We start from the raw sequence: 57,091 nt of genomic DNA on the forward strand, positions 1-57,091 counted from the left end.
CGCCTGGGGCAGTGGGGCGGCCGGGGGCGTGATGGCGCCCGCCGGTTCGGCCGCAGCGGGCGCTGCCGCCGGGCTGGCCGCGACATCTGCCGCTTCGGCGGCCACGGGTGCCGCAGCCGGGGCATCTGCCGCCGGCACCTCGAGAGCGGGTATGGGCGGGTCCTGCAGCCGCAGTTGCCAGGCGATCCCGACGGCGAACACCACCGAGGCGGCGATCCCCATCACGGCCGGCAGGCGCGAGCGCCGACGCCGTGGCGGCGCGTGCGGGGCGGCCGCGGCTGCGGGGGCGACCGGGGGCGCCTGCACCGCCGCGCGCGCAGCGGCGAGCACGGCGTCGTCGAGCGCCGGCGGCGGCGGGGTCGGCGCAGACCGTCCCAGCAGGCGGGCCAGTTCGCGTTCTTCGGGTGTCAGTGGCGTGCGGTCGTTCATGCGTTCATCCCCGCGCGCAGCTTGTCCATCGCATAGCGCAGCCGCGACTTGACGGTCTCGCGGCCCACGCCGGTGATCTCGGCGATCTCCTCCAGGCTGAGCTCCTGTTCCAGCCGGAGCTGCAGCACGTCGCGCTGGTCGGCGGGAAGCTGCTCCATCGCCAGTTGCAGGCGACGGCGCTGCTCGAACTCGGACAGCTGGGTTTCCGGCGTGCGGCTGTCGCTCATGCGCGCCACGCGTTCGTCGGCATCGCCGGGCGGCGGCGGCCGGTGCCGCGCCGCACGCCAGTGATCGTTCAGCCGGTTGTGCGCGATCCGGAACAGCCACGTGGTGAAGGCGGCCTCGGGCTGCCAGCCGGTGCGGGCAGCGATCACCCGCTGCCAGACGTCCTGGAACAGTTCGTCGGCGAGCGCGGCGTCGCGCAGCTGTCGCAGCAGGAAGCTGTACAGCCGGGCACGATGGCGCCCGTAGAGAACCTCGAACGCAGGCAGGTCCCCGCCGGCCCAGGCCAGCATCAGCGCTTCATCGGTTGGCAGGGCCACGGCATCCACGGCGCACAGAGTAAGCGGTGCGGGTGCGTCCGCAAAGCGTGGCGGTGGCAGGGAGGTGGCCGGCGGCATGGGGAGAGCGGTTCCAGGTGACGTTCCAATAACGTCCATCTGCAACAATCGGGGTTGCCACCCTTCCATTGCCCCCCGGTCCCCGCGTTATGCTCGGGGGACAGGGGAGGTGCCGGGCATCCGGTGCCAGTAGAGACGAACATGCTGTCCAGTCAGGTAGTGACGCCTTCAGTGGACCCGGACCGTGACGCGCAGGTGTCCGCCGATCTGGCGCGCACCCTCTGCGCGGTGCTGCCTGTCGGCAGCAGCCTGCATCTGGCCTGGCGCGACCCGGTGCTTGGCGACGGGCTGCAGTCCGAACCCTTCGATCGCTCGATGACCGCCGGTCACCTGCTCGACGCGGCGCTTCCCGCGCCGGGGCAGCTGCAGCGATGGCAGTTCGGGGACACCCGGCTGGCGATGCGGGTGCTGAGCCAAGGGGAGCCGGTGCCCCTGGACGCAGGATGGTGGGGGCTGGCGCGGCGTGCCGTGCAGGACGCCATTGCGCTGACCCGACAGCGCCGCGAGATCCACTCGCTGGAAATCTCCAAACGCCTGCAGCAGGCGCTGTATGAAATCGCCGACCTTGCCGGCGCGGACCTGGAAATGTCCGAGATGCTGCGTCACGTGCACAGCGTGCTCAACTCCCTGATGTACGCGCAGAACTGCTTTATTGTCGAGTACGACGATGTGCGGCGCCGGGTCCGGTTCCTGTACTTCGCCGACCAGCAGGACAGCTTTGTCGCCGATCCTGACCGCAGCTACGAAGAGCACGAGATGCCGCGCAGCCTGACCTTCGCGCTGCTGCGTCACGGGCAGCCGTTGAGCGGTCCGTCGCGCGAGCTGCTCGCTGCCGACAACGACGAACCCGATCCGGATCGGGGGCCGGAAAGCCTGGACTGGCTGGGCGTACCGATGCTGCGCGAAGGCCGGGTGTGTGGCGCCATCGTGGTGCAGAGCTATGAACACCGCGCGCGTTACGGCGAAGCCGACCGCGCACTGCTGGGCTACGTCGCCCAGCACATCCAGACCGCGATGGACCGCCGCCAGGCACAGGTGCAGCTGGAGCGCCAGGTGGAGCGGCGCACGCTGGAACTGCAGCGCGCCAACCGCAGCCTGCAGGACGAAGTGGTGGAGCGGCGCCGCGCCGAGAAACTGCAGCTGGCGCTGTTCAACATCTCCGAGATGGCGATGAGCGCCTCCAGCCTGACCGAGTTCTATGTCCAGGTGCATGGGGTGGTGGGCACGCTGCTGGATGCGCGCAACTTCTATATTGCGCTGGTCAACGAAGGGGGTGACGGGTTGGAATTCGTCTACTCGGTGGACGAGTACAACGCCTCCCGCGCACCGCGCCCCTTCAGCGAGGGTCTCACCGAGTACATCGTGCGCAACCGCCAGCCGCTGCTGGCCACGCGCGACAACATCGATGCACTGCGCGCGGCCGGCGCGGTGCGCGAGTTCGGTGCGCGTTCGCATTGCTGGCTGGGCGTGCCGTTGCTGAGCGACGACGACGTGGTCGGCGTGATCGTGGTGCAGAGCTACTCGCCGGACGTCAGCTTCACCGCCCACGACCAGCGCCTGCTGACGTTCGTGGCGCAGAACATCGGCAACGGCCTGGCCCGCCAGCGCGACCAGGAGCGGCTGCGCAACGCGCACGCCGAGCTGGAACTGCGGGTGGAGGAGCGCACCCGTGAACTGGCCGATGTGAACGAAAAACTGCTGGGCCAGATCGGCGAGCGCCTGCGCGCGGAGCAGCGGCTCACCCACCAGGCCATGCACGACGCGTTGACCGGTCTGCCCAACCGGCTGCATCTGCTGGACCGGCTGGAGGATGCGATCGCCCAGGCGCGTCAGCCCGACGGATCGGCCTTCGCGGTGCTGTTCCTGGACCTGGACCGCTTCAAGCTGGTCAATGACAGCATTGGCCACGCCGCCGGCGACCAGATGCTGGTCGAGGTGGCCAAGCGGATCGTCTCGATGGTCTCCAGCGAGGACGTGGTGGCGCGGCTGGGCGGCGACGAGTTTGCGATCCTGCTGCAGTGCCGTCACGGGTTGTCCTCGGCGGTGGAGTTCGCGCAGCGGATGCTGATGGCGCTGGAAGAGTCGATGTGGGTCAAGGGGCGCGAGCTGTTTCCGTCCGGCAGCCTCGGCATTGCCATGTGGCATCCGCGCTACCGCAATGGCGAGGAACTGGTGCGCGACGCCGATGCGGCGATGTACCGTGCCAAGGCGCAGGGCAAGGACCGCTGCGCGGTGTTCGATGAAGCCATGCGCGAAGAGGCGCTGCGCAGCCTGGACCTGGAAGCGGACCTGCGCCGGGCCATCATCAACCGCGATTTTCTTCCCTATTACCAGCCGATCGTGCGCCTGTCGGACGGGGAGGTGGTGGGGCACGAAGCGCTGCTGCGCTGGCAGCACGAGCGGCGCGGTCTGCTGCTGCCGAGCGCGTTTCTCGACCTGGGCGAAGAGAGCGGCCTGATCGAACAGGCGGACTGGCTGCTCTACGAGCAGGTGATCGGGCAGCTGGCACGCGGCGGACGCGGCTATCTGTCGGTGAACGTGTCGCCGCGTCATTTCCGGTCGGCCGATTTCAGTTCGCGTCTGTTTGGCCTGATCGAGGCAGTCGGCGCCGACCCGCACCGGTTGCGGCTGGAGATCACCGAGGTGGCGCTGCTCGATGACGGCCCGCGCACGCTGCGCATCCTGCAGACGCTGCGCGAGCGGGGTGTGCTGGTGCAGCTGGACGATTTCGGGACCGGCTTTTCAGCGCTGTCCTATCTGCACCGGTTCCCGATCTCCACGCTCAAGATCGACCAGAGTTTCATCGCAGGTCTGCACGGCCAGGACATCCAGAGTACCTATGCGCTGGTCCAGGGCGTGCTGTCGCTGGCCCGCACGCTGGGCATCGAAACGGTGGGCGAGGGTATCGAGAACGCCGCCCAGCGCGACACGCTGCTGCAACTCGGCTGCGACTATGGCCAGGGTTACCTGCTGGGCCGCCCCGCACCGATGGAAACGGCGTAGCGCCGGGGTCTCCCCGGCACGTTCACCAGGCACGACGGAGATCCAGCGGGGCAGCGCCCCGCGCCACGGTGTCACCGCAAGGCGTTGCGGCGCTTCTCGTCGATCCACTTGGAGGCCTGCGCCGGTTCGTACCCGCGCATCCACTCCAGCATCGCGTCGATGTCCGACCCGTACCAGAGGTCGGCGCGCTGCTCGGGATGCAGGAAGCGCTCTTCCACCATGCGGTCGATCATGCCGATCAGCGGGGCGTAGAAACCGTCCACGTCCAGGAAGGCGCACGGCTTGTTGCCGATGCCGAGCTGGCGCCAGGTGAGCATCTCGAAGATCTCTTCCATCGTGCCGAAGCCGCCGGGCAGGGCAACGAACGCGTCGGACAGGTCGAACATGCGCGACTTGCGCTCGTGCATCGAACCGACGATTTCCAGCTCGGTCAGGCCGCGGTGGGCCACTTCCCAGTCGGCCAGCTGCTGCGGAATCACACCGGTGACCTCACCGCCGCCAGCCAGTACGGCGTTGGCCACCGTGCCCATCAGGCCGACGTTGCCGCCGCCGTACACCAGGCGCAGGCCGTCGCGGGCGATGCGGTCGCCCAGCGCGATGGCGCGCTCGGTGTAGATCGGCTTGCTGCCGGGGTTGGAGCCACAGTAAACGCAAATCGACTTCATTGGATCTTCCTGTGTTCGGAGGTGACGCGGCGGAAACGAAAAAGCCCCGCCGATGACCGATGTTCCGGTCTCGTGACGGGGTTCGTTCCGCAGATGCGATCGGCGATTTTAGCGCGTTCGCCGGGCCGGGGCCAAACCGGACCTGACCGGGTGGTCAGGTCCGCTGTCGGCTTACGCCGCCTGCGACTGCTCCCTGCGCGGGCCTTCCTTCAGCGCCCGTCCCACCAGGCCCACCAGCAGGTCCAGCTCGTCGCTGTCCATGCCGAAGTGCGGGGTGAAGCGCAGCGAGTTCTCGCCGCCGTGGATCACATTGATGCCGTGGTTGCGCAGCCACTCTTCGGTGGAGCCGGCGCCGTAACACTTGAACTGCGGGGCCAGCTCGCAGGAGAACAGCAGGCCGGTGCCCTGCACCTTGGTGATCAGCCCGCCCAGCTCGCTCCTGAGTTGTTCCAGCTTGCGCACGGCTTCCTCGCCGCGCACGCGGATGTTCTCACGCACCTGCGGCGTCAGCAGCGACAGGGTGGCGCAGGCGACGTCCAGCGCACGCGGGTTGGAGGTCATGGTGTTGCCGTAGATGCCCTTGCGGTACAGCTGGGCGGCGTGGTCGGTCACGGCCAGCACCGACAGCGGGAACTGGGCGGCGTTGAGTGCCTTGGAGTAGGTCTCCATGTCCGGCGCGTCCAGCCCTTCGAAACCGGGGTAGTCCACGATCGACAGCACGCCATGCGCACGCAGGCCGGCCTGGATCGAATCGAGCAGCAGCAGGCTGCCGTGCTGGCGGGTCAGCTCGCGGGCCAGGGCGTAGAACGATGGCGGCACCGAACGGCCCGGATCGCCTTCGCCCATCACCGGCTCCAGGAACACCGCTTCGACGAACCAGTGGTTCTGTTCGGCCTCGGCGAACACCCGCTTGAGCGCGTCTTCGTCATAGGGCGCGATCGCGATCACCGAGTCCTCGCCACGATAGCTGGCCAGGTGCTGCATGTAGGTTTTGCGGCTGGAGTCCGAGTACAGGCCGGGGCGGTCGGTGCGGCCGTGGAAGCTCCCCTTGACCACGACACGCTTGATGGTGGCCCCGGCGTGGCGGGCGCCTGGATCGGTCTGCAGCTTGGCGTTGACGTCGGCGATGCGTGCGGCCAGGCCGACCGCTTCGGAACCCGAATTCAGGCACATGAAACGGCTGTACGGGCAGCCACCGCGACGGTGACCGATCTCCTGGCGCAGCGCGGCGATGAAGCGCTGCTGGGACAGGCTCGGGGTCATCACGTTGGCCATCACCTGCGGGGCCGACATGGCCTCCATCACGGCCGCAGGCGTATGTCCGAAGCCGAGCATGCCGTAGCCGCCAGCGTCATACAGCACCGCGCCCTTGAGCGTGACCACCCAGGCGCCGCGGGCGGCCAGGGCCACGTACGGCGTCACCGCGTCATCGGCATAGAAATTGACGAAGCCGTCCTGCATGGCGTCGATCTGGGCGCGCTCGTCCAGCGGCAGCAGGGCACCCAGGTCGGCGCGCACGCGCTCGAACTCGGCGGCGGCGGCGTCGATGGCGGCGACCAGGTCCGGGTGGCCGGCGGCCAGGCGTTCGAGGGTGGCGTCATCCAGGCCGGTGGTCAGGCGGGCGCCCGGCTGGGCGCGAAGGGGGGCGAGACGGTCGATGAAGCTCATTGCAGATCTCCTGAAACGATTGGCGGCACGGCGGAAAAGCAAAACGCGCGTCTATTCGCGCGCGCTTCGGGCATTCCTGCTCGTGCATCAGACTTCCAACTCGATGCTAGCACGCGGTTTTTCGCGCGATAACCCCGCAAAACGCTGCTGCATAGCAGCATTTTGCGCGACGTTTGGCCAATCCTGCGTTGCCATCGAGGGCCAGTCGTACAATGGACGACATTGCCTACACGTTGCCGTGCGCTGCCTTGAAGAAGTCCGATTTCAACTACGAACTGCCGCCTGAACTGATTGCCCAGGCTCCGCTTGCGGAGCGCTCGGCCAGCCGCCTGATGGTGGTGCCGCCGGCCCCGGCCGCGTTCGAGCATCGCCATGTGCGCGACCTGCCCGATCTGCTGCGCGCCGGCGACCTGCTGGTCTTCAACGATACCCGGGTGATTCCGGCGCGTCTGTTTGGCCAGAAGGCCAGCGGCGGGCGGGTCGAGATCCTGATCGAGCGCCTGCTCGGCGCCCAGCAGGCCCGCGCCCAGGTCGGCGCCAGCAAGTCGCCCAAGGCCGGCAGCCGGATTGCGCTGGACGCCGGGGGCGAGGCCGAGGTGCTCGGCCGCGACGGCGAGTTCTACGTCCTGCAGTTCCACATCCCCGAAGCACTGGAGCAATGGCTCCTTCACGCCGGGCGCCTGCCGTTGCCGCCCTACATCCAGCGCGAGCCCGGGCTGGACGACCGCGAGCGCTACCAGACCGTGTTCGCCCGCGAGGTCGGTGCGGTGGCCGCACCCACCGCCGGGCTGCATTTCGACGAGGCGCTGCTGGCCGCCCTGGCGGCGCAGGGAGTGGCCTTCGGCCATGTGACCCTGCATGTGGGCGCCGGCACGTTCCAGCCGGTGCGCGTGGATGACCTGAACGAACATGTCATGCACCGGGAATGGCTCAATGTCGGTGCCGAACTGGTCCAGCAGGTGCGTCGCACGCGCGCGGCCGGGGGCCGGGTGATCGGCGTGGGTACCACCGTGGTGCGTGCCCTGGAAAGTGCGATGCGTGATGGCGAACTGCTGCCGTATGCCGGGGAGACCCAGATTTTCATCACGCCGGGCTACCGGATCCGCAGCGTCGACGCGATGGTGACCAACTTCCACCTGCCTGAAAGCACGCTGCTGATGATGATTTCGGCCTTCGCCGGGCAGGCGCGGGTGTTCGATGCATATCGGGCGGCCATCGAAGAGAAATACCGGTTCTTCAGCTACGGCGATGCCATGCTGCTGTTCCCGCAGGGGGAATGACCGGGCCGGGGCAGGGCAGGGCGGCCGTGCCCCCGCCGACGCGGCAGCACGTTTTCGGCGACAATGGGCAATTATTTGCCCGAACGCCTGCTCCATGTCCCGACTCCAGTTCCAGCTCCAGACCACCGACGGCCGCGCCCGCCGCGGCCGCCTGACCTTCCCGCGCGGAACCGTCGAAACCCCGGCCTTCATGCCGGTGGGCACCTATGGCACGGTCAAGGGCATCCTGCCGGAGCAGATCCGTGCGCTGGGCGCGGAGATCATCCTCGGCAACACCTTCCATCTGTACCTGCGCCCGGGCCTGGACGTGATCGCCGACCACGGCGGACTGCATGGCTTCGCGCGCTGGAACGGGCCGATCCTGACCGACTCCGGCGGCTTCCAGGTGTTCTCGCTGGCGCACCGCCGCAAGATCACCGAGCAGGGCGTGACCTTCGCTTCGCCGACCGACGGCGCACGCGTCTTCCTCGGGCCGGAGGAGAGCATGAAGATCCAGAAGGTGCTCGATTCGGACATCGTGATGATCTTCGACGAATGCACCCCGTACCCGGCGACCGAACCGGTGGCGCGCACTTCGATGGAACTGAGCCTGCGCTGGGCCCAGCGCAGCCGCAATGCGCACGATGCGCTCGGCAACGATGCGGCCCTGTTCGGCATCGTCCAGGGCGGCGTGCACCACGACCTGCGCACCCGCTCGGCCGAGGGCCTGCAGCAGATCGGCTTCGACGGTTACGCCATCGGCGGGCTGGCGGTGGGCGAGCCCGAGCACGAGCGCAACGCCATGCTGGACCACATGCACCCGATCCTGCCGGCCGACCGCCCGCGCTACCTGATGGGCGTGGGGCGCCCGGAAGACCTGGTGGAAGGCGTGGCGCGGGGCGTGGACATGTTTGATTGCGTCATGCCCACCCGCAACGCCCGCAACGGCCATTACTTCACATCGTTCGGCACCGTGCGCATCCGCAATGCCCGTTACGAGCGCGACATGGACACCATCGAGCCGGGCTGCGGCTGCCACGCCTGCAGCAGCGGCTACACCCGGTCCTACCTGCGCCACCTGGACCGCTGCAATGAGATGCTGGCGCCGATGCTGGGCACCCTGCACAACCTGTATTACTACGAAAAGCTGATGGCCGACATGCGCGCGGCCATCGCGGCGGGAACCTTTTCAGCCTTCCGCGAGTCCTTCTATGCGGCCCGGGGTGCCGCCACGCCGCCGCTGTAAGCGGCAGCGGCGTCCCCGAATCCGCGCGCATACCCTGCCAAACGGCCCAAGGACGAACTCCCGGGGCCGTGGCATACTTCGCGGCTGACCCCTGTTTCGCGGCGACACCCCGCTCCCCCTCGGAACGGGGCGCCTCCAACCCAAGGACACACTGTATGAACCTGATCGCCTTCCTGATCCCCGCCGCACACGCCCAGTCCGCTGCCGGCCAGCCGCCGGGTGCCTCCTGGACGACGTTCCTGGTCCCGATCGTCCTGATCGCGGTCATGTACTTCCTGATGATCCGCCCGCAGATGAAGCGCCAGAAGGAACACAAGGCGATGCTGGAGAAGATCAAGCGCGGCGATGAAGTGCTGACCAACGGCGGCATCGCCGGCGTGGTGACCGACATCGGCGACAACTTCATCACCATCGAAGTGGCCGACAACGTGCGCATCCGCGTGCAGAAGGGCGCCGTGGGCAACGTGCTGCCGACCGGCACGCTGAAGTCGGCCAACTGATCCACTCCCTTTCCGTTCAACCGCGGTGCCGGGACGGGCACCGCGCGGGACCCAAGCAATGCTCGAATTTCCACGCTGGAAGTACTTCCTCATCCTGATCGTACTGGCGGTCAGCGCGCTGTATGCGCTGCCGAACATCTACCAGAAGGACCCTGCCGTGCAGATCACCGCCAACCGTGGCGGGCAGATCGACGACGCCCTGCGCGACCGCGTGCTGGGCGACCTCAAGCAGGCCGGCGTGGAACCGCTGTCGGTGGCCAAGGAGGGCGACAGCCTGATCGTGCGCCTGCCCAGTCTGCAGGCGCAGACGGCCGCCAACGACGCGCTTCGGGATGAAATGGGCGAGGACTACGTGGTCGCCCTGAACCTGGCCTCCACCGTGCCCACCTGGCTGAGCGATCTCGGCGCCAAGCCGATGGTGTTGGGCCTGGATCTCCAGGGCGGCGTGCACTTCGTGCTGCAGGTCGACCAGAAGGCCGCGCTGGACAAGCGCCTGGATGCCTACGCCGAAGACGTGCGCACCAGCCTGCGCGACGCCCGTATCGCCTACCAGTCGGTGGAGCGTCGCCCGGACAACACCATCGTGGCCAGCATCAGCCCGTCCGCCGGTGCCGATGCTGCCGCCCGCGCCCGTGACGTGATGTACAAGGCGCAGCCGGCCCTGGGCTACGACGTGGCCGGCAACCGCGTCACCGTGAGCGTGCCGGAAACCGAGCTGACGTCGATCGCCAACGGGGCCATCGAGCAGAACGTCAACACCCTGCGCAACCGCGTCAACCAGCTGGGCGTGGCCGAGCCGATCATCCAGCGCCAGGGCGCCGACCGCGTGGTCGTGCAGCTGCCGGGCGTGCAGGACACCGCCGAAGCCAAGCGCATGATCGGTGCCACCGCGACGCTGGAATACCGCGCCGTGGTTGAAGGCAACGCACAGGACGCCATCACCAGCGGCCGCATTCCGCCGGAGGCCAAGGTTTACCAGCAGCGCGACAATCGCGGCCCGATCCTGCTGAACAAGCGCGTGATCGTCACCGGTGACCAGATGGTTGCCGCGCAGGCCACCACCGACCAGAACGGCCTGGCCGCGGTCAGCGTGACCCTGAACAACGTCGGCGGCCAGCGCATGTTCGACTTCACCGCGGCCAACGTGAACAAGCCGATGGCGGTGGTGTACACCGAGCGCATCCCGACCGTCAACGTGGTCGACGGCAAGGAAGTGCGCAGCTTCCGCGTCAAGGAGGAGGTGATTTCGGTCGCCAACATCAACGGCGTGTTCGGCAAGAACTTCCAGACCACCGGCCTGGACAAGGCGGAAGCGGAAAACCTGGCCAAGCTCCTGAAGTCCGGCTCGCTGGCCGCACCGATGGACTTCGTCGAAGAGCGCATCGTCGGTCCCAGCCTGGGTGCGGAGAACGTCGAGCGCGGCGTGACCGCCGTGGGCTTCGCCTTCCTGTTCACGCTGGTCTTCTTCACCGTGTACTACCGCATGTTCGGCGTGATCACCTCGGTGGCCATGCTGTTCAACCTGCTGATCGTGGTGGCGGTGATGTCGCTGTTCGGCGCCACGATGACGCTTCCCGGCTTCGCCGGCCTGGCGCTGTCGATCGGCCTGTCGGTCGACGCCAACGTGCTGATCAACGAACGTATCCGCGAAGAACTGCGCGCCGGCGTCCCGCCGAAGGCGTCGATCGTCGCCGGTTACGAAAAGGCCTCGGGCACGATCCTGGACGCCAACCTCACCGGCATGCTGGCCGGCGTGGCGCTGTACGCCTTCGGTACCGGTCCGCTGAAGGGCTTCGCGGTCACGATGATCGTCGGCATCCTGGCCTCGATGTTCACCGCAATCACCGTCTCGCGTGCGCTGGCCGTTCTGGTCTACAGCCGCCGCAAGAAGCTCAAGTCCCTGGCCATCTGACGGGAAGAGAATCGAAACCATGAAACTGTTCCCGTTGCATCTGATTCCGAACGACACCAAGTTCGACTTCATGCGTACCCGCTGGGTGGCGATCACGCTGGCCGCGCTGGTGTTCATCGCCGCCGTGGGCTGCATTGCCTTCAAGGGCTTCAACTACGCGTTGGACTTCACGGGCGGCACGGTGGTCGAAGTGCGCTTCGACAAGCCGGCCGACGTCGATGCCGTGCGTGAGCACCTGGAGGGGGCCGGTTACGGTGGCGCCCAGGTGCAGAACTTCGGCAGCGGCAGCAACCTGCTGATCCGTCTGCAGCCGCAGGCGATGGGCGAGGGCGAGAACGCCGGCGAAGCCAACAACCGTACCGCCCAGGCCGTCCAGAAGGCGATCTCGGTGGAAGGCAACCGGGCCACCATCGTCGGCGCCGAGTTCGTCGGCCCGCAGGTCGGCAAGGAGCTGGCGCTGAACGGCCTGTACGCCGCGCTGTTCGTGCTCGTCGGCTTCCTGATCTACATCGGCTTCCGCTTCGAGTGGAAGTTCGCGATGGTCGCCATCATTACCACCCTGTTCGACGTGCTGGTGGTCGCCGGCTACTTCTCGCTCAGCGGTCGCGAGTTCGACCTGACCGTGCTGGCGGGCCTGCTGTCGGTGATGGGCTTCTCGATCAACGACACCATCGTGGTCTTCGACCGTGTCCGCGAGAACTTCCGCAGCCTGCGCGTGGAGCCGCTGGAAGTGATGAACCGCTCGATCAACCAGACCCTGTCGCGCACCATCATCACCTCGCTGGTGTTCTTCCTGTCGGTGCTGGCGCTGTACCTGTACGGTGGCGGTTCGCTGGAAGGGCTGGCGCTGAGCCAGATGATCGGCGCGGTGATCGGTACGCTGTCCTCGATCTTCATCGCCTGCCCGCTGCTGACGATGGGCGTGCTGGCCGTGACCAAGCAGGACCTCCTGCCCAAGGCCAAGGACGTCGAAGCCCTCGCACGCCGCCCGTAAGCGGCCTGCACCGCAACACCGGAAAAGCCGCGCCCTGCGCGGCTTTTTCGTTGGGGACTGGCTCTTCGGCTCTTCCCTTCCGGCCCGACCCACTTCGGGGCGGGTGAGGTCATGCCAGTGGCAGGACCGTAGGCGGCATGGATGCCGCCTACGAGCCCCCAAGGATGGGTTCACGGCGTGTCCTGACACTGGCATGGCCTTACCCGCGCTCCCTGACAGGGGCCTGCCATACACCCCCGTCGGTTGTGCAACGCGCCCCCGCGCACTACGATCCCATGCGTTCCGCGCAGCCGTTCCGATGGCGCGCCGCCCTTTTCATCGCGCAGGCCGTGCCTGCGCCTGTTCCCATCGAGGTCTTCATGGTCATCAAACCGCGTGTGCGCGGCTTCATCTGCGTCACCACCCATCCGGTCGGCTGCGACGCCGCTGTCAAGCAGCAGATCGACTACATCCAGTCCAAGCCGAAGATCGTCAACGGCCCGAAGAAGGTGCTGGTGCTCGGCGCGTCCACCGGCTACGGCCTGGCTGCACGCATCACCGCCGCCTTCGGCAGCGATGCCGCCACCCTGGGTGTGTTCTTCGAGCGACCCGGCACCGACACCAAGCCCGGCACCGCTGGCTGGTACAACTCGGCCGCGTTCCACAAGTATGCCGGGCAGGCCGGTCTGTACGCCAAGAGCATCAACGGCGATGCGTTCTCCGACGAGGTCAAGGCCAAGGTCATCGAGCTGATCCGGCAGGACCTGGGCCAGGTCGACCAGGTCGTCTACAGCCTGGCCGCGCCGCGCCGCAAACACCCCAGGACGGGTGAAGTGATCAGCTCCACGCTCAAGCCGATCGGTGCGCCGATCACCCTGCGTGGTCTGGATACCGACAAGGAAGTCATCACCGAAACCACGATCGAACCGGCCACGCCGGAAGAGATCGCCGGTACCGTGGCCGTGATGGGTGGCGAAGACTGGCAGATGTGGATCGATGCGCTGCTGGAAGCCGGCGTGCTGGCCGAGGGTGCCACCACCACCGCGTTCACCTATGTGGGTGAGGAGATCACCCAGGCGATCTACTGGAACGGTTCCATCGGCGCAGCCAAGAAGGATCTGGACCAGAAGGTGCTGGGTCTGCGCGCGAAGCTGGAGACGATCGGCGGCGACGCGCGCGTGTCGGTGCTCAAGGCGGTGGTGACCCAGGCCAGCTCCGCGATCCCGACCATGCCGCTGTACCTGTCGCTGCTGTTCAAGGTGATGAAGGCCAAGGGCACCCACGAAGGCTGCATCGAGCAGCTCGATACGCTGTACGACATCCTCTACGGTGGCAAGGACACCGGCACCGCCACCGAGCGCCTGCGCCACCAGCTGCTTGCCGACGGACACCCGGTGGAGCTGGTCGATGAAGCCGGCCGCCTGCGCGCGGACTACAAGGAAATGGCGCCGGACGTGCAGGGTGAAGTGGTTGCGCTGTGGCCGCAGGTGACCAATGAAAACCTCTACGAGATCAGCGACCTGGCCGGCTACAAGGCCGATTTCCTGCGTCTGTTCGGTTTCGGCGTGGAAGGCGTGGACTATGAGGCGGACGTCGCCACCGACGTGGCCATCCCCAACCTGGTCGACATGACCTGATAGCGCACGCCGACCCTTGGTCGGCTGTGATGCGATACGACATGCCGCCTTCGGGCGGCATTGTCGTTGTCGGCGTTGCGTTGACGCACGCGTCTGCTTCTTCCGTGCGAGGCGGGCGGATACTCCCGCTCTCGATGCTCACGTCGTCACGGCAGCCAACGGCAGCCTGGCCGTTTCATCCGCGGCTACCGCGGCACTGTGGAAGGCCCCCGCGCGCGGCCGACCCGCACTCCGGCGACAGCGCCCGCCTCAGGCGAAGTCGAAGTTCATCAATGGACCGGCAGGCCCCACGAACTCGCCCTGCACGTAATCCACGCCGGCACTGAACAGCAGGCTCATCGAATTCGCATCGGCCACGAACTCGGCGATGGTTCGGATGTTGGCCGACTGCGCGCGGGCGGTGATTTCGCTGATCTTCTCGCTGTGCTCGCGCGTGCGTGCGAAATCGCTGGTGAAGTCGCGGTCCAGCTTCAGGAACTGCGGCTGGAAATGCGCCAGCAGCTGGAACGAATCCAAGCCCGAGCCAAACTGCTCCAGTCCGATCCGGCAGCCCAGCGGCGCCACCTCGGCCAGGAACTGCTGCGCATTGCGCAGGTGCGTGAACACCTTCGCTTCCGGCGCGTGCAGCCACAGCCGCTCGCCGGGTACCCCGTTGGCCAGCAGCTCGCGGCGCAGGGTGGCGATCATCTGCGGATCGTTGAACGATTCCGGTGTCACCTTCACCATCATGTGTGTTGGATGGCCGGCGCGTTCGCGCTCGCCCAGCACCCCGATCGCATGGGCCACCACCCAGCGGTTGATGTCGGCCAGCAGCCCGTGCTCCTCGGCGATGCCCAGGAAGGCCGTCGGGCTCAGCAGCTCACCGTTGTTCTCCAGGCGCAGGTAGGCCTCGTACAGCTCCAGCGCCTCGCCCTGCAGGTTCAGCACCGGCTGGTAGTGCAGCTGGAACCCGTCGCCGGCCAGGGCTTCACGGATACGCGCCACCCAGCGCTGGATGCGTTCTTCCTCGACCCGGTCGACTGCGGCGGGGTCGAAGATGCGCGTGGTGTTGCCCAGCTCCGACGCTGCGTGCGTGCACTCGGTTGCCCGCGCGAGCACCTGGCCGATGCTGGCAATCTTCTCGCCGACCTGTACCCCGCCGATGCTCACCGTCACCGTGGCCGAGCGGTCGCCGATGCTGAACACCTTGGCGGCGTAAGCCTCGCGGATCTGGTCGGCCAGCGCCACGGTGTGCGCGTAGGGGCCCTCGGTCAGCACGGCGAAGCTGTGCTCGCCGAAGCGCGCCAGGCGCGCGTCATCGCCGACGGTGTCGGCCAGCACCTGGCCCAGCGCGCCGATCAGCACATCGGCCGAATCCAGGCCGATGTCCGGCAGCAGGCGCGCGTAGTGGTCCGGCTCGATCAGCAGCAGGCCAAACTGGCCTTCGCTGCGACCGGCCTGGGCCACCGCATTCTCCACGTGCAGCATGAACGTCGGGCGGTTGAGCAGGCCCGTCACCTGGTCGCGCTGGCGCAGGTCCTCGACCTCGCGGGCCAGCTCCGGGTCGAACTCCATGCGGCGGCGGAACACCACCTGCAGGCACGACTCGCCCTCATAGCTGGCCTGGGTGAACTCCATCGTCGCCGGAAACACGGCGCCGTCCTGGTTGCGCGCGTCCACCTGGTACTGCGGCGGCGGCGCGTCGCCCCTGCTCAGCGACTTGAGCAGCTGTTTGAAGCCGTCCACGTGCTGCGGCGCCACCATGTCCAGCAGCGAGATGCCTTCCACGTCGTCGAACGCCTCGTAGCCGAACATCTCCAGATAGGCTTCGTTGGCGCGGATGTGCATGCCTTCGTGGATGTAGGCGATGGGATCGCGCGAGGACGAGATCAGCGCGTCGCAGCGTCGCTCGGTCTCACGCATCTGCGCCTCGATCCGGCGCAGCCCGCGGCGCGCCTGCAGGTCGGTCCACTCGTTGCGGACCACTGCCAGCAGGTGCTCGGGGCGGTGGCGCAACGCGATGGCCCGGATGCCGTTGGCACCGGCTTCCACCCATTCGTTCTCGTCCAGGCGTTCGGCCAGCAGGATCATCGGGATGTCCTTGCCGCTCGCCGCGATCTGCTGGGTTACCTGCAGGAGCGGAATGCTCTGTCCAGGGGCGGCCAGGATCAGGTCGATCGGCTGGCTGCCCAGCACCTGCGCCAGCTCCTCGCTGTTCTGCGGGCGCGCCGGGCGCACCGCGATGCCGCTGTTGCGCAACGTGCTGACGATGGTCTCAGCGTTCTCCCCGCTGTCGTCCACGATCAGCAGGCGGACGGTCATGTCATTCGCGTTCTGCATTCACTACTCCCCAGACTGCAAACTTGATACACGATGCGTGGGATTACGTCCATGCTGACGGCGGTACTCGCGGTACTCGATCACGGAATCGTCGGCCTAGACCACCTGGCCGGCGGCATGGCCGCAGGCCCACGCCCATTGGAAGTTGTATCCGCCCAGCCAGCCGGTCACGTCCAGCACTTCGCCAATGAAGTGCAGGCCCGGCACCAGCTGCGATTCGAATGTGCTGGAGGACACCTTGCGCGTGTCCACCCCGCCCAGGGTGACCTCGGCGGTCCGATAGCCCTCCGTGCCGCTGGCCACCAGCGGGAAGTCCTGCAGCAGGGCGGCCGCCTCGCGCAGCTGGCGCTCGTCGATCTGGCGCACCGGACGGTCCGGCAGCCAGTGCTCGCACAGACGCAGTGCCAGCCGGCGTGGCACCACCTCCGACAGCACGGTGCGCAGCTCGGCGGCGCCGCGGTCGCGCTTCATGTCGCGCAGCCAGGTCTCGGCATCGCGGTCGGGCAGCAGGTCCAGGCGCAGGTCGTCGCCGGGCTGCCAGAACGAGGAGATCTGCAGGATCGCCGGGCCGCTGACGCCGCGGTGGGTGATCAGCATGGAATTGCGGAACGCGACGTCGCCGCAGCGCGCTGCGACCGGCAGGGCGACCCCGCTCAGGTCGTGGAAGCGTTCCTGATGCGTGCCACTCAGGGTCAACGGCACCAGGCCGGCGCGCGTGGGCAGCACGGTGTGGCCGAACTGGCGGGCCAGCTCGTAACCGAAACCGGTGGCGCCCAGGCTGGGGATCGACAGGCCGCCGGTCGCCACCACCAGCGATGCGGCGTGGAAATGGCCCTGCGCGGTGTGGACGTGGAAGCCGTCGGCGCCGCGCTCCACCTTGTCCACGCCGCAGTCAGTGCGGATCTGCACGCCTGCCGCCTGGCACTCGTCCACCAGCATGCGCACGATCTGCTTGGACGAGACGTCGCAGAACAGCTGGCCCAGTTCCTTTTCGTGATAGGCGATGCCGTGGCGTTCGACCATCTCGATGAAGTCGCCGGGCGTATAGCGTGCCAGCGCGGACTTGCAGAAATGCGGGTTGGCCGACAGGAAGTTGGCCGGGGTGGTGCCGGTGTTGGTGAAGTTGCAGCGCCCGCCACCGGACATCAGGATCTTCTTGCCGACCTTGTTGGCATGGTCGATCACCTGCACGATGCGACCGCGCTGGCCCGCCGTGAGCGCGCACATCAGCCCGGCCGCACCGGCCCCGATGACCAGCACGTCGCAGCGGATCACGCTCATGCCTGCGGTTTGCGCTTGCGCCAGACCGGCGTCACGGCCAGTTGCGCCTTGTCCGAGAGCAGCTGCACCTCGCCGTCCTGGATCAGCACGTCCCAGCGCATGGTGCGCTCGACCTGTGCACCCCATTCGGCGACGAAGTCGGCCGGCAGATCCATCACCTCCAGCACTGACAGCTTGTTGGCCGCTGCGGCGTTGCGCTCCCACCAGATATCGGTGGCGCGCCCGCCGTAGGTGATCAGCTGCACCGCGCGAGAACGGCCGGCGGCCTTGCGCAGGCGCGATTCGTCCGGCTGGCCCAGTTCGATCCACAGCTCGATGTCGCCGGTGTAATCGCGGCGCCACAGATCCGGCTCGTCGTCCACGCTCAGCCCGCGGCCGAATTCCAGGCGGTCATCGGCATTCAGGGCGAAGGCCAGCAGCCGCACCATCAGGCGGTCGTCGGTCTCCGACGGGTGCTGGGCCAGGGTGAGCGTGTGGGTGGCGTAGTAGCCACGGTCCATGTCGCTGATCTGGAGTTCGGCCTTGCGGATGGTGGCGGTGAGGGCCATGGGGGTACCGTAAACAAAGAGCGCCATGATAATGCGTGGGCCATGACCCCGTCCGATCCCGTTTCCGCCGATGTTGCCGCCAGCCGCCTGCAGTTGCCCCCGGGCGATTGGGGCTGCCTGCTCGACGGGCTGTGCGCGCGCTTCCCGCGCATCGACCGCGCCCAGTGGGTTGACCGTTTCGCGCGTGGACGGGTGCTCGATGTGCAGGGCAGGGCGCTGGCGGCGGAGCAGCCCTGGCAGGTCGGTCTGGAGATCCGTTACTTCCGTGAGGTGGAGGGTGAACCGGCGATCCCGTTCGTCGAGTCGATCCTGCATCAGGACGACGACCTGCTGGTGGCCGAAAAGCCGCATTTCCTGCCGGTCACGCCGGCCGGCGGGCACGTTCGCGAGACCCTGCTGGCGCGGCTGGTGGCGCGTACGGGCAATCCGCACCTGGTGCCATTGCACCGCCTGGACCGGCTGACGGCGGGGCTGGTGCTGTTCTCGACCCGCCCGGCCACGCGCGATGCCTACCAGCGGCTGTTCCGCGAGCGTCGCATCGACAAGACCTACCAGGCCCTGGCCCCGGCACTGCCGGCGTTGCAGTTCCCGCTGGAGCGGCACAGCCGGCTGGTGCCGGGCGAGCCATTCTTCCGCATGGCCGAAGCGGCTGGCGTGCCCAACGCACGCACCCGGATCGAGGTGATCGACGCCGGCGGCCCGGTGTGGCGCTATCGGCTGGACCCCGAATCCGGGCGCAAGCACCAATTGCGCGTGCACATGGCCGCACTGGGAGCCCCGATTCTCGGCGACGACCTGTACCCGGTGCTGCGCACAGAGGGGCAGCGGGATCCCGGTGAACCGCTGCAGCTCCTCGCCCAGGCGCTGGCGTTCGTCGACCCCCTCAGCGGTCAACGCCGCAGCTTCACCAGCGGCCGCCAGCTGATCGTGTAGCGCCCGGCTGGCACGCGCAGCGCGGGCGTTGCGGTGGCGGACCGGAGAGCAGCCGGGCAGGCCCGGCTCTACGGTGAGGCATTGGGAGCAGACGTAGAGCCGGGCTCTGCCCGGCTGGCGCGCGCAGCGCGGCCCGCAATAGAGTCAGCTTCCTGAACGATGGGCGAGCCAGCGGTCCAGCGCTGCGGCGAAGCGCTGGCGATCGCGCGCGTCCAGCGGGGGTGGGCCGCCGGTCTGGATACCGGCGCCGCGCAGCTCCTCCATGAAATTGCGCATGGACAGCCGCTCGGCCATGTTGTCCGGGGTGTACAGCTGCCCCCGCGGATTCAGGGCCACGCCGCCCTTTTCCAGTACCAGCGCGGCGAGCGGGATGTCCTGGGTAACCACCAGGTCGCCGGCTGCCATGCGCTCTACGATCACGTTGTCGGCCACATCAAGCCCCGGCGGGACCTGGATGGCGGTGATGCAGCGCGAGGGCGGGGTGCGCAGCCACTGGTTGGCGACCAGTGTCAGCGGAATCCTGACGCGTTCAGCCGCGCGGAAAAGGATCTCCTTGATCACGCCAGGACAGGCATCGGCATCCACCCAGATGCGGGAAACGGCAGAACTTGAATCGGGCATTTGGCTGATCTTAAGGTAGGAAAAGTCTGAATGGGGACTCAGATTTCGTGTAGAATTGGTCAATCCCTTGTCCTGTCAGGCGGGACGGGGGGATGGCTGAATAAATCAGCTATCGCTTTTTCGGTAAAACACGAGTATCGTCCCCCACACTGTGTTTGCTAGGGTCACCGTGAATCGTGGCCTGGTGCAGTTGATCTCACGATCTGCTCATCGATCCGCTTTACCAACGCCTGCAACTCAGTCTCGGCTCCGATATCCGGCGGCCGCGATTATTTCAACTTTTGTTTCAGGAGTTAGTACATGTCTGATCGTCAGCAGGGCACCGTGAAGTGGTTCAACGACGCCAAGGGCTTCGGCTTCATCACCCCGGAAAGCGGCCCGGACCTCTTCGTCCACTTCCGCGCCATCCAGGGCACCGGCTTCAAGTCGCTGCAGGAAGGCCAGAAGGTCACCTTCGTCGCCGTCCAGGGCCAGAAGGGTATGCAGGCTGACCAGGTGCAGGCGGTCTAATCGACCCCTGCTACCGTAAGGTCGCCATGAACGCCGGAAGCGAAAGCTTCCGGCGTTTTTTATTGTCTTCTCCACGGCGCGGTGTACGCGACGGCGCACGCTCGTGACGTCACCGCGGCAGGCGCGCGGTTACGATGCGGGTTTGAACGCGCGGAACGATCGATGATCAAAGTGCACCATCTGGACCACTCGCGCTCGCAGCGCGTGCTGTGGATGCTTGAAGAGCTGGGCCTGCCATACCAGGTCGTGACCTATCAGCGCGATCGGAAGACCTGGCTGGCGCCGCAGGCGCTGCGCGATGTCCATCCGTTGGGTAAATCGCCGGTGCTGCAGGACGACGCGCTGGTCCTGGCCGAATCCGGTGCGATCCTGGAGTACCTGGCCGACCGCTACGACAGCGCCCGTCAGTTGTCCCCCGAACTGCTGCCTGCACAGGCCCCCGAGCGCATCCGCTATCGCTACTGGATGCACTACGCCGAGGGCTCGGCGATGCCGCCGCTGCTGCTCAGCCTGGTGTTCGCGCGGGTGCGCAAGGCGCCGATGCCGTTCTTCGCGCGACCGATCGCCCGCGGCATCGCCGACAAGGTGATGAAGGGATTCGTCGGTCCACAGCTGACCCTGCACCTGGACTGGATGGAGCGTGAGCTGGGCAGTGCGCCGTGGTTTGCCGGCGAGCGATTCACCGCCGCCGACATCCAGATGAGCTTCCCGATCCAGGCCGCCGCCTCGCGTGCGGGCAGCATGGCGGCCTACCCGAAACTGCGCAGTTTCCTGCAGCGCATCGAGCAGCGCCCGGCGTACCAGCGTGCGGTGGAGCGTGGGGGCGCGCTGGACCTCGGCGCCGGCGCCGGTTGAGCTTGCGGGGGGGCGCCTGTGCCCCCATCTGCTGGTCATGAGCACTGAGCCGCTGCGTTTCGACAACCGTTTCATCCGTGATCTGCCCGGCGACGAGGAGACTGGCCCGCGGGTGCGCGAGGTGCGCGGCGCGGCCTGGTCGTCGGTGCTGCCGACGCCGGTGACGGCCCCGCGCCTGTTGGCGTATGCGGAGGAGGTCGCCGCGCTGCTGGGCATCGGTCCCGAGCTGCTGGACAGCGCGGATTTCCCGCGCGTGTTTGGCGGCAATGCGCTGTATGCCGGGATGCAGCCGTGGGCAGCCAACTACGGTGGCCATCAGTTCGGACATTGGGCCGGCCAGCTCGGCGACGGCCGTGCGATCTCGCTGGGCGAACTGATCGCACCCGACGGCGCGCGCTGGGAGCTGCAGCTCAAGGGGGCCGGACGCACCCCGTATTCGCGCGGTGCCGATGGGCGCGCGGTGCTCCGCTCGTCCATCCGCGAATTCCTGTGCAGCGAGGCGATGCACCATCTCGGCGTGCCGACCACACGCGCTCTGAGCCTGGTGGGCAGTGGCGACGCCGTAGTGCGCGACATGTTCTACGACGGTCATCCGGCGCCCGAACCGGGTGCGATCGTCTGCCGGGTGGCCCCCTCGTTCATGCGATTCGGAACCTTCGAACTGGCGGCCTCGCGCGGCGATACCGCGTTGCTGCGGCAGCTGGCCGATGTGTGCATCGCCCGCGATTTCCCGGCGCTGGCCGATGCCGGCGCCGCGCGTTACGCGGCATGGTTCACCCAGGTCTGCGAGCGCACGGCGAGGATGGTGGCGCACTGGATGCGGGTGGGCTTCGTGCACGGGGTAATGAACACCGACAACATGTCCATCCTGGGGCTGACCATCGACTATGGCCCGTACGGCTGGGTCGAGGATTACGATCCCGACTGGACCCCCAACACCACCGACGCACAGGGCCGGCGCTACCGCTTCGGCACCCAGCCGCAGGTGGCGTACTGGAACCTGACCCGCCTGGCGCAGGCGCTGTCGCCGCTGTTTGACGACGTCGCGCCATTGCATGCAGGGCTGGCCCGGTTCCAGGACGTGCATGCGCAGTGCGAGCGCGACGACATTGCCGCCAAATTGGGTCTGGACCAGTGTCGCGACGACGACGTGGCGATGATGGCCGCGTGGCTGCAGATCCTGCAGGACGGCGGGATGGACATGACGCTGGCGTTCCGCGGCCTGATCGGGCTGGACCCGCAGGCGCCGTCGGTGGACGTTCTGGAGGATGCGTTCTACAGCGCCGAACGCCGCACGGCGGTGCTTCCGGCGCTGCAGGCATGGCTGCAGCAGTACGCCGCGCGGCTGCGCGCCGACCCGCTGGACCGCGCGGCGCGCGAGCAGGCGATGGCGCGCGCCAATCCGCTCTATGTGCTGCGCAACTGGCTGGCGCAGGAGGCGATCGAGCAGGCGGAGCAGGGCGACCTCAGCGGCGTGCACACGCTGCTGGAGGTGCTGCGGCATCCATACGACGTCCAGCCGGGGCGCGCGCACTATGCGGGCAAGCGCCCCGAGTGGGCGCGCGACAAGGCGGGCTGTTCGATGCTCTCCTGCAGTTCCTGACGCCCCCTGCAACGCTGGGTCCCACCGGCGGCGGAGGCAGGTGAGCGGCCCGGTGGGCGGGTCGGGTTACCCTATGCCGCCCACCTGCTTTACCCGATCCCCATGACCGATTCTCCCACCACGCCCGCCTGGGCCGGCCGCCTGCGCGATATCGCCGATTTCCCCAAGCCCGGCATCCTGTTCAAGGACATCATGCCGCTGCTGGCCAACGGCGAGGATTTCGCTGCGGCCGTCGATGCAATGGTCGCCCCCTGGCGCGACGCGCGCCTGGCGGCGGTGATGGGCATCGAATCACGTGGTTTCATCCTGGGCGCGGCGATGGCGCGGGTGCTGGGCGTGGGCTTCGTGCCGGTGCGCAAGCCGGGCAAGCTGCCCGGCCGGACGTTGAAACAGGACTACACGCTGGAATACCGCACCGACAGCATCGAGGTGCATGCCGACGCGCTGCCGGCCGGTGCGCGGGTGCTGGTGGTCGACGACGTGCTTGCCACGGGAGGCACGCTGCTGGCGGCGTTGTCGCTCGCGCAGCAGTTGCAGGTCGAGGTGGTCGGTGCAGCGGTGCTGGTCGAACTGGCCGGACTCGGCGGCCGCGAGCGTTGGACCAGCAACGTGCCGCTGCTGGCCAACCTGGTCTACTGACCCCGTCCCGCGGCGGCCGCTCCCTTACATCTTCCGCACGCGGAAGCGACGGCCCTTGATTTTGCCCGCTTCCAGCCGTGCGATCGCACGGCCGACGTGCTCGCGCGCGATGGCCACGTACGACCGCGTCGCGTAGATGTCGATCTTGCCGATCACCTTGGCGGACAGCCCTGCCTCGCCGGTCAGCGCGCCGAGGATGTCGCCGGGGCGCAGCTTGTCGGTCTTGCCGCCGTCGATCCGCAGCGTCTCCATTGCCGCCTGCGGCAGTACGGCCGGACGCGCGGTCGCCAGCGGGGTTTTCTGCCAGTCCAGCGGCGCGCCCTGTGCCGCTTCCAGCGCGTCGGCGCGGTTGCGCTCGCGGCCGGTGACCAGGCTGATCGCCAGGCCGGTGGCACCGGCACGACCGGTGCGGCCGACGCGGTGTTCGTAGGTCTCGATATCGGTCGGCAGCTCGTAGTTGATCACCGCCGCCAGGTCCTGCACGTCCAGTCCGCGCGCGGCCACGTCGCTGGCCACCAGTACGTTGCAGCTGCGGTTGGCGAAGCGCACCAGCACTTCATCGCGGTCGCGCTGTTCCATCTCGCCGTGCAGGGGCAGGGCGGAGAACCCGAACTGCTGCAGCGACAGCGCCACCTCGTCGACGTCGCGCCGGGTATTGCAGAACACCACCGTCGACTCGGGCGTGTACTTGAGCAGCAGGCCCGCCAGCGCCTTCTGCTTCATCGCCAGCTCGGTCTCGCAGAACAGGTGGCGGATCGCGGGCGCATGGTCGGCGCCTTCCACGGTCACTTCGACCGGGTCACGCAGCAGCACACGGGCGATCTCGCGGATCTCGTCGGGGAAGGTGGCCGAGAACAGCAGCGTCTGGCGATCCTTGCTGGTGCGCCCGGCGATCTCGCGGATGGGCTCCTCGAAGCCCATGTCGAGCATGCGGTCGGCTTCGTCCAGCACCAGCGTCTTGACTCCGCCCAGATGCAGGGCGCGCTTGCGCCCCAGTTCCTGGATGCGGCCCGGCGTGCCCACCACCACATGTGGATCGTGGGCCTCCAGCGAGGCCAGCTGCGGGCCCAGCGGCATGCCGCCGGTCAGCACCACCAGCTTGAGATTGGGAATGCCGGTGGCCAGCTTGCGGATCTGCTTGCCGACCTGGTCGGCGAGCTCGCGGGTCGGGCACAGCACCAGCGCCTGTGCGCGGATCACGGCCGGGTCCAGTGCCTGCAGCAGGCCAAGGCCGAAGGCGGCAGTCTTGCCGCTGCCGGTGGGCGCCTGGGCGATTACGTCACGACGGTCGAGGATGGCCGGCAGGCTCTGCGCCTGCACGGGGGTCAGGCGGGTATAGCCCAGCGCGTCGATGCCCGCCGCCAGCGAGGCCGACAGGGGCAGTTCGGAGAATTCATTCATGGCACATTCTACCCGTTGCGCCAGCCACCGGGCGTGTGCCGGCAGGCTTGAGGCCGGATCGTGCGCCCGCAGTCCCTCCCCGGCCTCCTCCCGTGCACCGTAGCGGTCCGGCACCCGGCGGTACGGGACAGCAGGCGGCGACGATCAACAACGGCAATGCGTTCACGGTCCATCTGCGCAGAGGGCATGGGGACGGTGCTCACCCCAGCAGTGCGTGCACGCCCAGGTTGATGCCCAGCCCGCCGGCCAGCAGCCAGGCAAACAGCAGCAGGGCGAGCAGCAGCGGTTTCATGCCGGCCTGACGCAGGGCCGACACATGGGTGGTCAGGCCCAGCGCGGCCATCGCCATCGCCAGCAGGACGGTGTCCACCTGGATGGCCAGCGCCACCAGCCCGGCCGGCAGCAGCTGCAGCGAGTTGAGCCCGGCCACCGCGACGAAGCCGAAGGCAAACCACGGCACCACGATCTTCGCCGGTGCCGCGCCCGGTCGGACGCCCTGCCTGCGGGCCAGCAGCAGCGACAGCGCGACAAGGAACGGGGCCAGCATCATCACCCGCACCATCTTGGCAATGACCGCCGTGTCCGCGGCTCCCTCGCTGACCGCGCGCCCGGCGGCGACCACCTGGGCCACCTCATGCACGGTCGAACCGGTGAACACGCCGTACAGCGTTTCGCTCATCGGCACCCAGGCATGGGCCAGGTTGAGCTGGTACAGCGCCGGGTACAGGAACATGCCCGCGGTGCCAAACACCACCACGGTCGATACCGCGACGGTGACCTGCTCCGCTCGCCCGCGCACCACCGGTTCGGCGGCCATCACTGCGGCTGCGCCGCAGATCGAGCTGCCCGCGCCGATCAGCAGTGCAGTACCCCGGTCAATGCCGAACCAGCGGGTACCGGCCAACCAGGCCAGCGCGAAGGTGCTGGTCAGCACCAGCGCATCGACCAGCACCCCGGCCACGCCGACCTGGCCGATATCCTGGAAGGTCAGGCGCAGCCCGTACAGCACGATCCCGGCGCGCAGCAGCCATTGCTTGGAAAAGCCCACCCCGGTCGCGGCCGGCGCTGACAGAGGGGGGTACACGGTATTGCCCAGCGCGATGCCGAACACGATCGCCAGGGTCAGCGCGCTGATGCCATGCGCCTGCAGCCACGGCAGGGTGGCCAGACCGATCGCCGCGGCGGCCACTGCGGCGGTCAGCAGCAGGCCGGGCACGCGGCTGCGCCAGCGCTGGGCGGCAGTGGTGGTGGCGGGCAAGGGAGCGGTGGACGCGTTCACGGCAGTCTCCAGGGGTGCTGGGTGATAGCCTGCGCCGGCCACATGAACCTGTAAAACGCATTATTCATATCATTTCAACCCGCTATATGGGTTAATTGGCCCATGCATCTGACACTGCGCCAATGGCAGGTTTTCGTCGGCGTGGCCGACGCCGGCACCACGGCGGCGGCCGGGCTGCAGTTGGCGTTGTCGCAGTCGGCCACCAGCGCGGCCCTCAATGAGCTGGAGGGGCAGTTGGCGGCGCCGCTGTTCGACCGGATCGGCCGGCGCCTGGTGCTCAACGCGCACGGCCGCGCGCTGCTGGACCCGGCCCGTGCGCTGCTGGTGGCCGCCGCCGACCTGGAGCAGCTGGCCGGCGTGGGCCGGGCGGGGGCGGCCGGGCCGTTGCCCCTGCAGCTGCGGATCGGCGCCAGCACCACCATCGGCAATTACCTGTTGCCACAGCGGGTGGCGGCGCTGCTGGCGGCCAATCCGCAGGCGGAGGTGGACCTGCGGATCGGCAACAGCGCCGAGGTGGTCGCTGCCGTGCAGCGGCTGGACGTGGACCTTGGCGTGATCGAAGGGCCCTGCCACGAAAGTGGCCTGCAGGTGCTGCCGTGGCAGCGCGACGCGCTGGTGATCGTGGCAGGTGGCAACGCCGAGCTGCCCTTGCACGTGGACCTGCCGACCCTGGCGGCAGCGCGCTGGCTGCTGCGCGAACCCGGCTCGGGCACGCGCGAGGCGGTCGAGCAGGCCCTGCTGCCGCACCTGCACCACTTCGGCCGGGCGATGCAGCTGGGCAGCACCGAGGCGATCAAGCAGGCCGCTGCCGCCGGGTTGGGACTGGCCTGCCTGTCGCGCCATGCCGTGGCCGATCTTGTGGCGTTGGGCACGCTGCGCATCCTGGACACGCCGCTGCCGCCGCTGTCGCGTCAGTTGTGGGTGGTGCGCCACCCGGGCAGGCGCGTACCGCCGCCGTTGGGCGACCTGTTGGCACTGCCCCCGGAGGCGTTCGCGCACGGGTCAGCGACGCGGTAGCCGCCAGCCCGTACAATGGTCGGATGCCTCTGATTACTCTGCAAAACGTCGACTTCAGCGTCGGCGGCCCGCTGTTGCTGGAAAAAGCCGAACTGTCGATCGAGCCGGGCGAGCGTATTGCCCTGATCGGCCGCAACGGCGCCGGCAAATCGACCCTGCTCAAGCTGCTGTCCGGCGACCACAAGCCCGATGACGGCGAAATCCGCGTGCAGCAGGGGGTGCGCATCACCCGCCTGGAGCAGGAAGTGCCGCACGGCGCGGCCGGCAGCGTGTTCGACGTGGTCGCCGATGGCCTGGGTGAGCTGGGCCAGTGGCTGGCCGAGTTCCACCACCTCAGCCACGCCGACGAATTCGACGGCGATGCGCTGTCGGATGTGCAGGCAAAGATCGACGCGGCCAACGGCTGGGGCCTGGACCAGCGCGTCAGCGAAACCCTGACCAAGCTGGATCTGGATGGCGAGGCCGAGTTCGCGCGCCTGTCCGGTGGCATGAAGCGCCGCGTGCTGCTCGGCCGTGCGCTGGTGTCTTCGCCGGATCTGCTGCTGCTCGACGAACCGACCAACCACCTGGACATCGAAGCCATCGACTGGCTGGAAATGTTCCTCAAGAACTGGAATGGCAGCGTGGTGTTTGTCACCCACGACCGTCGCTTCCTGCGTGCACTGGCCACCCGCATCGTCGAGATCGACCGCGGCCAGGTCACCAGCTGGCCGGGCGACTGGGCCAATTACGAGCGCCGCCGCGAAGAACGCCTCAACGCGCAGGCGCAGGAAAACGCGCGCTTCGACAAGCTGCTGGCCCAGGAAGAAGTCTGGATCCGCCAGGGCATCAAGGCGCGACGGACCCGTGACGAAGGGCGCGTGCGCCGGCTCAAGGCGATGCGCAACGAACGCTCGCAGCGGCGTGAACTCGGCGGCAACGTCCGCATGGAAGCAGCGCAGGCGGAGAATTCCGGCAAGAAGGTCATCGACGTCAAGGACATCTCGTTCGCCTTTGGCGAGCGCACGATGGTCAAGGATTTCAGCACCGTTATCCTGCGTGGCGACCGGATCGGCCTGATCGGCCCCAACGGCAGCGGCAAGACCACGCTGCTCAAGCTGCTGCTGGGCGACCTGCAGCCGCAGAGCGGCGAAGTGCGCGCCGGCACCAACCTGCAGATCGCCTACTTCGACCAGTACCGCTCGGTGCTGCGTGAGGACTGGACCGCGATCGAGAACGTGGCCGAAGGCCAGGACTTCATCGAGGTCAACGGCAAGCGCAAACATGTGCACGCCTACCTCCAGGATTTCCTGTTCACCCCCGAACGCGCGCGTGCGCCGATCACCCGTCTGTCCGGTGGCGAGCGCAACCGCCTGCTGCTGGCCAAGCTGTTCGCGCAGCCGTCCAACCTGCTGGTGATGGACGAGCCGACCAACGACCTGGACGTGGAAACCCTGGAGCTGCTCGAAGAGCTGCTCGGCGACTATGCCGGCACGCTGCTGCTGGTCAGCCATGACCGTGACTTCCTCGACAACGTGGTGACGTCCACGATGGTGATGGAAGGCGACGGCGTGGTGGGCGAGTACGTCGGCGGCTACAGCGACTGGCAGCGCCAGGCCGCACGCATGGCCGCCGCCGCAGCGGCGGTCCCGGTGGCGGCAGCCAAGCCAGCCGTGACGGCCGCGGCCCCCGCCGAAGCGGCGGCGCCCAAGCGCAAGCTCAGCTACAAGGACGCGCGCGAGCTGGAACAGTTGCCGTTGAAGATCGAGGCCCTGGAGAAGGACGTCGAAGGTCTTACCGCCGTGATGAACGACCCGGCCTTCTACCAGCGCAGCGCCGCCGACATGGCCGCGCACACCCAGAAACTCGGCAAGGTCCAGGCCGAGCTGGATGCGGCGTACGCGCGGTGGGAAGAACTGGACGCATGACCGGACGCGCGCATCAGGCGTCCACACACGGCCCCGTAGAGCCGGGTTCTACCCGGCTTGCTTCAGGCGTGCACGACAACAGCAGCCCCGTAGAGCCGGGTTCTACCCGGCTTGCCTCAGGCGTGCACGACAACAGCAGCCGCGTAGAGCCGGGTTCTACCCGGCTTGCCTCAGGCGCTTTGCCCCCGAACGAAGAGCAGCCGGGTAGAACCCGGCTCTACGCTGTTGCTTCAGGCGCTTTGCCCCCCGAACGAGGAGCAGCCGGGTAGAACCCGGCTCTACGCTGTTGCGTCAGGCGAACGGTCGCGCCGCGCGGTCACTTCAACCCGTGCAGGTCCCGCAGCTGGCTGGGTCGCGAGCCGAAGTATGCCGCCAGGTCGGCGATGTCCTGGTCGCTGAGGTCGGCTGCCTGCGGGGTCATCAACGCGTGCTGGCGGTCGCCGGCGCGGTAGGCCTGCAGGGCATGGGCAAGGTAATCCCCGTACTGCCCACCCAGTTTCGGGTAGGTCGGGTCGATCGGCTGGTTGCCGTCGGCACCGTGGCAGTCGATGCAGCTCTGCTGGGTGGCCTTGCCCTTGACCTGGGCCCGCGCTTCGCCGGCGGCGATGCGACCGGCCGGCAGGCCGGCGGAGGAGCCCGATCCGTGTTCACCACTGGCATGGCCGGGATCGGCGGCGGAATCTGCACTGTTTTCCACCTGCGACTGCGAACAGGCAGCCAGCAGCAGGGCAACGGACAGGGCGATGGCGTAACGCTTGAACGGCGCGGCTTTCGTCATGAGCGTGCTTATTTGGCGGTGGACAGGTAAACAGCGAGATCGGCGATCTCCTGTTCGCTGAAACTCATGGACTGCGCCTGCATCGTCGGATGCCTGCGCTTGCCCTGGCGGTATTCGCTCAGCGCCTGGCTGAGGTACTGCTGGGTCTGGCCGCCGATCTTGGGTACCCGGTAGCTGGGATAGGCGTTCTTGTAGCCGGTGATGCCGTGGCACCCCTGGCAGGTGTAGGCGAGCACGCGGCCATTGTCGTAGCGGCCGGTGAGGGCGGCAGGCGTGGCCGGCGCGGCGGTCGGTGCGGGTGCGGCAGGTACGGCGGGTACGGCGGGAGCAGTAGCGGCCTGTGCGGCGGCCCCGAGGGGCAGGAGGACGGCCAGAAGACAAGCGGCGAGCGGCTGCGGGCGCATGATGTCCTTTCCGTTGTACGGGTCTGGTCGTTCCGGCGTGGGGTACGGAACTGGCCCGAGTATAGCCTGCGTTTTCATCTAGCTGAAACCGGGGTTCCCGAGGGGGCGGCCCAAGGTCACCATGACCTTTGGGATATGGTGTGATCGTGACGTGGTGCATTACTTTGCTACCACACCTGCCCACGCATCCCCCAGGGACACGACGATGTCGCGAATTACTCTTCTGCACGGCCGCACCGGAACCTGCGCCGCTGCCCTGCTGATCACCACTTCCCTGTTGCTGAGCGCCTGTGGCGCCGGCGGTGGTTCGACCGAGGCCCAGGCTGCCGAGAAGGACCCCAAGGCCGCCAAGGCGGTCGAGGCGGTTCCAGTGGAAGCGGTCGCCGCAACCCGTCGAGCGGTCGCTGCCAGCTATACCGGTACCGCGGCGCTCGAGCCGCGCGCCGAATCGCAGGTGGTCGCCAAAACGTCCGGCGTGGCGCTGGCGGTGCTGGTGGAAGAAGGGCAGCCGGTGCGCGCTGGCCAGCCGCTGGTGCGCCTGGATCCGGACCGCGCCCGCCTGGCCGTGGCCCAGAGCGAAGCGCAGATGCACAAACTGGAGAACAGCTACCAGCGCGCCCAGAAGCTGGTTGGCCAGCAGATGGTCAGCGCCGCCGACGTCGACCAGTTGCGGTTCGATCTGGAAAACGCCCGTGCGCAATACCGCCTGGCGGCGCTCGAGCTGTCCTACACGACGGTGGTGGCGCCGATCTCCGGGGTGATCGCCTCGCGCTCGATCAAGACCGGCAATTTCGTCCAGATCAATACGCCGATCTTCCGCATCGTCGACAACTCGCGCCTGGAGGCCACGCTCAACGTGCCTGAGCGCGAGCTGGCAACCCTGCGCCCCGGCCAGCCGGTGACGCTGGTGGCCGACGCGCTGCCCGGCAAATCCTTCCCCGGCACCGTTGACCGCATTGCGCCGGTGGTGGATTCCGGCAGCGGCACCTTCCGCGTGGTCAGCGGCTTCGGCGAAGACGCGGCGGGATTGCAGCCGGGCATGTTCGGCCGCATCCGCATCGACTACGACCAGCGCACCGATGCACTGGTGATTCCGCGCCTGGCGCTGCTTGACGACGGCGAGCCGGCGGTGTTCCGCGTGCAGGCCGGCAAGGTCACGCGTGTACCGGTCACGCTGGGCTATGCCGAAGGCCCGTGGGTGGAAATCCGCGCGGGGCTGGAGGCGGGCGACCAGGTGGTCACTGCGGGCAAGGTGGCGCTGCGCGACGGCACTGCCGTGCAGGTGATCGGTACCAAGGCGGCAACGGTGGCCAAGGCGGCACCTGCCGCCAAGGCGGAGAACCGTCAATGACGTCGGCCGGCAACGACCACGGCAACGACCCGCACGCGGGCGATCGCCCGGGTGCCCACGGCGGCGGCCTGGTGGAGTTCGCCACCCGCCGCCGCGTCACCATCGCGATGTTCACCGTCACGCTGCTGCTGTTCGGCTTCATCGCGCTGGGCAATCTCAAGGTCAACCTGCTGCCCGACCTGAGCTATCCCACACTGACCGTGCGCACCGAATACACCGGTGCGGCACCGGCGGAAATCGAAACGCTGATCACCGAGCCGGTGGAAGAAGCCGTCGGCGTGGTCAAGAGCCTGCGCAAGCTCAAGTCGGTCTCGCGTACCGGCCAGAGCGATGTGGTGCTGGAGTTCGCCTGGGGCACCAACATGGACCAGGCCAGCCTGGAGGTGCGCGACAAGATGGAGGCGCTGAACCTGCCACTGGAAGCGAAAGCACCGGTGCTGCTGCGCTTCAATCCCTCCACCGCGCCGATCATGCGCCTGGTGATTGCGGCCAAGAGCGATCCGGCCACCGATGCCGACGCGATGCGCCAGCTCACCGAGCTGCGACGCTACGCTGATGAAGACCTGAAGAAGAAGCTGGAACCGGTCACCGGCGTGGCGGCGGTGAAGGTAGGCGGTGGCCTGGAGGACGAGATCCAGGTCGACATCGACCAGCAGAAGCTGGCCCAGCTCAACCTGCCCATCGACAACGTCATCAAGCGCCTCAAAGAAGAGAACATCAACATCTCCGGCGGGCGCCTGGAAGAGGGCTCGCAGCGCTATCTGGTGCGCACCGTCAACCAGTTCGCCGACCTGGAGGACATCCGCAACCTGCTGGTGACCACCCAGAGCAGCAACGGCAACGCCGCCGACGCGGCCATGCAGCAGATGTTCGCCATCGCGGCGTCGACCGGCTCGGACGCGGCCATCGCCGCCGCCTCCGCCGCGCAGAGCGCATCCAGTTCCAGCTCCACCAACATCGCCAACGGCGTGCCGGTGCGCCTGAAGGACGTCGCGAGCGTTCGCCAGGGCTTCAAGGAACGCGAGGCGATCATCCGCCTGGGCGGTCGCGAGGCGGTGGAGCTGGCGATCTACAAGGAAGGTGACGCCAATACCGTGGCCACTGCCGAAGCGCTGCGCAAGCGCCTGGAGCAGATCAAGGACCAGATTCCCGGCGACGCACAGCTGACCGTCATCGAGGACCAGTCGCGCTTCATCGAGCATGCGATCAGCGACGTCAAGAAGGACGCGGTGATCGGCGGCATCCTGGCCATCCTGATCATCTTCATGTTCCTGCGCGATGGCTGGAGCACGTTCGTGATCAGCCTGTCGTTGCCGGTGTCGATCATCACGACGTTCTTCTTCATGGGCCAGTTGGGCCTGAGCCTGAACGTCATGTCACTCGGCGGCTTGGCGCTGGCAACGGGCCTGGTGGTGGACGATTCCATCGTGGTGCTGGAGAGCATCGCCAAGGCGCGCGAGCGTGGCCTGGGCATCCTCGAGGCGGCCATTGCCGGCACCCGCGAAGTGAGCATGGCGGTGGTGGCCTCGACCCTGACCACCATTGCGGTATTCCTGCCGCTGGTGTTCGTCGACGGGATCGCCGGCCAGCTGTTCCGCGATCAAGCGCTGACCGTGGCGATCGCCATCGCGATCTCGCTGCTGGTGTCGATGACCCTGATTCCGATGTTGAGCTCGCTCAAGGGGCGTCCGCCGCTGGCCTTCCCGGCCGAGCCGGCGCACGCCACGTGGCAGCCGGAGAGTCGCTGGCTGAAGCCGGTGGCAGGCGGCCGTCGCGGTATCGGCACGCTGGCGCGCTGGAGCTTCTTCGGCGTGGCGTGGGCCGTGGTCCGCGTCTGGCGCCTGCTGGTCGCCGTGATCGGCCCGGTGATGCGCAAGGCCAGCGATGTGGCGATGAAGCCCTACGCCGGCGCCGAGCGCGGCTATCTGCGGTTGCTGCCCAACGCCCTGCAGCATCCGGGCAAGGTGCTCGGCCTGGCCGCGATCGCCTTCCTGGCGACCCTCGCGCTGGTGCCGATGCTCGGTGCCGACCTGATCCCGCAACTGGCCCAGGACCGCTTCGAGATGACCGCCAAGCTGCCGGCCGGCACGCCGCTCAAACAGACCGATGCGCTGGTCCGCGAGGTACAGCTGGCACACGCCGGGGATGACAGCATCGCGTCGCTGTACGGCGTCAGCGGCAGCGGTACGCGCCTGGATGCCAGCCCGACCGAGAGCGGCGAAAACATCGGCAAGCTGACCGTGGTGATGGCGGGGGGAGGCGATGCGCGTACTGAAGCGGCGATCACCGAACGCCTGCGCGACACCATGAAGCAGCACCCCGGCGTGCAGGTCGATTTCGCGCGTCCCGCACTGTTCAGCTTCTCCACGCCGCTGGAAGTGGAGCTGCGCGGCCAGGACATGGCCACGCTGGAGCGTGCCGGCCAGGCACTGGCGGCAATGCTGCGCAACAACCCGCACTACGCCGACGTGAAGTCCACGGTCGAGGAAGGGTTCCCGGAAATCCAGATCCGCTTCGACCAGGAACGCGCCGGCGCACTGGGCTTGACCACGCGCCAGATCGCCGACGTGGTGGTCAAGAAAGTGCGTGGCGACGTTGCCACCCGCTACAGTTTCCGCGACCGCAAGATCGATGTACTGGTCCGCGCGCAGGAAGGCGACCGCGCCAGCGTGGACAGCATCCGTCGCCTGATTGTCAACCCGGGCAGCAGCCGCCCGGTCACGCTGGACGCGGTGGCCGAGGTGGTCGCCACCAACGGTCCCAGCGAGATCCATCGCGCCGATCAGACCCGCGTGGCGGTGGTGTCGGCCAATCTGCGCGACATCGACCTCGGCGGTGCGGTGCGTGAAGTACAGGCAATGGTCGCCGCGCAGCCGGTCGGTGCCGGTGTGGGCATGCACATCGGCGGGCAGGGCGAAGAGCTGGCCAATTCCGCGCGCTCGCTGATCTTCGCCTTCGGCCTGGCCATCTTCCTGGTCTACCTGGTGATGGCCTCGCAGTTCGAATCGCTGCTGCATCCGTTTGTCATCCTGTTCACCATCCCGCTGGCGCTGGTCGGTGCGATCCTGGCACTGATGCTCACCGGCAAGCCGATCTCGGTGGTGGTGTTCATTGGTCTCATCCTGCTGGTGGGTCTGGTGACCAAGAACGCGATCATCCTGATCGACAAGGTCAACCAGCTGCGCGAAGCCGGCGTGCCCAAGCAGGAGGCCCTGGTCGAGGGCGCCCGTTCGCGCCTGCGCCCGATCATCATGACCACCCTGTGCACGTTGTTCGGCTTCCTGCCGCTGGCCGTGGCGATGGGCGAGGGTGCCGAGGTGCGCGCACCGATGGCCATCACCGTGATCGGCGGCCTGCTGGTGTCCACCCTGCTGACTCTGGTGGTGATTCCGGTCGTATACGACCTGCTCGACCGTCGCGGCGATGCCTACTACCGCGAACGCGGCCGCCACCTCACGCGGGCACCGCGCGGCCATGCCGCCGGCAGCGCACAGGAGCCGGCATGAGCGTCGCCGAGTTCTCCATCCGTCGTCCCATCACCACCATCATGTGTTTCGTGTCGTTGGCGGTGGTGGGGCTGATCGCCTCGTTCCGGTTGCCGCTGGAGGCACTGCCGGACATCTCCGCCCCGTTCCTGTTCGTCCAGGTGCCTTACACCGGTTCCACCCCGGAAGAGGTGGAGCGCAACATCATCCGCCCGACCGAAGAAGCGCTGGCGACGATGACCGGAATCAAGCGCATGCGCTCCTCGGCCACCTCCGAGGGCGCGAGCATCTTCATCGAGTTCACCGACTGGGATCGCGACATCGCCATCGCGGCCTCCGATGCGCGCGAGCGGATCGACGCGATCCGCACCGACCTGCCGGACGACCTGCAACGCTACAACGTGTTCAAGTGGTCCAGCAGCGACGACCCGGTGTTGAAGGTGCGCCTGGCCAGTACCTCGGACCTGACCGGCGCGTACGACATGCTCGACCGCGAGTTCAAGCGGCGTCTGGAACGCATTCCCGGCGTCGCCCGCGTCAATATTTCCGGCGCGCCCCCCAATGAAGTCGAGATCGCGATCAGTCCCGACCGTCTGACCGCGCACAACCTGAGCATCAACGACCTCAGCGACCGCCTGCGCACGCTGAACTTCTCGATCTCGGCCGGGCAGATCGACGACAACGGCCAGCGCGTGCGCATCCAACCGGTCGGCGAGATCACCGACCTGCAGGAACTGCGCGATCTGGTGATCGACACCAAGGGCCTGCGCCTGGGTGACATCGCCGAGGTACGCCTGAAGCCGACACGGATGAACTTTGGCCGACGACTGGATGGCAATCCCGCCATCGGCCTGGATATCTACAAGGAGCGCAGCGCCAACCTGGTGGAAGTGTCGCGTGCGGCGTTGGCCGAAGTGGAAGCGATCCGCAGCCAGTCATCGATGCGCGATGTGCAGGTCAAGGTGATCGACAACCAGGGCAAGATGGTCACCTCCTCGCTGCTGGAGCTGGCCGAGGCCGGTGCGGTGGGCCTGCTGCTGTCGGTGACGGTGCTGTTCTTCTTCCTGCGCCACTGGCCCTCCACGCTGATGGTCACCCTGGCCATTCCGATCTGTTTCGTGATCACCCTGGGCTTCATGTACTTCGCGGGGGTCACCCTCAACATCCTCACCATGATGGGACTGCTGCTGGCAGTGGGCATGCTGGTGGACAATGCCGTGGTCGTGGTGGAAAGCATCTACCAGGAACGCGAGCGCATGCCCGACCAGCCGGTGCTTGCCTCGATCATCGGCACCCGCAACGTGGCCATCGCGCTGAGCGCCGGCACCTTGTGCCACTGCATCGTGTTCGTGCCGAACCTGTTCGGCGAAACCAACAACATCAGCATCTTCATGGCGCAGATCGCGATCACCATCTCGGTGTCGCTGCTGGCCTCGTGGCTGGTCGCCGTCAGCCTGATCCCGATGCTGTCGGCGCGCATGAAGACGCCCAAGCTGGTGCATTCGGAGACCGGCGTGATCGCACGCCTGCAGCGACGCTATGCGCGCATCCTGCAGTGGACGCTGGAGCACCGCGGCTGGAGCGTGTTCGGCATCTTCCTGGTGGTGCTGATCAGCCTGGTGCCGATGAAACTCACCAAGATCGACATGTTCGGCGGCGAAGGCGGCAAGGACATCTTCATCGGGTACAACTGGAAGGGCGCCTACACCTACGTCCAGATGTCCGAGGAAGTGGCGCGGGTGGAGCGCTACCTCGACGAGAACCGCGAGAAGCTCTACATCACCCAGGTGTACTCCTGGTACAGCGAGCAGGAAGGCAGCAGCACCACGGTGACCTTCGATACCGAACATGCCGACAACCTGCCTGCGGTGCAGGAACTGCTGCGCAAGGGCCTGCCGCGTTCAGCGCGTGCGGATTACGTCGTCGGCAACCAGGGCGGCGATGGCGGCGGTGGCGGCAATCAGTCGGTGCAGGTGCAGCTGGTGGGTGATTCGACCAAGATGCTCCAGGAGATCGGCGAGGAAGTGCTGCCCCTGCTGGCCCAGCGCACAGAGCTGCGCGATGTGCGCATCGACAACGGCGAAAAGGGCAGCGAACTGGCCATCCATGTTGACCGCGAGCGTGCGGCCGCCTTCGGCTTCAATGCCGAGCAGGTGGCGAGCTTTGTCGGCTTGGCGCTGCGCGGCGCCCCCATGCGCGAGTTCCGTCGCGGCGATACCGAAGTGCCGGTGTGGGTGCGCTTTGCCGGTGCCGAGCAGAGCAGTCCCGAAGACCTGGCCAGCTTCACTGTTCGTACCGGTGACGGCCGCTCGGTGCCGCTGCTGAGCCTGGTCGATGTGACGGTCAAGCCGACCGCGACCCAGATCGGCCGCACCAACCGCCAGACCACGCTGACCATCAAGGCGAACCTTGCCGAGAAGGTCACGGTGCCCGAAGGGCGCAAGGCGATGGAGGAGGTGCTCAAGCCCATGAGCTTCCCGGCCGGCTACACCTTCACCTTCGATGGCGGCGACTACGGTGATGACAACGAGGCGATGCAGCAGATGATGTTCAACCTGCTGATCGCACTGGTGATGATCTACGTGGTGATGGCGGCGGTGTTCGAGTCGCTGCTGTTCCCGGCGGCGATCATGAGCGGCGTGCTGTTCTCGATCTTCGGTGTGTTCTGGCTGTTCTGGTTGACCGGCACCTCGTTCGGAATCATGTCCTTCATCGGCATCCTGGTTCTGATGGGCGTGGTGGTGAACAACGGCATTGTGATGATCGAACACATCAACAACCTGCGCCGGCGCGGGGCAGGGCGCACGCTGGCGCTGGTGGAGGGCTCGCGTGAGCGCCTGCGACCGATCATGATGACGATGGGTACGGCGATTCTGGCCATGATTCCGATCTCGCTGACCGACACGCAGCTGCTCGGCAACGGCCCGCCGTACTACCCGATGGCACGTGCCATTGCCGGTGGACTGGCGTTCTCCACGGTGGTCAGCCTGCTGTTCCTGCCGACCATCTACGCGATCCTGGACGACCTGAGCAGCGCGGTTGCAGGCCTCGTGCGGCGGGCGAGGGGATTGCCGCCGAAGGGCAGCGATGCGGTGATCGAAGCGGCGTGATGCCACGGGGTGCCGGCCGTTGGCCGGCCCCCCGAAAAAAAACGGCAGCCGACCAACGCTCGGCTCTACCTCGCGGTGGCGGTCAGCCGCCGACCTTGTGCCACACCTGGAACCCGGTCAGCCACAGGCCCAGCATGCTGCCGATGTTGGTCAGCATGAAGGTGAGCACCACCCGGGTAACGCGGTTGCGGTACCAGCCCTTGAGGCTCTGGGCGTCATCGCGGAGCTTGAGGAAGTCCTCATACGCCGGCTTGCGCAGGCGCGCTTCCACCAGGGCCGAGAACGCGCCGGTGGGGATGCTCAGGCGGAACGGCTTGAACGGAGCAACCACGATCGCCGTCAGAATGCTCAACGGATGGCTCCCCGCCAACAGACAGCCCAGGCCGGCCAGGCCGCCGGTGTACATCGCCCACGTCGCGAGCAGCTCGGTACCCACGCCCAAGCCGCCCCGGTAGAAGCCAACGGCGATGCCGGTCAGCACGATCGCCAGGATGGTCAGGGTGATCCAGGGGATGTTGCGCTTCTTCGGCACCTCTTCCAGCGAGGCACGCAGCGGGCCCGGCGCATCGGTATCGTTTTCCAGGTACCGCGCCAGTCCGGCCAGGTGACCGGCACCGACAACGGCCAGCACGTTGCGCTGCTCTGGATCGTGGGTCTCGCGCAGGCGGGTGGCCATGTAGCGGTCACGCTCGCCGATGATGGTTTCGTACAGCGCCGGGCTTTCGCTGGCGAACTCGCCGAAGCTGGCTTCGAGCATGTCGCCCTGCTTGAGCTTTTCGATCTCGTCCTCGCCCACGTCCTCGGAGGCGAACAGGCCGGCCCCCAGGCCCATAACGAGCTTGATCTTGCCGAAGAAACCCAGCCGCTGCGAGGCGCGCTTGAAGGTCAGGCCGACCTCGCGGTCGATCAGGTGCACCGGCAGGTGCCGCTCGTTCGCCAGGGCGACCGCCCGCTTGAGCTCCGCGCCCGGTTCGATGCCCAGCTGCTCCGCCAGGCGTCGCTGGTAGGCGGCCAGGGCCAGGTTGGCCGCGAACAGCGCCACACGCCCCTTGCGGATCACCTCGACCAGATCCAGCTTGGCCAGCGCATCGGGGTTGGTCAGCGCCTGCAGGCGCTGCGCGTCCAGCTCCACGGCCACCGCATCGAAGCGGCCGCTGCCGATCGCGCGCTCGACCGCGTCCACACTGGCCTGGGAGACGTGCGCGGTGCCGAGCAGGGTATAGCGCACGCCGTCGCGTTCGACCACGCGCACGGGTTGGCCGGCGAACAGTGTGTCGCCGGTGTCGTCGATCTGGGTATCAGTCATCGCATCATTCATTCGAAGGGGCGCTGTCGGCACCATCGCCGAGCGCGCGTTGCATCTGGACGGTGTCCAGCCAGCGGCCATGCTTGCGGCCGAGGCCGCGGAAAACGCCGACGGTGTGGAAGCCGAAGCGTTCGTGCAGTTTGATCGAGGCGGTGTTCGACGGCTCGCCGATCACCGCCACCATCTGGCGATAGCCGCGCGCCACGCACGCGTCGATCAGACCCTGCATGAGGGCCGTGCCGACCCCGTGTCCCTGGAACGCGGCATCCACGTAGACCGAATTCTCCACGGTCCACTGGTAGGCGATGCGGCCGCGGTAGGTGTTGGCATACGCGTAGCCGGCAACCCGGCCATCGACCTCTGCAACGAGGTACGGGAAGCCGCGCGACACGATGTCATGCATGCGTCGCTGCATCTCCGCCATGTCCGGTACGTCGTACTCGTAGGTATTGACGAAGTCGGTCACTTCCACCGCGTAGATGGCGGTGATGGCCGGGATATCGGCATCGTTGGCGTCGCGCAGCAGCACGGTCACGGTCACGGGTCAGAGGCCTGGGCGGTCAGTCGATGTAACGCTTGAGCAGGTCGCCGTAGGCGTCGATGCGGCGGTCACGCAGGAACGGCCAGATCCGACGGACATGCTCGCTGCGCTGCAGGTCCACGTCGCAGATCAGCACGGTCGGGTCGGTGCCGGCCTCGGCGATGAACTCGCCCTGCGGGCCGAGCACATGGCTGTTGCCCCAGAACCGGATGCCCGAGGCGCCCAGCGGCGAGGCCTCGTGGCCGACGCGGTTGCAGCTCAGCACCGGCACGCCGTTGGCGACGGCATGGCCGCGGTGGCTCAGCACCCACGCGTCACGCTGGCGGGTCTGTTCGTCCTGCTGGTCATCCGGGTCCCAGCCGATCGCGGTGGGGTAGAGCAGCAGCTCGGCGCCGGCCAGCGCCATCAGGCGCGCCGCCTCCGGATACCACTGGTCCCAGCACACGAGCACGCCCAGGCGGCCCACCGAGGTGTCGATCGGCTTGAAGCCGATGTCGCCGGGGGTGAAGTAGAACTTTTCGTAGAAACCCGGATCGTCCGGGATGTGCATCTTGCGGTACTTGCCCAGCAGCGTGCCGTCCTTTTCGAAGACGACGGCCGTGTTGTGATAGAGGCCGGCGGCGCGGCGCTCGAACAGCGAACCGACGATGACGACGCCATGCTTTTTCGCCAATGCGCCCAGACGTTCGGTGCTGGGGCCGGGGATGGGTTCGGCCAGGTCGAATTCATCGACCGATTCGTGCTGGCAGAAGTACGCGCCGTTGTGCAGTTCCTGCAGCAGGATCAGCTTGGCACCCTGGGCAGCCGCTTCAGCCACGCGCGTCTCGATCACGGCCAGATTGGCGGCCGCGTCACCGTGGTTGCGCTCCTGGATCAGGGCGACGGAAAGGGTGTGGCGTGAGCTCATCCGGGGCGGGTCCTGCAGGGGGAAAACCGCAGTTTATCGCGGATGGGTGCACGCGGCGTGCTGGGCGCTAAATGCGCGGCGATGGCATGGTGCCAGCCCGGCGAGCGCGCGGACCCCCGTGCGTTGCCGAAAACAAAAAGCGCCGGGCAAAAGCCCGGCGCCAGGTGGTGCGTCGACCAGGGAGTGGCGTTACGCCAGCAACCCTTCCGGCAACTGCATGGTGATGCAATGCAGGCTGCCGTTCTGCCAGATCAGCGAGCGGCAGGGGACCTGCACGATCTCGTGGTTCGGGTAGGCCTGGGCCAGGACGTCGCGTGCGGCGTTGTCGGCCACGTCGCCGTAGGCCGGCATCAGCACCGCCCCATTGAGGATCAGGTAGTTTGCGTAGGATGCCGCCAGCCGGCGGCCCTCGTCGATCACCGGGCGGGCCCACGGCAGCGGGAACAGGCGGTACGGCGCGCCGTCGGCGGTGCGCAGCGCGGCCAGTTCGTCGCCCATCGCCTGGAGTTCGGCGAAGTGCGAGTCGCTGCTGTCGTCGCAGGCCTGGTAGACGATGCTGTCCACCGAGGCGAAGCGGGCCAGGGTGTCGATATGGGCGTCGGTGTCGTCGCCCTCCAGATAGCCGTGGTCCAGCCACAGCACCCGGTCCTGCGCCAGCCAGGTTGCCAGATCGGCGCTGAGCGAGGCGCGGTCGCGGTCCGGATGGCGTTCGTGCAGGCACTGCCAGGTGGTCAGCAGCGTGCCGGCGCCATCGGTTTCGATGCCACCGCCTTCCAGCGCGAACGGAATGCTCTGCAGTTCCGCATTGGCGAACAGCCCGGCGCCATGCAGCACGCCCACCAGCTGATCGTCCAGGCTGGCGTCGAACTTGCCGCCCCAGCCGGTGAAGCGGAAGTCGAGCAGGCGGAAACCGCCATCGGCACGCGTGAGCGTGATCGGGCCGGAATCGCGCAGCCAGGTGTCGTCGTACTGCGCGGTGACGAACCGGACGCGGTCCATGTCGATGCGGTTGGAGCGCAGGCGCGCGTCGGCGTAGGCCTCCAGGTCATCGTCGGCAACGATGATCACCACCGGCTGGAAACGGGTGATGGCTGCCACCAGGGCGATGTAGGTGTCCTCGACGTCGCCCAGGCGGTCGGCCCAGTCGGTTTCGGCGTGGGGCCAGGCAATCAGGATGGCGGACTGGGGTTCCCATTCGGCCGGAAAGCGGAGCGTGTCGTTCATGATCTCGGTGCGATGGCCCGCCGGGCGGCGGGCAGTGGGAGGGTCAGCGGATCGGCGGTTTGGGCCCGATCTCATTGGCGTCGGCCTGGTTGGCAACCACATCGATCACCTTCTGCTTCTCGAAGTAGACGGTGAACTGCGGGTACACCCAGCGGTGGATGGTCGGCCACTGGCGCTTCTGCCCGCCGCGCGGTTCCAGGCGTTCACCCGGATCGCCGAACTGCGACTGGACCTGCTGCATGCTCTGGCCGCGCACGGGCAGGGCCACGGCGGGCTTCTCGCGGCTGCGGTCGATCAGCAGGGTGTCGGCATGCACGCTGGAACAGGCCAGCAGGGCCAGCAGCGGCAGGGTGGTCAGGTAACGTTTCATCTCGATCTACTCCCCAGTGGTCAAGAAAAAAGAAGGTGTCGCGGCCAGCGGCCGCGCCCCACCCGCCGATTACAGCAAAAACGGCAACAAAAAACCGCCCGGAGGCGGCTTTTTGTTCAGGCAGGTCGCGACCCGTGCGGGTGCGACTTCCTTCGGCTCAGCGCTGGCGAGCCTTGAAACGCGGGTTCGACTTGCAGATCACGAAGATCTTGCCACGGCGGCGAACGACCTTGCAGTCACGGTGACGGGACTTGGCCGACTTCAGGGAAGACAGGACTTTCATTGCATACCTCGGCGTAAACGTTGGATTCGGTTGGAGCGCGGCCGCGATATGCAGATGACAATCGGCAGGTGACGCTCGTTCAAGCCCGCCATTCTACCGGTCTTTTTTCCATCCTTTCAAGTGGTTGCACGAAAAAGGTCTCGGGCGGGGCCGGGCAGGGGCTAGAATGGCCCGTCAAAATCACCGGGAAACCCATGAACCAGCTTCCTTCCGTGCTCACCATCGACGGCCCGTCCGGGGCCGGCAAGGGGACCGTCAGCCGCATTGTCGCACGCCGGCTGGGCTGGCATTACCTCGATTCGGGCGCCCTGTACCGCGCCGTGGGCGTGGCGGCCAGCTGGGCCGATATCGACACATCCGACGCCTCGGCGCTGGTCCGGTGCACGTTCGATACCCATGTCCGTTTCATCGAATCGGCCGATGGCGGGCTGCGCGTGCTGGTCAACGATACCGATGCCACCGACGAGCTGCGCCTGGAGACCACCGGCGCCCTGGCGTCGGCCATTGCGGCCATTCCGGAGGTCCGGGCCGCCCTGAAGGAGCGCCAGCGCGCATTCAGGATCGAGCCGGGTCTGGTTGCCGACGGTCGCGACATGGGCACGGTCATCTTCCCGGATGCCCCATTCAAGGTCTTTTTGACCGCCAGCGCCGAGGAGCGGGCGGAGCGGCGGCATAAGCAGTTGAAAGACAAGGGGGTTTCTGTTAACTTTGAAGACCTCCTGCGCGAGATCATGGCCCGCGACGCCCGTGATGCACAGCGCACAGTGGCGCCCCTGAAGCCGGCAGACGATGCCGTCATCATCGACACCAGTGGTATCGGCATCGACGCCGTCGTTGCCAAGGTACTGGATCTGCTTCCGGTTTCGGGTGCCTGATCCTTTGTAAGGAGGGTCGTCAGTCCATCGACGGCAGTCGCACTACTGCAAGGCAACAACAGCTCCGTCCCGCAATGATGCGTGGCGGTTTTCCTACTTAACACACGACCTGCGTTTCCGGGGTCGACCAACAGGCGGGCAGTAAACGGAACCCTTGCGGGGACCAATGCCCATGTGTCCAACAGAGTAAATCTAATGACCGAATCATTTGCCGAACTGTTCGAAGCCAGTCAGGCCAATCTGGCCAAGCTGAAGCCGGGCGCCATCGTCAGCGGTGTTGTCGTTGAAGTCCGCGGCGACGTCGTGGTGATCAACGCCGGCCTGAAGTCCGAAGGCATCGTGCCGATCGAACAGTTCCGTAACGACGCTGGCGAGATCGATGTTGCCGAAGGCGACGTCGTCAAGGTCGCCCTCGACTCGATCGAGAACGGCTTCGGTGAAACCGTCCTGTCGCGCGAGAAGGCCAAGCGCGCGATGGTGTGGGACGAGCTGGAAGAAGCGTTGGAAAAGAACGAAACCATCACCGGCCGCATCAGCGGCAAGGTCAAGGGTGGTTTCACCGTGGACATCAAGGATGTCCGCGCGTTCCTGCCCGGTTCGCTGGTGGATGTGCGCCCGGTGCGCGACCCGGCCTACCTGGAAGGCAAGGAGCTGGAATTCAAGCTCATCAAGCTGGACCGCAAGCGTAACAACGTCGTGGTCTCGCGTCGTGCAGTCGTCGAAAGCGAGCACTCGGAAGAGCGCGAGCAGCTGATGGACAAGCTGCAGGAAGGCGCGATCCTGAAGGGTGTCGTCAAGAACCTGACCGATTACGGCGCGTTCGTGGACCTGGGCGGTATCGACGGCCTGCTGCACATCACCGACATGGCCTGGAAGCGCGTGCGCCACCCGTCCGAAGTCGTGAACGTCGGCGACGAGCTGGACGTGCGCGTGCTGAAGTTCGACCGCGAGCGCAACCGCGTTTCGCTGGGTCTGAAGCAGCTGGGCGAGGATCCGTGGGACAACATCGCCCGTCGTTACCCGGCCAACAGCCGCGTCTTCGGCAAGGTCTCCAACGTCACCGATTACGGCGCGTTCGTCGAGATCGAGCCGGGCGTCGAAGGCCTGGTGCACGTTTCGGAAATGGATTGGACCAACAAGAACGTCAACCCGTCCAAGGTTGTGCAGGTCGGTGACGAAGTCGAAGTCATGGTTCTGGATGTCGACGAGGAGCGTCGCCGCATCTCGCTGGGCATGAAGCAGGTTGCCGCCAATCCGTGGGAAACCTTCGCTGCCATCCACAAGAAGGGTGACAAGGTGTCGGGCCAGATCAAGTCGATCACCGACTTCGGCATCTTCATCGGCCTGGACGGCGGTATCGACGGCCTGGTGCACCTGTCGGACATCAGCTGGAACACCACCGGCGAAGACGTGGTCCGCAACTTCAAGAAGGGCGACACCCTGGACGCAGTGGTCCTGGCCGTCGATCCGGAACGCGAGCGCATCAGCCTGGGCGTCAAGCAGCTGGAGCAGGATCCGTTCGGCCAGTACATGGCGGCCAATCCGAAGGGTTCCAAGGTCGAAGGCGTGGTCAAGGAAGTGGACGCCAAGGGCGCTACCATCGAACTGGCTGACGGCATCGAAGGCTACGTGTCCGCTCGCGACGTTGCGAACGAGCGCGTTGACGACGCGACCCAGTTCCTGAAGGTCGGCGACAAGGTCGAAGCCAAGTTCGTGGGCATGGACCGCAAGGGCCGTACCCTGCAGCTGTCGATCAAGGCCAAGGACGACGCGGAAATGCGCGAAGTGCTGGAGGAATACCAGTCCGCTTCGGGTGGCACGACCCAGCTCGGCGCGCTGCTGCGCGCACAGCTGAACGGCAACAAGTCCGAGTAATCGGTCTTACCCGTTGCAGTAGTTTCCTGGACGGCCCGGACTTTTGTCCGGGCCGTTTCAGGGTCTGGTTTCCTCCCCAAGAGCCCGTAATGACCAAATCCGAGCTGATCGAAATCCTGGCGCGCCGACAGGCGCATTTGAAGTCGGACGATGTCGATCTGGCGGTGAAGTCGTTGCTGGAAATGATGGGCGGGGCGCTGGCCGGCGGTGATCGGATCGAGATCCGCGGGTTCGGCAGTTTTTCGTTGCACTACCGGCCGCCGCGCCTCGGGCGCAACCCCAAGACGGGGGAGTCGGTGGCATTGCCGGGCAAGCATGTCCCGCATTTCAAGCCGGGCAAGGAGTTGCGCGAGCGCGTCAGCGCCGTCGTACCGCTGGAAAGCGATCCTGCCTGAGCCGTCGCGTCCGTATCCCGGATGCATGTTTTCCGCCGTGTTGGCTGGTAGAGCGGAGTGCTAGTCCGCTACTCTTGAGGCCTTCCGGAACTGGAGCTGGTACATGAATATCGTACGTCTACTGGTCCTGCTGGCGGTTCTGGTGGTCGGGCTCATCGTCGGCGCGCTCAATTCGCAGCCGATCGCCATCAGCCTGGGCTTCACCCAGATCGCCACCACCACCGGCCTGGCCATCATCATTTCGCTGCTGTCCGGTGCCCTGATCGGCGGTGCCCTGGTCCTGGCCAGCATGGTCATCCCGCTGTATTCCAAACTGCGCAAGGCGCAGAAGGCTGCCCCCGTGATGGTCGCCACACCTCCTCCTTCTTCTACTTTCGACGGACGCTGAGCGCCGATGGAATTTGTCTCCGAGTGGTTCTGGTTCTTCCTGTGTCTGCCGTTGGCGGCGCTGTCGGGCTGGGTGATCGGCCGGCGCGGTGGCCAGCGTCATGGCGACAACCAGGTCAGCCGGCTCTCCAGCACCTACTTCCGTGGCCTGAACTACCTGCTCAATGAGCAGCCGGACAAGGCGATCGAGCTGTTCCTGCACATCGCCGAGCTGGACAAGGAAACCTTCGAGACCCAGGTCGCGTTGGGCCATCTGTTCCGCCGCCGTGGCGAGGTGGACCGTGCGATCCGCCTGCACCAGGGGCTGGTCAACCGCAGCGACCTCAGCGATGCACAGCGCGTCCAGGCGCTCCTCGCCCTGGGCGAGGACTACATGAAGTCCGGCCTGCTCGACCGTGCCGAAACCGTGTTCACCGAGTTGGCCCAGATCGACCAGCGCGCCCCGCAGGCGCTCAAGCACCTGATCGGCATCTACCAGGCCGAACGCGACTGGGAAAAGGCGATCGACAACGCCAGCCGCTTCGAGGAAGTCACTGGCGAGCCGATGGGCAAGCTGATCGGCCAGTTCGAGTGCGAACTGGCCGAGCGCTATCGCGGCGCCGACCGCGTCGACGACGCGCGGGCGGCCATCGCACGTGCCTACCAGGCCGATGCCATGTCGGTGCGTGCCGGCATCATCGAAGGCCGCCTGGAGTCCGACGTCGGGCATCACGAGGCGGCGGTCAGGGCGTTCGAGCGTGCCGCGCGCAACGATCCGGACTACCTGCCCGAACTGTTGCCGGCCCTGATGCAGAACTACCGCAAGGTCGGCGACCTGGCCGGCGCGCGCGCGTTCCTGTCGGAGATGACCGAGCACTACCGCGGCATCGCGCCCGTGCTGGCCCTGACCCAGCTGATGGAAGAGCAGGAAGGCGTGGCACCCGCGCGCGCCTACCTGGGCCGCCAGCTCAAGGACCGCCCGTCGGTCCGCGGCGAATCGGCGCTGATCGATCTCACCCTGGCCGATGGCGCCGATGCGACGGCCACGCTGCACGACCTCAAACACATCACCGACCAGTTGCTGGTCCGCAATCCGGCCTATCGCTGCACGCGCTGCGGCTTCGGCGCGCGGACGCACCACTGGCAATGCCCCAGCTGCAAGGAGTGGGGTACGGTCAAGCCGCTGCTGAACTACGCGGTGCTGTAAGTGGTGATCCCCTGGATCTGGCTGGCCGGCCTGGTGGCGGTCATGGCCCTCTCTGCGGCCCTGACCGGGTGCGCGCGCCGGTACGCCCTGCGCCGCAACCTGATGGATCAGCCGGGCGAACGGCGCAGCCACGGCGTCGCCACGCCCCGCGGTGGCGGCATCGCGATCGTGGCCACGCTGCTGTTGGCCTGCCTGGCGGCGGCGCTGATCTGGCCGTCCGCCGCCAAGGCGCTGCTGGTGTTCGCCATCGGGCTGGGGATGGTGGCGGGGATTGGCTGGTGGGACGACCACCACCCGCTGCCCGCCCTGCGTCGCCTGCTGGTGCATCTGGTCGCATCCGCGCTGCTGGCCGGTCTGGTCTGGCAGGTCACGGGCAATCTGGTGCAGTCGGTTCTGGCCCTGCTGTTCACGGTGTCGCTGGTCAACATCTGGAATTTCATGGATGGGATCAACGGCATTGCGACCACGCAGGCGATCCTGGCCGCGATGGCCTTTTCCCTCGTGCTGCCGTCGCCGTTCGGTCTGGCCGGCGTCGTGCTTGGCCTGGCCTGCCTGGGCTTCCTGCCGTTCAATTTCCCGCAGGCCCGCATCTTCATGGGCGATGTCGGCAGCGGCGCGCTTGGCTATGCCGTCGCGGCGCTGGTATGCCTGACGAGCGTGGTGACCGACATCCAGTGGGTGTTGCTGCTGGTGCCGCTGACCGGGTTCCTTGTGGACGCCGGCTTCACACTGTTGTCGCGCATGCTGTCGGGGCAGCGTTGGACGCAACCCCACACACAACACCTGTACCAGCGGATGGTGAAAAGTGGCGCAAGCCACAGTTTCACCACCGGTATGTACTTTGTTTTTGGTTTATTCAGTGTCGCGGTGTTTAATGCTTGCACACATTTGCAGCCGAGGTGGGAGGCTGCCGTGGCTGTCGCGTGGATGATCCTCGCGACCGGCCTTTGGCTACTCCTGCGCAAGGGAATGCGCCTTTAGAAGGACTGTGCTTTTTATGACGCCTTGGCAGGACCGTTTTACCGGCTTGATTCCGCGGGCCGCCATCGTCGCCCACGATCTGTTCATGGTCTGGGCGTGTTGGCAACTGCTGCATGCCGGCCGTTACTCCATGCTTCCCGATGCACCGGCCCTGCCGCTGTGGAACATCGACACCTCGCTGGTGTTGGTGATCCAGGCGGTGGTGTTCTGGCGCGTGGGCCTGTATCGCGGCCTCTGGCGCTTTGCCAGCGTGGCCGATCTGCTCAACATCTTCAAAGCCAGCTTCATCGGTCTGCTGGCCATCGTGGTGGCGCTGGCCTACAAGCGCTTCAATGGCGTGCCGATGTCGGTGCTGGTGATCTATCCGTTCGCCCTGTCGGCGCTGCTTGGCGCGCCGCGCCTGCTGTACCGTGCATGGAAGGACTACCAGGCGCTGCAGTCGGACGCCAGTGCGCGCCGGGTGCTGATCCTGGGCGCGGGGCAGGCGGCCGAAGCCCTGGTCCGTGACCTGCGCCGGTCCGGCGATTTCCATCCGGTCGGGCTGCTTGATGACGCGCCCCACCTGCAGGGCGCCAAGCTGCAGGGCCTGCCGATCCTCGGCACCTTGGACGATGCGCCGGCCGTGGTCCGTGAGACCGCCGCCAAGCTGCTGGTGATCGCCATTCCCTCGCTGGATGCGGTCGGCATGCAGCGCGTGGTGGCCCTGTGCGAAAGCACTGGCGTGCCGTTCCGGATGGTACCCAAGCTCAACGACATCCTGCTGGGCCATTCATTGCCCGGGCAGCTCAAGGAGGTGGCGATCGAGGACCTGCTCGGCCGCAAGCCGATCCTGCCGGACTGGGCTCTGATCCGTGGCTGGCTGGGCGGTCGTACCGTGCTGGTCACCGGCGCGGGTGGCTCCATCGGCTCGGAATTGTGCCGCCAGTGCGCGCGCCACGGCGCTGGCCGCATCGTGCTGCTGGAAATGAGCGAACTGCTGCTGCTGACCATCGAGGCCGAGCTCAAGCGCAGCTTCCCCGATCTGGACGTGGAGGCCGTGCTGGGTGACTGCGGTGATCCGGCGGTGATCCGCCATGCCCTGTCGCTTTCGCACGTGGACGCGGTTTTCCATGCTGCCGCCTACAAGCAGGTGCCGGTGCTGGAGCGTCAGCTGCGCGAGGCAGTGCGCAATAACATCCTGTCCACCGAAACGGTCGCGCGCGCCTGCGTCGAGGCCCGGATCGAGCACTTTGTGTTCATCTCCACGGACAAGGCGGTCGATCCGGTCAATGCGCTGGGCGCCAGCAAGCGCTACGCGGAGATGATCTGCCAGAGCCTGGATCAGAAGACCAACCACACCCGTTTCGTGACCGTGCGCTTCGGCAACGTGCTGGCCTCGGCCGGCAGTGTGGTTCCGGTGTTCCGCGAGCAGATCCTCAAGGGTGGCCCGGTGACCGTGACCGACCCGGAAGTCACGCGCTACTTCATGACCATTCCCGAGGCCTGCCAGTTGATCCTGCAGGCGGCCGCCTCGGCGTCGCATGGCGCGATCTACACCTTGGACATGGGCGAGCCGGTGCCGATCCGCGTGCTCGCCGAGCAGATGATCCGTCTGGCCGGCAAGCAGCCGTACAAGGACATCGCCATCATCTATACCGGGCTGCGTCCGGGCGAGAAGCTGCACGAGACGCTGTTCTACTCGGACGAGGACTACCGTCCCACGGCGCACCCCAAGATCCTGGAAGCCGGGGTGCGCAGCTTCGCGCGCGAGCAGGTGCTGGGCAACGTGCCCAAGCTGCGCGAGGCCATCGCCACCTACGACACCGATGCGATCAACAGCATCCTGTTTGCGACCATGCCCGAGTTCGCGCCATTGCCACAGGACGATAACGTCACCTCCGCTACAGTGCTGCCGTTCCCCGCACGAGAGGCCAACAGGCACTGATGAGCAACAAGCGCATTCGCAAGGCGGTATTCCCGGTAGCGGGTCTGGGCACCCGCTTCCTGCCGGCGACCAAGACCGTGCCCAAGGAGATGCTGCCGATCATTGACCGGCCGCTGATCCAGTACGCGGTCGACGAAGCGATCGAAGCAGGGTGCGACACCCTGATCTTCATCACCAACCGCTACAAGCATGCGGTGGCCGACTACTTCGACAAGGCCTACGAACTGGAGCAGAAGCTCGAGCGCGCCGGCAAGAAGGAGCAGTTGGAGCTGGTCCGGCACGTATTGCCGAACGGGGTGCGGGCGATCTTTGTCACCCAGGCCGAAGCGCTGGGCCTGGGGCACGCGGTGCTCTGCGCCAAAGCCATCGTCGGCGACGAGCCGTTCGCTGTCTTGTTGCCCGACGACCTGATCTGGAACCGCGGCGACGGTGCGCTCAAGCAGATGGCCGATGCCAACCAGGCCAGCGGCGCCAGCATCATTGCCGTGGAAGACGTGCCGCACGACAAGACCGGCAGCTACGGCATCGTGGCGACCGACGCCTTCGACGGCCGCCAGGGCCGGATCAGCGCGATCGTGGAGAAGCCCAAGCCTGAGGATGCGCCGAGCGACCTCGCCGTGGTCGGCCGTTATGTGCTGAGCCCGGCGATCTTCGACCTGCTCGAATCCACCGGCACCGGTGCCGGCGGCGAGATCCAGCTGACCGATGCCATCGCCGAGCTGCTCAAGACCGAGCGCGTCGATGCCTATCGGTTCGAGGGCACCCGTTTCGACTGCGGCACCCACCTGGGACTGGTCGAGGCCACCATCCGCTTCGCGCTCAACAACGAGAAGCTGGCTGGCCCCGCCCGCGAAATGCTCAAGAAGGCACTCGCCGACAGCTGACCGGGACACTTGGGTGCCGACCGCGGGTCGGTACGCAGCAACCCCACGAAGAAGGGCAGCCTCGCGGCTGCCCTTCTGCGTTCTGCCTGGCAACGCCCGGCGTTACAGCGATTCGAAGATGCCTGCTGCACCCATGCCGGTGCCGATGCACATGGTGACCATGCCGTATTTCTGCTGACGACGGCGCAGACCGTGCAGCAGGGTGGCGGTGCGGATCGCACCGGTCGCCCCCAGCGGGTGACCGAGGGCGATGGCGCCGCCCAGCGGGTTGACCTTGGACGGGTCCAGGCCGCAGTCGCGGATGACGGCCAGCGACTGCGCGGCGAACGCTTCGTTGAGCTCGATCCAGTCCAGCTGGTCCTGGGTCAGGCCTGCCTGCCTGAGGGCTTTCGGGATCGCGGCGATCGGGCCGATGCCCATCACTTCCGGGCGCACGCCGGCAACCGAGAAGCTGACGAAGCGGGCCAGCGGCGTGAGGCCATAGTCCTTGACCGCCTGTTCGGAGGCCAGCAGCACCGCACCGGCGCCGTCGCTCATCTGCGACGAGTTGCCGGCGGTGACGGTGCCGCCGAACTGGCCGTTGCGGAACACCGGGCGCAGCTTGGCCAGCCCTTCGGCCGACGAATCCAGGCGCGGGCCTTCGTCGGTGTCGACGATGCGGTCACGGGTGATGATGCGGCGGCCATCGGCCAGGTCCGGCTGGCGGGTGCGTACGTCGTAGGGGCTGATCTCATCCTTGAACTCACCGTTCTGGATGGCGGCGATCGCCTTCTGGTGCGAGGCGAGGGCGAAGGCGTCCTGCTCCTCACGCGACACCTTCCACTCTTCGGCGACCTTCTCGGCAGTGATGCCCATGCCATAGGCGATGGCGACGTGATCGTTGTCGAAGACGCTCGGCGCCATCGCGATCTTGTTGCCCATCATCGGCACCATCGACATCGACTCGGTACCGCCGGCCAGCATCAGGTCGGCATTGCCCAGCCGGATCTGGTCGGCGGCCATCGCCACCGCCTGCAGGCCGGAGGAGCAGAAGCGGTTGACCGTCTGTGCGGCGATGGTGTCCGGCAGGCCGGCCAGCAGCACGCCGATGCGCGCCACGTTCATGCCCTGCTCGGCTTCCGGCATCGCGCAGCCGATGATCGCGTCATCGATGCGGTTGACGTCGATGCCCGGCGCCTGTGCGACCACGGACTTGAGCACGTGGGCAAGCATGTCGTCCGGACGGGTATTGCGGAACACGCCCTTGGGCGCCTTGCCGACCGGGGTGCGGGTGGCGGCGACGATGTAGGCGTCCTGGATTTGCTTGGTCATTGCAGTGATCTCTCGAAATTTTTAGCCGGAGTGCCGACCCGGGGTCGGCACCCACCGTAGACAGGGGGCGCGGTCAATTGCGCAGCGGCTTGCCGGTCTTGAGCATGTGCGCGATGCGGGCCTGGGTCTTTTCCTGCTGGGCCAGTTCGACGAAGTGCTTGCGTTCCAGGGTCAGCAGCCACTCTTCGTCCACCAGCGTGCCGCGGTCGACTTCGCCACCGCACAGCACGGTGGCGATGCGCACGGCAATCTCGTAGTCGTAGGGGCTGATGAAACGGCCTTCGAGCATGTTGACCAGCATCATCTTGAACGTTGCGATGCCGACGTCGCCGGCGACCTGGATGCGGCGGGCCGGCATCGGCGGACGATAGCCGCCTTCGGCCAGCGCCTGCACTTCGGCCTTGGCGATGTACAGCGCTTCGTAACTGTTGAAGACCACCTTGTCGGTGGCGCGCATCAGGCCCAGCTCCTTGGCGTTGACCGCAGAGTTGGACACCTTGGCCATCGCCACGGTTTCGAAGGTCTTCTTCAGCTCGGCAAAGACGTCCCCGCCCGGACCAGCCGCCTGCGACGCACGCACCGCCAGCTCCTTCAGGCCGCCGCCGGCCGGCAGCAGGCCGACGCCCGCTTCGACCAGGCCGATGTAGCTTTCCAGTGCCGCCACGCTCTTGGCGCTGTGCATCTGGAACTCGCAGCCGCCGCCCAGGGCCAGGCCGCGCACGGCGGTCACCACCGGCACCAGCGAGTACTTGATCGCCTGGCTGGTGCGCTGGAAGTTGTGCACCATGTCCTCGAACTGCTCGACCTTGCCGGCCTGCAGCAGACCGAGCGCACCGGCCAGGTCCGCACCGGCGGAGAAGGGTTCCTTCTGCTGCCAGATCACCAGACCCTTGAAGTCCTTCTCGGCGCGCTTGATCGCTTCCTGCAGGCCATCGAGCACGTGGTCGGACACGGTGTTCATCTTGGTCTTGAAGCTGACCACGGCGATGCCGTCGCCGTCGTGCCACATGCGCACGCCGTCATTTTCGAACACGGTCTCGCCCGGGCTGAAGGTTTCGCCCAGCAGCGGGTCCGGGAAGCGCTGACGCTGGTACACCGGCAGCGACGAGCGCGGCAGCTTGGCGTTGCGCGACGGGCTGTAGCTGCCTTCGGCGGCGTGCACGCCATCGCGGCCATCGAACACCCAGTCCGGCAGCGGCGCATTGCTCATGCTCTTGCCGGCCACGATGTCATCGGCAATCCACTGCGCCACCTGCTTCCAGCCGGCAGCCTGCCAGGTTTCGAACGGGCCGAGCGACCAGCCATAGCCCCAGCGGATGGCCAGGTCGACGTCGCGCGCGGTCTCGGCGATGTCGGCCAGGTGGTAGGCGCTGTAGTGGAACAGGTCGCGGAAGGTCGCCCACAGGAACTGCGCCTGCGGGTGCTGGCTCTCGCGCAGCTTGGCGAACTTCTCGGCGGGGTTCCTGATCTTGAGGATGTCGACCACTTCCGGTGCGGCGGTACGGTCGGCCGGGCGGTAGTCCTGCTTCTCCAGGTCCAGCACGACGATGTCCTTGCCGACCTTGCGGAAGATGCCGGCGCCGGTCTTCTGGCCGAGCGCACCCTTGGAAATCAGCGCGTCCAGCCACTTCGGCGACGCGAAATACTGATGCCACGGATCGTTGGGCAGGGTGTCGCCCATCGTCTTGATGACGTGCGCCATCGTGTCCAGGCCGACCACGTCGGAGGTGCGGTAGGTCGCCGACTTCGGGCGGCCGACCAGCGGGCCAGTCAGGCCATCGACTTCATCGAAACCCAGGCCGAACTGCTGGGTGTGGAAGATCGTGGACAGAATCGAGAAGACGCCGATGCGGTTGCCGATGAAGTTCGGGGTGTCCTTGGCGTACACCACGCCCTTGCCCAGGGTCGTGACCAGGAATGCTTCCAGGCCCTCCAGCACGGCGGCATCGGTGGTGGTGGCCGGGATCAGCTCGGCCAGGTGCATGTAGCGCGGCGGGTTGAAGAAATGCACGCCGCAGAAGCGGTGACGCAGCTGCTCGGGCAGCACATCGGCGAGCTTGTTGATGCCCAGGCCGGAGGTGTTGGAGGCCAGCACGGCGTGATCGGCCACGAACGGAGCGATCTTCCTGTACAGATCCTGCTTCCAGTCCATCCGCTCGGCGATGGCCTCGATGATCAGGTCGCAGTCTTTCAGCTGCTCCAGCCCGGTCTCGTAGTTGGCCGGGGTGATCGCCTCGGCGTAGGACTTGCTGGCGAGCGGGGCAGGGCTGAGCTTGCCCAGGTTGCCGATGGCCTTGAGCACGATGCCGTCGGCCGGACCTTCCTTGGCAGGCAGGTCGAAGAGCACGGTATCGACGCCGGCGTTGGTCAGGTGGGCCGCGATCTGGGCACCCATGACACCGGCACCCAACACGGCGGCGCGGCGGACTAGCAGGGAATTGGACATGTCGTTATGCCTTTGTTGGTCTGGCAGCCGGGGAGCGCCCGGCGCTACGGGGTGGAAAGAGGCGTCGTCGAAGCATCGCGGGTTGCGCTGGCGCGGAACCCGGCTTCGGCGAAGTGGATCAGTTCGCGTGCCGCATGGGCACGATGCGCGGCTTCGGTGACACCGGCGGGTCGCTTGATCAGGCCGAAGTCGGCCATCGCGTAGGTCAGCGACCCGGCCAGGAAGTCCAGGCGCCAGTAGAGCTCTTCCTTGCTCAGGCCGGGGACGCAGGCGGCAATCGCCTTGCCGAAGTCGCGCAGGACGTGGCCGTAGTGGTCGGAGAGGAACTTGCGCAGGTTGTCGTTCTTCTCGGCGTAGGCCCGGGCGATCACGCGGACGAACGCGCCGCCGGTCTGGCGGTCCTGGGCCATTGCCAGGGCCGGTTCGACAAAGGCGGCCAGCACCGGGCGCAGTTCACCGGGGGACTCGCGACGGGCCGCCTCCAGCTGCGCCAGGCGGGCGGCGGTCATTTCATCCATGCGACGCCGGAACACCTCGTTGACGAGGTTTTCCTTGGAGCCGAAGTGGTAGTTGACCGCGGCGATGTTGACGTCGGCCTGGCTGGTGACCTGGCGCAGCGAGGTGCCGGCAAAACCGTGCTGGGCGAACAGCTCCTCGGCGGCGCCGAGAATGCGGTCCTTGGTGGAGAAGTGAGCGGGTTTGGCCATGAGGCGGGGCAGGTTCAATCAAACGATTGTTTGATACTAGACCGATGGCCGCACGCTGGCATTGTGCGACGCACAATGGGGGTGGGCATCCGTTCATCCCGGTCAACCCCCTGTCCGGCGACGCCTTTTGCCTTTCCACCACGCTGAACGCGACGGGCCGGCCTGTGGTTCAAGGGGGTGCGGGGCGGGGCCCGGCACTACCGCGCCGCCGGGTTACACGTTAGAATCGCCTCACGTATATCAGGCTAAGCCCGCGTTTTGACGCGGGTTTTTTTCATGCTAACCTCGGGCCGATCAGTGGCCCGCCCAACGGAGTACTTCCCATGGCGCTGGAGCGCACCCTTTCCATCATCAAGCCGGACGCCGTCGCCAAGAACGTCATCGGTGAAATCTACGCCCGCTTCGAAAAGGCCGGGCTCAAGGTCGTGGCTGCCAAGTACAAGCAGCTGTCGCGCCGCGAAGCCGAAGGCTTCTACGCCGTGCACCGCGAGCGTCCGTTCTTCAACGCGCTGGTCGAGTTCATGATCTCCGGCCCGGTGATGATCCAGGCGCTGGAAGGCGAGAACGCCGTGCTGGCCCATCGCGACCTGCTGGGCGCCACCAATCCGAAGGAAGCCGCTGCAGGCACCATCCGCGCCGACTTCGCCGAATCCATCGATGCCAATGCCGCCCACGGCTCGGACTCGGTCGAGAACGCCGCGATCGAAATCGCCTACTTCTTCGCCGCGACCGACGTCGTTTCGCGCTGAGAGTGATGCCGTGAACGAGGTCGTACAGCCTACCGCCATCCCATCCGTACTCGTCCCGGGTCCGGCTGTGGCCAAGCAGAACCTGCTCGACCTCGATCGCGAGGGTCTGGAGCGCTTCTTCGCCGAGACCCTCGGCGAAGCGCGCTACCGTGCCCACCAGGTGATGAAGTGGATCCACCACCACTACGTCACCGATTTCGATCAGATGACCGACCTTGGCAAGGCGCTGCGCGCCAAGCTGCAGCAGCATGCCGAGGTCCGCGTTCCCAACATCGTGTTCGACAAGCCCTCCGCCGATGGCACCCACAAGTGGCTGCTGGCGATGGGCACCGATGGCAAGAACGCCATCGAAGCGGTGTATATCCCGGACAAGAACCGCGGCACGCTGTGCGTGTCTTCGCAGGTTGGCTGCGCGCTGAACTGCACCTTCTGTTCGACGGCCACCCAAGGCTTCAACCGCAACCTGTCCACCGCCGAGATCATCGGCCAGGTGTGGGTGGCGGCGCGCCATCTGGGCAACATTCCGCACAAGCAGCGTCGTCTCACCAACGTGGTGATGATGGGCATGGGCGAGCCGTTGATGAATTTCGACAACGTCGTGCGCGCCATGAGCGTGATGCGCGACGATCTGGGCTATGGCCTGGCCAACAAGCGCGTGACCCTGTCGACCTCCGGCCTGGTGCCGCAGATCGACCGCCTGTCGGCCGAAAGCGATGTGTCGCTGGCGGTGTCGCTGCATGCGCCGAACGATGCGCTGCGCGAGACGCTGGTTCCGCTCAACAAGAAG

47 protein-coding genes and 1 pseudogene (1 of these 48 cut by a window edge) are annotated in these 57,091 nt (G+C 66.9%); 27 read left to right on the plus strand and 21 right to left on the minus strand.

The window, feature by feature from the left end:
• Both OC534_RS02300 and OC534_RS02305 read right to left on the minus strand, forming a co-directional pair.
• Positions 1 to 429, minus strand: a pseudogene (locus OC534_RS02300) (hypothetical protein); the annotation flags it as partial.
• On the minus strand, positions 426 to 980 hold the full coding sequence (locus tag OC534_RS02305; RefSeq protein WP_136005968.1) for an RNA polymerase sigma factor: 555 nt from the start codon (positions 978 to 980) through the stop codon (positions 426 to 428). The pseudogene OC534_RS02300 and the gene OC534_RS02305, both read right to left, overlap by 4 nt.
• A 210-nt stretch (positions 981 to 1,190) precedes the next feature.
• Between OC534_RS02305 and OC534_RS02310 the strand changes: the two genes are divergently transcribed.
• Positions 1,191 to 4,052 carry an EAL domain-containing protein gene (locus OC534_RS02310; protein ID WP_051008627.1) on the plus strand — a complete coding sequence of 954 codons (2,862 nt, stop codon included), beginning with the start codon at positions 1,191 to 1,193 and terminating at the stop codon, positions 4,050 to 4,052.
• Between the two features lie 71 nt (positions 4,053 to 4,123).
• Here OC534_RS02310 and OC534_RS02315 read toward each other — a convergent pair whose 3' ends face one another.
• Both OC534_RS02315 and OC534_RS02320 read right to left on the minus strand, forming a co-directional pair.
• A complete protein-coding gene (locus OC534_RS02315; protein ID WP_017356416.1) occupies positions 4,124 to 4,717 on the minus strand; it encodes a TIGR00730 family Rossman fold protein in 594 nt (197 codons plus the stop codon).
• A 171-nt stretch (positions 4,718 to 4,888) separates the two neighbouring features.
• Entirely contained in the window at positions 4,889 to 6,385 is a 1,497-nt protein-coding gene (locus OC534_RS02320; RefSeq protein ID WP_017356415.1) for an aminotransferase class III-fold pyridoxal phosphate-dependent enzyme, read from the minus strand.
• A gap of 212 nt (positions 6,386 to 6,597) precedes the next feature.
• Here OC534_RS02320 and queA point away from each other — a divergent pair, with 212 nt between their 5' ends.
• The 6 genes from queA to fabV all read left to right on the plus strand — a co-directional run bounded on the left by queA (position 6,598) and on the right by fabV (position 13,912).
• Entirely contained in the window at positions 6,598 to 7,665 is a 1,068-nt protein-coding gene (queA, locus tag OC534_RS02325; protein WP_136005945.1) for a tRNA preQ1(34) S-adenosylmethionine ribosyltransferase-isomerase QueA, read from the plus strand.
• 94 nt (positions 7,666 to 7,759) lie between these two features.
• A complete protein-coding gene (gene tgt / locus OC534_RS02330; protein WP_017356413.1) occupies positions 7,760 to 8,890 on the plus strand; it encodes a tRNA guanosine(34) transglycosylase Tgt in 1,131 nt (376 codons plus the stop codon).
• Positions 8,891 to 9,045: 155 nt separating this feature from the next.
• Complete coding sequence (gene yajC / locus OC534_RS02335) at positions 9,046 to 9,390, plus strand: preprotein translocase subunit YajC (protein WP_017356412.1); 345 nt, start codon at positions 9,046 to 9,048, stop codon at positions 9,388 to 9,390.
• Positions 9,391 to 9,448: 58 nt separating this feature from the next.
• Positions 9,449 to 11,302, plus strand: a complete 1,854-nt coding sequence (gene secD, locus OC534_RS02340; RefSeq protein WP_136005950.1) for a protein translocase subunit SecD — start codon at positions 9,449 to 9,451, stop codon at positions 11,300 to 11,302.
• Between the two features lie 19 nt (positions 11,303 to 11,321).
• Positions 11,322 to 12,296, plus strand: a complete 975-nt coding sequence (gene secF, locus OC534_RS02345; RefSeq protein WP_017356410.1) for a protein translocase subunit SecF — start codon at positions 11,322 to 11,324, stop codon at positions 12,294 to 12,296.
• A 359-nt stretch (positions 12,297 to 12,655) separates the two neighbouring features.
• Positions 12,656 to 13,912, plus strand: a complete 1,257-nt coding sequence (fabV, locus tag OC534_RS02350) for an enoyl-ACP reductase FabV (RefSeq protein WP_026070825.1) — start codon at positions 12,656 to 12,658, stop codon at positions 13,910 to 13,912.
• A 249-nt stretch (positions 13,913 to 14,161) separates the two neighbouring features.
• Here fabV and OC534_RS02355 read toward each other — a convergent pair whose 3' ends face one another.
• From OC534_RS02355 to OC534_RS02365, 3 genes are all read right to left on the minus strand, one after another.
• Positions 14,162 to 16,231, minus strand: coding sequence for an EAL domain-containing protein (locus tag OC534_RS02355; protein ID WP_017356408.1), 2,070 nt, complete (start codon positions 16,229 to 16,231; stop codon positions 14,162 to 14,164).
• A 96-nt stretch (positions 16,232 to 16,327) separates the two neighbouring features.
• On the minus strand, positions 16,328 to 17,512 hold the full coding sequence (locus tag OC534_RS02360) for an NAD(P)/FAD-dependent oxidoreductase (RefSeq protein ID WP_017356407.1): 1,185 nt from the start codon (positions 17,510 to 17,512) through the stop codon (positions 16,328 to 16,330).
• Entirely contained in the window at positions 17,509 to 18,060 is a 552-nt protein-coding gene (locus tag OC534_RS02365; RefSeq protein WP_017356406.1) for a YaeQ family protein, read from the minus strand. The genes OC534_RS02360 and OC534_RS02365 overlap by 4 nt, the downstream gene beginning before the upstream one ends.
• A 42-nt stretch (positions 18,061 to 18,102) precedes the next feature.
• Between OC534_RS02365 and OC534_RS02370 the strand changes: the two genes are divergently transcribed.
• A complete protein-coding gene (locus tag OC534_RS02370; RefSeq protein WP_153164243.1) occupies positions 18,103 to 18,993 on the plus strand; it encodes a pseudouridine synthase in 891 nt (296 codons plus the stop codon).
• Positions 18,994 to 19,137: 144 nt separating this feature from the next.
• On the opposite strand, the gene OC534_RS02375 is transcribed toward OC534_RS02370, so the two are convergent.
• Entirely contained in the window at positions 19,138 to 19,614 is a 477-nt protein-coding gene (locus tag OC534_RS02375; protein ID WP_136003791.1) for a YaiI/YqxD family protein, read from the minus strand.
• 300 nt (positions 19,615 to 19,914) lie between these two features.
• Between OC534_RS02375 and OC534_RS02380 the strand changes: the two genes are divergently transcribed.
• The 4 genes from OC534_RS02380 to OC534_RS02395 all read left to right on the plus strand — a co-directional run bounded on the left by OC534_RS02380 (position 19,915) and on the right by OC534_RS02395 (position 23,221).
• The gene (locus OC534_RS02380) at positions 19,915 to 20,124 is read left to right on the plus strand and encodes a cold-shock protein (protein ID WP_017356920.1); all 210 of its coding nucleotides are present in this window, start codon (positions 19,915 to 19,917) and stop codon (positions 20,122 to 20,124) included.
• Between the two features lie 162 nt (positions 20,125 to 20,286).
• Positions 20,287 to 20,979 carry a glutathione S-transferase gene (locus OC534_RS02385; protein ID WP_017356919.1) on the plus strand — a complete coding sequence of 231 codons (693 nt, stop codon included), beginning with the start codon at positions 20,287 to 20,289 and terminating at the stop codon, positions 20,977 to 20,979.
• A gap of 37 nt (positions 20,980 to 21,016) precedes the next feature.
• Positions 21,017 to 22,582 carry a protein adenylyltransferase SelO gene (locus OC534_RS02390; protein WP_262071308.1) on the plus strand — a complete coding sequence of 522 codons (1,566 nt, stop codon included), beginning with the start codon at positions 21,017 to 21,019 and terminating at the stop codon, positions 22,580 to 22,582.
• A 102-nt stretch (positions 22,583 to 22,684) separates the two neighbouring features.
• On the plus strand, positions 22,685 to 23,221 hold the full coding sequence (locus OC534_RS02395) for an adenine phosphoribosyltransferase (RefSeq protein ID WP_136003795.1): 537 nt from the start codon (positions 22,685 to 22,687) through the stop codon (positions 23,219 to 23,221).
• 24 nt (positions 23,222 to 23,245) lie between these two features.
• On the opposite strand, the gene dbpA is transcribed toward OC534_RS02395, so the two are convergent.
• Positions 23,246 to 24,622 (minus strand): ATP-dependent RNA helicase DbpA, encoded by a 1,377-nt coding sequence (gene dbpA, locus OC534_RS02400; protein WP_136003797.1) that lies wholly within the window; start codon positions 24,620 to 24,622, stop codon positions 23,246 to 23,248.
• Positions 24,623 to 24,821: 199 nt separating this feature from the next.
• Positions 24,822 to 25,880 carry a YeiH family protein gene (locus tag OC534_RS02405; protein ID WP_262071355.1) on the minus strand — a complete coding sequence of 353 codons (1,059 nt, stop codon included), beginning with the start codon at positions 25,878 to 25,880 and terminating at the stop codon, positions 24,822 to 24,824.
• Between the two features lie 123 nt (positions 25,881 to 26,003).
• Here OC534_RS02405 and OC534_RS02410 point away from each other — a divergent pair, with 123 nt between their 5' ends.
• On the plus strand, positions 26,004 to 26,918 hold the full coding sequence (locus OC534_RS02410; RefSeq protein WP_262071309.1) for a LysR family transcriptional regulator: 915 nt from the start codon (positions 26,004 to 26,006) through the stop codon (positions 26,916 to 26,918).
• A 23-nt stretch (positions 26,919 to 26,941) separates the two neighbouring features.
• Entirely contained in the window at positions 26,942 to 28,825 is a 1,884-nt protein-coding gene (locus OC534_RS02415; protein ID WP_262071310.1) for an ATP-binding cassette domain-containing protein, read from the plus strand.
• A gap of 316 nt (positions 28,826 to 29,141) precedes the next feature.
• On the opposite strand, the gene OC534_RS02420 is transcribed toward OC534_RS02415, so the two are convergent.
• Together OC534_RS02420 and OC534_RS02425 are read right to left on the minus strand one after the other, a co-directional pair.
• Complete coding sequence (locus OC534_RS02420) at positions 29,142 to 29,603, minus strand: cytochrome c (protein WP_017355583.1); 462 nt, start codon at positions 29,601 to 29,603, stop codon at positions 29,142 to 29,144.
• An 8-nt stretch (positions 29,604 to 29,611) separates the two neighbouring features.
• Positions 29,612 to 30,007 carry a c-type cytochrome gene (locus OC534_RS02425; protein ID WP_026070702.1) on the minus strand — a complete coding sequence of 132 codons (396 nt, stop codon included), beginning with the start codon at positions 30,005 to 30,007 and terminating at the stop codon, positions 29,612 to 29,614.
• Between the two features lie 205 nt (positions 30,008 to 30,212).
• Between OC534_RS02425 and OC534_RS02430 the strand changes: the two genes are divergently transcribed.
• The 3 genes from OC534_RS02430 to OC534_RS02440 are packed head-to-tail and all read left to right on the plus strand — an operon-like array spanning position 30,213 to position 37,953.
• Positions 30,213 to 31,358: a MexH family multidrug efflux RND transporter periplasmic adaptor subunit gene (locus OC534_RS02430; RefSeq protein WP_017355585.1), complete on the plus strand. Its 1,146-nt coding sequence runs from the start codon at positions 30,213 to 30,215 to the stop codon at positions 31,356 to 31,358.
• The gene (locus tag OC534_RS02435; RefSeq protein ID WP_262071311.1) at positions 31,355 to 34,864 is read left to right on the plus strand and encodes an efflux RND transporter permease subunit; all 3,510 of its coding nucleotides are present in this window, start codon (positions 31,355 to 31,357) and stop codon (positions 34,862 to 34,864) included. The genes OC534_RS02430 and OC534_RS02435 overlap by 4 nt, the downstream gene beginning before the upstream one ends.
• On the plus strand, positions 34,861 to 37,953 hold the full coding sequence (locus OC534_RS02440) for an efflux RND transporter permease subunit (RefSeq protein ID WP_262071312.1): 3,093 nt from the start codon (positions 34,861 to 34,863) through the stop codon (positions 37,951 to 37,953). The genes OC534_RS02435 and OC534_RS02440 overlap by 4 nt, the downstream gene beginning before the upstream one ends.
• Positions 37,954 to 38,035: 82 nt before the next feature.
• Here the strand turns inward: OC534_RS02440 and OC534_RS02445 are convergent, their stop codons facing one another.
• From OC534_RS02445 to ykgO, 6 genes are all read right to left on the minus strand, one after another.
• Positions 38,036 to 39,271 carry a TraB/GumN family protein gene (locus OC534_RS02445; RefSeq protein ID WP_136003809.1) on the minus strand — a complete coding sequence of 412 codons (1,236 nt, stop codon included), beginning with the start codon at positions 39,269 to 39,271 and terminating at the stop codon, positions 38,036 to 38,038.
• On the minus strand, positions 39,264 to 39,794 hold the full coding sequence (locus tag OC534_RS02450; protein WP_026070704.1) for a GNAT family N-acetyltransferase: 531 nt from the start codon (positions 39,792 to 39,794) through the stop codon (positions 39,264 to 39,266). The genes OC534_RS02445 and OC534_RS02450 overlap by 8 nt, the downstream gene beginning before the upstream one ends.
• A gap of 25 nt (positions 39,795 to 39,819) precedes the next feature.
• Positions 39,820 to 40,707: a carbon-nitrogen hydrolase gene (locus OC534_RS02455; RefSeq protein WP_017355590.1), complete on the minus strand. Its 888-nt coding sequence runs from the start codon at positions 40,705 to 40,707 to the stop codon at positions 39,820 to 39,822.
• A 189-nt stretch (positions 40,708 to 40,896) separates the two neighbouring features.
• Positions 40,897 to 41,931, minus strand: coding sequence for an agmatine deiminase family protein (locus OC534_RS02460; protein WP_017355591.1), 1,035 nt, complete (start codon positions 41,929 to 41,931; stop codon positions 40,897 to 40,899).
• A 43-nt stretch (positions 41,932 to 41,974) separates the two neighbouring features.
• Positions 41,975 to 42,301, minus strand: coding sequence for a hypothetical protein (locus OC534_RS02465; RefSeq protein ID WP_017355592.1), 327 nt, complete (start codon positions 42,299 to 42,301; stop codon positions 41,975 to 41,977).
• A gap of 157 nt (positions 42,302 to 42,458) precedes the next feature.
• Complete coding sequence (gene ykgO, locus OC534_RS02470; RefSeq protein ID WP_017355593.1) at positions 42,459 to 42,584, minus strand: type B 50S ribosomal protein L36; 126 nt, start codon at positions 42,582 to 42,584, stop codon at positions 42,459 to 42,461.
• Positions 42,585 to 42,778: 194 nt separating this feature from the next.
• Here ykgO and cmk point away from each other — a divergent pair, with 194 nt between their 5' ends.
• From cmk to galU, 8 genes are all read left to right on the plus strand, one after another.
• A complete protein-coding gene (cmk, locus tag OC534_RS02475; protein WP_262071313.1) occupies positions 42,779 to 43,459 on the plus strand; it encodes a (d)CMP kinase in 681 nt (226 codons plus the stop codon).
• A 195-nt stretch (positions 43,460 to 43,654) separates the two neighbouring features.
• Positions 43,655 to 45,334, plus strand: coding sequence for a 30S ribosomal protein S1 (rpsA, locus tag OC534_RS02480; protein WP_017355595.1), 1,680 nt, complete (start codon positions 43,655 to 43,657; stop codon positions 45,332 to 45,334).
• Positions 45,335 to 45,423: 89 nt separating this feature from the next.
• Positions 45,424 to 45,729: an integration host factor subunit beta gene (locus OC534_RS02485; protein WP_017355596.1), complete on the plus strand. Its 306-nt coding sequence runs from the start codon at positions 45,424 to 45,426 to the stop codon at positions 45,727 to 45,729.
• Positions 45,730 to 45,832: 103 nt separating this feature from the next.
• The gene (locus OC534_RS02490; RefSeq protein WP_262071314.1) at positions 45,833 to 46,117 is read left to right on the plus strand and encodes a LapA family protein; all 285 of its coding nucleotides are present in this window, start codon (positions 45,833 to 45,835) and stop codon (positions 46,115 to 46,117) included.
• Positions 46,118 to 46,123: 6 nt separating this feature from the next.
• Entirely contained in the window at positions 46,124 to 47,302 is a 1,179-nt protein-coding gene (gene lapB, locus OC534_RS02495) for a lipopolysaccharide assembly protein LapB (protein WP_017355598.1), read from the plus strand.
• Between the two features lie 6 nt (positions 47,303 to 47,308).
• On the plus strand, positions 47,309 to 48,283 hold the full coding sequence (locus tag OC534_RS02500; protein ID WP_262071356.1) for a glycosyltransferase family 4 protein: 975 nt from the start codon (positions 47,309 to 47,311) through the stop codon (positions 48,281 to 48,283).
• 16 nt (positions 48,284 to 48,299) lie between these two features.
• Positions 48,300 to 50,207: a nucleoside-diphosphate sugar epimerase/dehydratase gene (locus tag OC534_RS02505; protein ID WP_017355600.1), complete on the plus strand. Its 1,908-nt coding sequence runs from the start codon at positions 48,300 to 48,302 to the stop codon at positions 50,205 to 50,207.
• Entirely contained in the window at positions 50,207 to 51,091 is an 885-nt protein-coding gene (gene galU, locus OC534_RS02510) for a UTP--glucose-1-phosphate uridylyltransferase GalU (protein WP_017355601.1), read from the plus strand. The genes OC534_RS02505 and galU overlap by 1 nt, the downstream gene beginning before the upstream one ends.
• Before the next feature lie 102 nt (positions 51,092 to 51,193).
• On the opposite strand, the gene OC534_RS02515 is transcribed toward galU, so the two are convergent.
• From OC534_RS02515 to OC534_RS02525, 3 genes are all read right to left on the minus strand, one after another.
• Positions 51,194 to 52,402 (minus strand): acetyl-CoA C-acyltransferase, encoded by a 1,209-nt coding sequence (locus OC534_RS02515; protein ID WP_136003813.1) that lies wholly within the window; start codon positions 52,400 to 52,402, stop codon positions 51,194 to 51,196.
• Positions 52,403 to 52,475: 73 nt separating this feature from the next.
• On the minus strand, positions 52,476 to 54,848 hold the full coding sequence (locus OC534_RS02520; RefSeq protein ID WP_136003815.1) for a 3-hydroxyacyl-CoA dehydrogenase/enoyl-CoA hydratase family protein: 2,373 nt from the start codon (positions 54,846 to 54,848) through the stop codon (positions 52,476 to 52,478).
• Positions 54,849 to 54,892: 44 nt separating this feature from the next.
• Complete coding sequence (locus OC534_RS02525) at positions 54,893 to 55,555, minus strand: TetR family transcriptional regulator (protein ID WP_017355604.1); 663 nt, start codon at positions 55,553 to 55,555, stop codon at positions 54,893 to 54,895.
• Positions 55,556 to 55,878: 323 nt separating this feature from the next.
• On the opposite strand from OC534_RS02525, the gene ndk reads away from it, so the two are divergent.
• Positions 55,879 to 56,304: a nucleoside-diphosphate kinase gene (ndk, locus tag OC534_RS02530; RefSeq protein ID WP_017355605.1), complete on the plus strand. Its 426-nt coding sequence runs from the start codon at positions 55,879 to 55,881 to the stop codon at positions 56,302 to 56,304.
• A gap of 67 nt (positions 56,305 to 56,371) precedes the next feature.
• Positions 56,372 to 57,091, plus strand: the 5' portion of a protein-coding gene (gene rlmN, locus OC534_RS02535) for a 23S rRNA (adenine(2503)-C(2))-methyltransferase RlmN (protein ID WP_206147297.1). It continues 432 nt past the right edge of the window; only the first 720 of its 1,152 coding nucleotides appear in the window; its start codon is at positions 56,372 to 56,374; its stop codon lies off the right edge, out of view.

Origin of the sequence: Stenotrophomonas sp. Marseille-Q5258 (assembly GCF_946900935.1) — a bacterium.
Classification (GTDB): Bacteria; Pseudomonadota; Gammaproteobacteria; order Xanthomonadales; family Xanthomonadaceae; genus Stenotrophomonas; species Stenotrophomonas nematodicola.

What these genes read in the sequence shown, in the direction of transcription:
- OC534_RS02310 (WP_051008627.1), top strand. Translation starts at nt 1,191, where the DNA reads ATGCTGTCCAGTCAGGTAGTGACGCCTTCAGTGGACCCGGACCGTGAC.
- OC534_RS02315 (WP_017356416.1), bottom strand. Translation starts at nt 4,717, where the DNA reads ATGAAGTCGATTTGCGTTTACTGTGGCTCCAACCCCGGCAGCAAGCCG.
- OC534_RS02320 (WP_017356415.1), bottom strand. Translation starts at nt 6,385, where the DNA reads ATGAGCTTCATCGACCGTCTCGCCCCCCTTCGCGCCCAGCCGGGCGCC.
- queA (WP_136005945.1), top strand. Translation starts at nt 6,598, where the DNA reads ATGGACGACATTGCCTACACGTTGCCGTGCGCTGCCTTGAAGAAGTCC.
- tgt (WP_017356413.1), top strand. Translation starts at nt 7,760, where the DNA reads ATGTCCCGACTCCAGTTCCAGCTCCAGACCACCGACGGCCGCGCCCGC.
- yajC (WP_017356412.1), top strand. Translation starts at nt 9,046, where the DNA reads ATGAACCTGATCGCCTTCCTGATCCCCGCCGCACACGCCCAGTCCGCT.
- secD (WP_136005950.1), top strand. Translation starts at nt 9,449, where the DNA reads ATGCTCGAATTTCCACGCTGGAAGTACTTCCTCATCCTGATCGTACTG.
- secF (WP_017356410.1), top strand. Translation starts at nt 11,322, where the DNA reads ATGAAACTGTTCCCGTTGCATCTGATTCCGAACGACACCAAGTTCGAC.
- fabV (WP_026070825.1), top strand. Translation starts at nt 12,656, where the DNA reads ATGGTCATCAAACCGCGTGTGCGCGGCTTCATCTGCGTCACCACCCAT.
- OC534_RS02355 (WP_017356408.1), bottom strand. Translation starts at nt 16,231, where the DNA reads ATGCAGAACGCGAATGACATGACCGTCCGCCTGCTGATCGTGGACGAC.
- OC534_RS02360 (WP_017356407.1), bottom strand. Translation starts at nt 17,512, where the DNA reads ATGAGCGTGATCCGCTGCGACGTGCTGGTCATCGGGGCCGGTGCGGCC.
- OC534_RS02365 (WP_017356406.1), bottom strand. Translation starts at nt 18,060, where the DNA reads ATGGCCCTCACCGCCACCATCCGCAAGGCCGAACTCCAGATCAGCGAC.
- OC534_RS02370 (WP_153164243.1), top strand. Translation starts at nt 18,103, where the DNA reads ATGACCCCGTCCGATCCCGTTTCCGCCGATGTTGCCGCCAGCCGCCTG.
- OC534_RS02375 (WP_136003791.1), bottom strand. Translation starts at nt 19,614, where the DNA reads ATGCCCGATTCAAGTTCTGCCGTTTCCCGCATCTGGGTGGATGCCGAT.
- OC534_RS02380 (WP_017356920.1), top strand. Translation starts at nt 19,915, where the DNA reads ATGTCTGATCGTCAGCAGGGCACCGTGAAGTGGTTCAACGACGCCAAG.
- OC534_RS02385 (WP_017356919.1), top strand. Translation starts at nt 20,287, where the DNA reads ATGATCAAAGTGCACCATCTGGACCACTCGCGCTCGCAGCGCGTGCTG.
- OC534_RS02390 (WP_262071308.1), top strand. Translation starts at nt 21,017, where the DNA reads ATGAGCACTGAGCCGCTGCGTTTCGACAACCGTTTCATCCGTGATCTG.
- OC534_RS02395 (WP_136003795.1), top strand. Translation starts at nt 22,685, where the DNA reads ATGACCGATTCTCCCACCACGCCCGCCTGGGCCGGCCGCCTGCGCGAT.
- dbpA (WP_136003797.1), bottom strand. Translation starts at nt 24,622, where the DNA reads ATGAATGAATTCTCCGAACTGCCCCTGTCGGCCTCGCTGGCGGCGGGC.
- OC534_RS02410 (WP_262071309.1), top strand. Translation starts at nt 26,004, where the DNA reads ATGCATCTGACACTGCGCCAATGGCAGGTTTTCGTCGGCGTGGCCGAC.
- OC534_RS02415 (WP_262071310.1), top strand. Translation starts at nt 26,942, where the DNA reads ATGCCTCTGATTACTCTGCAAAACGTCGACTTCAGCGTCGGCGGCCCG.
- OC534_RS02420 (WP_017355583.1), bottom strand. Translation starts at nt 29,603, where the DNA reads ATGACGAAAGCCGCGCCGTTCAAGCGTTACGCCATCGCCCTGTCCGTT.
- OC534_RS02425 (WP_026070702.1), bottom strand. Translation starts at nt 30,007, where the DNA reads ATGCGCCCGCAGCCGCTCGCCGCTTGTCTTCTGGCCGTCCTCCTGCCC.
- OC534_RS02430 (WP_017355585.1), top strand. Translation starts at nt 30,213, where the DNA reads ATGTCGCGAATTACTCTTCTGCACGGCCGCACCGGAACCTGCGCCGCT.
- OC534_RS02435 (WP_262071311.1), top strand. Translation starts at nt 31,355, where the DNA reads ATGACGTCGGCCGGCAACGACCACGGCAACGACCCGCACGCGGGCGAT.
- OC534_RS02440 (WP_262071312.1), top strand. Translation starts at nt 34,861, where the DNA reads ATGAGCGTCGCCGAGTTCTCCATCCGTCGTCCCATCACCACCATCATG.
- OC534_RS02445 (WP_136003809.1), bottom strand. Translation starts at nt 39,271, where the DNA reads ATGAATGATGCGATGACTGATACCCAGATCGACGACACCGGCGACACA.
- OC534_RS02455 (WP_017355590.1), bottom strand. Translation starts at nt 40,707, where the DNA reads ATGAGCTCACGCCACACCCTTTCCGTCGCCCTGATCCAGGAGCGCAAC.
- OC534_RS02460 (WP_017355591.1), bottom strand. Translation starts at nt 41,931, where the DNA reads ATGAACGACACGCTCCGCTTTCCGGCCGAATGGGAACCCCAGTCCGCC.
- OC534_RS02465 (WP_017355592.1), bottom strand. Translation starts at nt 42,301, where the DNA reads ATGAAACGTTACCTGACCACCCTGCCGCTGCTGGCCCTGCTGGCCTGT.
- ykgO (WP_017355593.1), bottom strand. Translation starts at nt 42,584, where the DNA reads ATGAAAGTCCTGTCTTCCCTGAAGTCGGCCAAGTCCCGTCACCGTGAC.
- cmk (WP_262071313.1), top strand. Translation starts at nt 42,779, where the DNA reads ATGAACCAGCTTCCTTCCGTGCTCACCATCGACGGCCCGTCCGGGGCC.
- rpsA (WP_017355595.1), top strand. Translation starts at nt 43,655, where the DNA reads ATGACCGAATCATTTGCCGAACTGTTCGAAGCCAGTCAGGCCAATCTG.
- OC534_RS02485 (WP_017355596.1), top strand. Translation starts at nt 45,424, where the DNA reads ATGACCAAATCCGAGCTGATCGAAATCCTGGCGCGCCGACAGGCGCAT.
- OC534_RS02490 (WP_262071314.1), top strand. Translation starts at nt 45,833, where the DNA reads ATGAATATCGTACGTCTACTGGTCCTGCTGGCGGTTCTGGTGGTCGGG.
- lapB (WP_017355598.1), top strand. Translation starts at nt 46,124, where the DNA reads ATGGAATTTGTCTCCGAGTGGTTCTGGTTCTTCCTGTGTCTGCCGTTG.
- OC534_RS02505 (WP_017355600.1), top strand. Translation starts at nt 48,300, where the DNA reads ATGACGCCTTGGCAGGACCGTTTTACCGGCTTGATTCCGCGGGCCGCC.
- galU (WP_017355601.1), top strand. Translation starts at nt 50,207, where the DNA reads ATGAGCAACAAGCGCATTCGCAAGGCGGTATTCCCGGTAGCGGGTCTG.
- OC534_RS02515 (WP_136003813.1), bottom strand. Translation starts at nt 52,402, where the DNA reads ATGACCAAGCAAATCCAGGACGCCTACATCGTCGCCGCCACCCGCACC.
- OC534_RS02520 (WP_136003815.1), bottom strand. Translation starts at nt 54,848, where the DNA reads ATGTCCAATTCCCTGCTAGTCCGCCGCGCCGCCGTGTTGGGTGCCGGT.
- OC534_RS02525 (WP_017355604.1), bottom strand. Translation starts at nt 55,555, where the DNA reads ATGGCCAAACCCGCTCACTTCTCCACCAAGGACCGCATTCTCGGCGCC.
- ndk (WP_017355605.1), top strand. Translation starts at nt 55,879, where the DNA reads ATGGCGCTGGAGCGCACCCTTTCCATCATCAAGCCGGACGCCGTCGCC.